Genomic DNA, 57,671 nt, shown 5'->3' with positions numbered 1-57,671 from the left:
TTAGTTTGCAAAGCCGGGATGATGCCACTGAAATCCATAGGTTTCAGTTCATAATCCAGTTTTAATTCTTTGGCGACGGCAGCCCACAGATCCACATCAAAACCAACGTATTTGTCGCCCTGTTTGAATTCAAAGGGAACAAAGGCGGTGTCGGTTGCGACAACGAGTTTCTTATCTGCGGCATGGGAGGACACCGCAAAAGCCAGGGTAAGTGCAGCCAGTGAAACTTTTAATACAGACTTCATAGGATTTCCTTTTATATCCACGGGGCGATCCCCTGCGAGAACATATGGCTTAATGAAAAAATCGTGCCAATTTTGCAACTCATTGTTTTAAAAAGAGGGTGTCTCATTTTGTTGCACAATAAGTAGGGCAAAGCGGGCTGGTTGCACCGTTTCAGGGCACCCATTTGGTGCGTGACGGGCGTGGTGCAAACGGTATGACTATTTAGCGTAAAAATTGTTGATAAAACAATCTTTCGTTAACGATTGTGTGAAGTGATTATTACAAATAATTTACTTTGGGGTGACGAATGATCAATGTCATGCACCATAGAAGTGCAAAACCCCCGCAAATGCGAGGGTAATATAGGTGTTTCTTATAGGTCTGTTATTCGATGTTCGCTTCGATAAACCACAAGAATTTGTCGAGGTCGCGGGAAGCTGCAGTGAAGATATCTGCTGTATCCTCGTCTTTTGCTTCGCTTATCGCTTTACGTACGCTGTTAGCAACCACGGCATAACGTTCGGCCAGCTCTTTTAAGTGGTCCTGTACGTTATGGATATCCAGTGGGTAGCTTTTCAGTGGCGTTTTGCTGTTAATAACCTGAGTTGTCCCCAGTGCAACACCGCCTAACTGTACGGCACGCTCAGCCATGGTATCAAGGTGATCGGTCAGTGCAGTCCGGAAACCATCCAGCATTTCATGTACGGCAATAAAGTTTGCGCCGCGCATATTCCAGTGTGCCTGTTTGGTGATCAGTGACAGGTCGATGAATTGGATCACCTGCTGATTCAGCAGTTCAACGGTCGCTTTTTTATCGCTGTCTGTTACATCGTTGCGGGTATAAAGGAGGGCAGATGCTTTTGTTTTTACCAGTTTTGCGGTACTCATAATTTCATATCCTCTTGATGTTTACGTCCCAAATCTTCAACGAGGATAAGTATAGCGCTAATTTCAGTTTTATTTTTCCGGTGTTACCTATCACTTTAATAGTGAGGCGAATGAAAATATAAAATATGATTATAAATCAATATGATAAGTTATTTTGGTGCAATGGAATGTTATTATTGTGTTAATGCTATGCCTCAGCATAAATAGCGTGCTTCAACGGGGAAGTAAAGGGCGATAATAATAGTGGGGATATATAACAAGATATTCTGCATGATTATGCAAACCATGCAGAATATTGGCAGGTTAATTCACGTCAACTTGCTTAATTTGCGGGTCTTTGCGGATGGTGAGCGTAGAGCCCATTGACGCAGCAATAATCGCGCCCAGAGCCAGCGTCTGGACAAGCGTCAGCGTTTCACCGAGGAAAATCATCCCAGACACCGCCGCCAGTGCGGGCTCCATACTCATCAGTGTCCCAAAGGTACGTGTAGGCAGTCGCGTTAATGCGATCATTTCCAGCGAATAGGGAAGCGCAGTTGAGAGGACCGCTACCGCTAAGCCCAACGGGAGAATAGACCAGTGCCACAGCGCATCACCTGCCTGAATGACGCCAATCGGCACAAAAACCAGCGCTGCGATTAATGAACCTACTGCGACCGTTGCCGGACCATGTTCTGCGCCTGCGCGTTGCCCGGTAAGAATATAGATAGCCCAGCAGGCACCAGCCCCCAATGCCAGCGCGGCACCGGTTAAATCAACGTGAGAAACGTCCTGGCCTAACGGCAGCAGGAACCAAAGTCCGAGTACGGCCAGCGCAACCCAAATAAAATCTACCGGGCGTCGGGAGGAAAATAACGCCACTGCAAGCGGGCCGGTAAACTCCAGTGCTACGGCAATACCTAGCGGTACAGTCTGAATTGACAGGTAAAAGAGATAGTTCATCCCACCCAGAGACAAACCATAAAACAGCAGGGGAAGACGTTGCTCTTTGGCAAAACGTAAACGCCAGGGTTTAAAGAATGCAATAAGGATGAGCGTTCCCAGAGCGAGGCGCAGGGCAGTAACGCCTGGCGCACCGACGAGAGGGAACAGCGATTTCGCCAGCGATGCGCCGCTTTGAATAGAGGACATAGCTATCAGCAAAACCAAAATAGGCAACCAGACTGGCGCTTTACGTGACGACCCCGGCATCCTTTCTCCTGTCAAATGATGGTTACACACCTTCCCCACAGGACGCCGCAGATTTGCTGCGATGCGCGTGAGTTTGTGTATAGAAAAGTAAAACAGCGAGTGTAATGGAAATACGCTCGGCTGGTTGAGTATTCGTTGAAAAAAAAATTACTGAGATCCGTACAATGGCATGAAAACGATGGATTAATAATCTGCGCGATTAGGAATCATCTGGATGAATGTGCCGTGTTGTGCGCGCAATAATGGCATAAATCATTAGAAAAGTGATGTTAATTGAAAGAGATAGCGGGTTTCTGAAATGTTCTGTTACATGAAAAGCTCCGTTAGACATCGCGAATCGCAAAGAGTTTCCCATCAGTTTTTGGTATATTTAAAACTTAAGATTTACTTGAAGCACATTTGAGGTGGTTATGAAAAAAATTGCATGTCTTTCAGCACTGGCCGCTGTTCTGGCTTTCTCCGCAGGTACCGCTGTAGCTGCTACTTCTACCGTTACTGGTGGTTACGCTCAGAGCGATGCTCAGGGCGCAGCGAACAAAATGAACGGTTTCAACCTGAAGTATCGTTATGAGCAGGACAACAGCCCGCTGGGCGTGATCGGTTCCTTCACTTACACTGAAAAAGATCGTACCGACTCGTTTGGCGATTACAACAAAACCCAATACTACGGCATCACTGCAGGTCCGGCTTACCGTCTGAATGACTGGGCAAGCGTATACGGTGTTGTGGGTGTTGGCTACGGTAAATTCCAGGATGCAGCAACGCCTGCTGACAAACACGACACCAGCGACTACGGTTTCTCTTACGGTGCCGGTGTGCAGTTCAACCCGATCGAAAACGTTGCTCTGGACTTCTCTTACGAGCAGAGCCGTATTCGTAGCGTTGACGTAGGTACCTGGATCGCGGGTGTTGGTTACCGCTTCTAATCACTTCGGTGATATAAAAAATCCGCCTTCTGGGGCGGATTTTTTTTGCCTGTAATACAGGATGGCGTGTCGTTGCAGGCCTGATAAGCGCAGCGCATCAGACATTATTTCGTGCCGGATGGCGGCTAAATGCCTTATCCGGCCTGGTAGGAGACTATTTGGTCTCGAAGATATCAGTGCCCAAATGGTTGTAGTCCACCTTCTGCAATTTAAAGTTGGTGATATACACTGGCCCGGCTTTTTTCTCAGAGATAAAGCGGTAGCTGTTGGTAATTTCCTTCGCGCTGATCCCCGTCCACTGAGAGAAAAAACTCAGGAAATCATTCGCCGAGCGGCGGGCTTTAATCACCCGATGCGCTTTGTCATCGCTGGACAGTACCATAAAGGGCACCTGGAAGTTCTGCTGGAACTGGTCGTCATGGGCAAGGTACTGCACCTCTTTTCCACGCTCTTTAAAGGCGAGGCCATGATCGGAGAAATAGACCATGGAGAAGCTACTGCCGCTGTTACGCAACTGCTCGTAAAGCTGGCGCAGCAGATCGTCGGTTTGCGTCATGGTGTACAGATAACAGGAGGTCTCTTTCGACTGGACGAACGTGTCATATTTCCCTTGAGTACGATCGCAGGCCTGCGGGTGAGAACCCATTAAATGCAGCACAATCAGTTGCGGCTGGGTGCGTTCGGTAGCCAGCACCTGAGCGGTCATTTTCAACAAGGCTTCATCACGGGTGTTTTTATCGGCTTCGAAGTCACCGTTTTTCAGGAAGTGCACTTCGTCGGCCCGTTTCGCGATACTGGCTATTGCCGTATCGTATTCACCGATCTGCCCCTGATTGGAAAACCACCACGTCTGGAACCCCGCGCGGTTGGCCAGCGTGACAAAGTTATCCTGGAACTGAGGCTTATTATCGACGACCCGGTTTAGCGTTAAGCCGAGCGATTTTTGCGTGGAGCCGCTGGCAGCAATGTAATCAGTAAAAATGTAGCCATTAACGGTGCTGGAAAACGGCGTGTTATCCCAGTGACCGCCAAACGCGCCTAACGCATCGCGTCGGGCACTTTCACCGATGACCACAACATAGGTGTGATATTTCGGCTTCACTCCGGTGACTGTCCAGCTGTCTTTCACGCTCGACAGCTTTGCCATGCGCTCTTGCTCGTCGAGCACTTCGTTATTGTTGACGATAACGTCCTTGGCAAAGCGGAAAACCGGGTAACCGGTATCTTTTAACTTGAAAACGCCGCCCCATGCCAGGTTTTGTACCGGAGTAACAAAGAATGCAACGATGCTAAACAGCAAACACAGGCTGTCGTACTTGTTCCAGCGACGTTTCTGCTCGTCTTTTTTACGCCGTACGGCGATAACGCCGAGCGCAAAAATAAACACGCCAACCAGGTAATTGTACCAGGGGAAGATGGTCAGGATTTCGGTCGACTCTTCCATGTTAGTCGAGTGCAGCGCCAACAACGTATTGAAGTTTGGCGAGCCGTAAGCCTGGCCGAATGGGAAATACATCGCTGCAATCAGTGAACAGATGCCAATCAGCGTTTTTTGCGCGCGCGGCGCAGTACGCCACAACAGCATCAATACACAGGTAAAGGCAACGCTATAAAGAAGGCTTAGTGGGTAGCCCAGCGCGAGGTTGATCAGCAGAGACTGTAAAAAATAAAAGCCAGTCCACGGACTAATAGCCCGGCTACGAGCAATAAGTGAATCTTTGAGGGTTAAATTCATATGCCACTGTTGCAAAAACGCCATGTGCTACCCCTGGCGCAAAGGGTCATGCCTGCCTGAGAGAGCGAGAAGAGGGAATGGGTCCGCATCCGCGAGCCGCAATATATGCAGGGCTGCGAAAAGATAGAGTGTGTGCATGAGAAGGTCAACTACTACAAAGAAATTGTTTTGAGAGGGCAACAGCAAAACAGACAAAAAGAAGGGTTATTTGGACGAAACCGATCACCGTAATCAGGTTACGACAAAAAAATGAAGCGGCGTACCGCGACGCCGCATTATTTTGCTGAGGGTTTATCCTGCTCTGGTTTGCCGTTAATCATGTCACACAGCATTGAGATCAGCATCAACCGTACTTTAAAGGGAGAGTGGCTAAACACGCGTATACACCTCTTAAATTCATTCATATAAACCTCCTGACTTCACGATCCCATCAGTCCTTGAGGGATGTCTTTATTATATACAGATATAGCACAGGCTATATTATATAGCTATTGCTAAAACGTTAATTTTTTGTGCCCGCGCAACTCTGGTTTACAATGAGCGTTCTCTAATCAGATGCTGTTAACGCGTCACAGGAACGAGGAAGCAGAATGAGTCGTCGCGCAGGTATGCCAACAACAAAAAAAGTGACGCAATTGGTGAATGTCGAAGAACACGTTGAAGGATTTCGTCAGGTCCGCGAGGCACATCGCCGTGAGCTGATTGATGACTACGTAGAGCTGATTTCCGATCTCATTATCGAGGTGGGGGAGGCGCGTCAGGTGGATATGGCTGCTCGTCTTGGGGTTTCCCAACCGACGGTTGCCAAAATGCTTAAGCGCCTGGCCTCCGTTGGGTTGATTGAAATGATTCCCTGGCGTGGGGTGTTTTTAACCGCCGAAGGTGAGCGTCTGGCGCAGGAGAGCCGGGAACGCCATCAGATTGTGGAAAACTTCCTGCTGATGTTAGGTATCAGTCCGGAGATTGCCCGTCGCGATGCGGAGGGAATGGAGCATCATGTCAGTAAGGAAACGCTGGAGGCTTTTAGTCGGTTTACGCAACAGCAAGGAACAGGCTCTGAATGAGTTTTCCTTTTCTTCGCGCCTTACAGCGCGATCGTTTTTTCCAGCTGTTAATCCTCATCGGGGTTGTTCTGAGCCTGTTTGTGCCATTTACACCCCGCACTTGGCCTGGGGCAATTGACTGGCACACAATTATTACACTAAGCGGCCTGATGCTGCTAACCAAAGGCGTGGAGCTAAGCGGTTACTTTGATGTATTAGGGCGCAAGATGACCCGCCGCTTCCACACGGAGCGTCAGCTAGCGATATTTATGGTGCTGGCGGCGGCGCTGCTGTCGACCTTTCTGACCAACGATGTCGCCTTATTTATTGTGGTTCCTCTCACCATTACCCTGAAAAAACTGTGCGCCATCCCGGTAAACCGCCTCATTATTTTTGAGGCGCTGGCGGTGAACGCCGGTTCTCTGCTGACACCGATAGGTAACCCGCAGAACATTCTGATGTGGGGGCGCTCTGGCCTGTCATTTACTGCGTTTACCTGGCAAATGGCACCGCTTGCTGGCACCATGATGCTGACGTTGGTGGTGCTGTGCTGGTTCAGTTTCCCACATAAAACGCTGCACTATCATAGCGGTACGCGCGCACCTGACTGGCAGCCTCGGTTGGTGTGGAGCTGCCTGGCGCTGTATATCGTCTTCCTGATGGCACTGGAGCTCAAGCTTGAGCTGTGGGGCCTGGCGATTGTGGCGACTGGATTCATGATATTGGCTCGTCGTGTGATTGCCAGCGTGGACTGGACGTTGCTGCTGGTGTTTATGGCGATGTTTATTGATGTGCATTTGCTAACGCAGTTACCAGCGTTACATGGAGTAACGAGTCAGATTGGCACGCTTTCAGCACCGGAGCTCTGGTTGACGGCAATCGGCTTATCGCAGTTTATCAGTAACGTTCCCAGCACTATTTTGTTGCTCAACTATGTTCCACCGACGCTATTGTTGGCCTGGGCGGTTAATATCGGCGGGTTCGGCCTGTTGCCGGGGTCGCTGGCGAATCTGATTGCTTTACGCATGGCGAATGACCGACGTATCTGGTGGCGTTTTCATCTGTATTCGGTGCCGATGCTGATATGGGCGGCGCTGGTGGGGTATGGTTTGTTGTTATTACTGTGAAAGCGGCATTGAGGCAATAAAAAAGGCGGATGATTCATCCGCCTTTTTCGTTTCAGGTATGTGCTTAGTTCAGACGAACCGGCATACCTGAGCGGTTCTGTACCGCCTGCTCAACGACGGCCTGATCGACGTCAGACTGACCGGTGATGCTGGTAATGCTCTTGTTCAGCGTAATCGGTACGATTTCGCCGCCTTCGAACTGCGCTTCAGTGGTAGACAGTGGGTTATGTACCTCAATGTAACGGCTACCGTCTGGTTCAGTGGTGGCTTTCACTGGCTCATCAATAAACTGGACGCGCGTACCGACCGGCACGTTTTCAAACAGGAATTTGATGTCATCGTTACGCAGACGCACGCAGCCATGGCTGACGCGTAAGCCGACGCCGAAGTTAGCGTTGGTACCGTGGATAGCATACAGACGGCCGATATACAGCGCGTACAGACCCATCGGGTTATCCGGACCTGCCGGAACAACGGCTGGCAGCGGTTCGCCCGCTGCACGGTATTCCGCATGCATTTTAGCGGTTGGCGTCCAGGTTGGGCCCGCTTTCTTACGTTCAACTTTGGTGGTCCAGTTGATAGGGGTGTCTTTACCTAACTGGCCGATACCGATTGGCAGAACGATGACGGTGTTGGTACCTTTCGGGTAGTAGTACAGACGCATTTCGGCGCTGTTAATCACAATACCTTCATGCACGGTATCCGGCAGGATCAGCTGCTGAGGAATGTTCAGTACGGTGCCGCCTTTTGGCAGGAAGGTATCCACGCCCGGGTTAGCTTCCAGCATGTTGGACAGACCCATCTGGTACTCTGCCGCATAGTATTCCAGCGGCTGGGTGTTGCCTTCAGGAATGGTGATAACCTGGTTTTGGCCAATTAAACGACTACCATCGGTAGGCAGCGGGTACGTGACGGCTGAAGCAGTGTTACAAAAACCAACTACCGCGAGCGCCGCCGCGAAAAGCGTTGTCAATTTCATATTCATTTTTGCGAGATTCTGAAGCCAAGCAGGCTAGTGGGTTGAGATTTATGTAGTGTTGGGCACGCATTATATGTGCATTCTGAGCAACAAGGAATTCGGATGTGTACTAAATCACACTTTTTTCCTTTTGCTTTCACTTTCTCTGTGCAGCATGAACGGCGCGATCTTATTGCAGACTTATGGCATAATAAGCGGTTTGTCACATATTTCTTTCTCTTTTCAGGATACGCCAGTGTTAGTTTCCAGCAACGTCACTATGCAGTTCGGCAGTAAGCCGCTGTTTGAAAATATTTCCGTCAAATTTGGCGGCGGCAATCGTTACGGCCTGATTGGCGCGAACGGTAGCGGTAAATCCACATTTATGAAAATTCTCGGCGGCGACCTCGAACCGACGCTGGGTAACGTTTCACTCGATCCGAACGAGCGCATCGGTAAGCTGCGTCAGGATCAGTTCGCCTTTGAAGAGTTCACTGTTCTTGACACCGTTATTATGGGTCACGCTGAACTGTGGGAAGTGAAGCAGGAACGCGACCGTATCTACGGCCTGGCCGAGATGAGCGAAGAAGATGGCTATAAAGTGGCTGACCTCGAAGTTCAGTATGGTGAAATGGACGGCTACTCTGCGGAAGCCCGTGCGGGTGAACTGCTGCTGGGCGTCGGTATTCCGGTAGAACAGCATTACGGCCCGATGAGCGAAGTCGCACCCGGCTGGAAACTGCGTGTCCTTCTGGCACAGGCGCTGTTCTCTAACCCGGACATTCTGCTGCTCGACGAACCAACGAACAACCTGGATATCGACACTATCCGCTGGCTGGAGCAGACGCTGAACGAGCGTGACAGCACCATGATCATCATTTCGCACGACCGTCACTTCCTGAACATGGTCTGTACGCATATGGCGGATCTGGACTACGGCGAACTGCGCGTTTATCCGGGCAACTACGACGAATACATGACGGCGGCGACTCAGGCTCGTGAGCGTCTGCTGGCTGATAACGCCAAGAAAAAAGCGCAGATTGCCGATCTGCAATCCTTCGTCAGCCGCTTTAGCGCCAACGCATCTAAATCTCGACAGGCGACCTCGCGTGCGCGTCAGATCGATAAGATTAAGCTCGACGAAGTGAAAGCCTCCAGCCGTCAGAACCCGTTCATCCGCTTCGAACAGGATAAGAAACTGTTCCGTAACGCGCTGGAAGTGGAAGCCCTGACTAAAGGATTCGAGGAAGGCCCGCTGTTTAAAAACTTTAATCTGCTGCTGGAAGTGGGAGAGAAGGTTGCCATCATTGGTGCCAACGGCGTGGGTAAATCCACCATGCTGAAAACGTTGGTTGGCGATTTGCAGCCGGACAACGGTACCGTTAAGTGGTCTGAAAACGCCCAGGTCGGTTACTACGCGCAGGATCATGAATACGAGTTCGAAAACGATCTGACCGTTTTCGAATGGATGAGCCAGTGGAAACAGGAAGGCGATGATGAGCAGGTTGTCCGCAGCTTCCTCGGTCGTCTGCTGTTCAGCCAGGATGACATCAAGAAGCCTGCCAAGGTGCTCTCCGGTGGTGAAAAAGGGCGTATGTTGTTCGGTAAGCTGATGATGCAGAAACCGAATATCCTGGTTATGGATGAACCAACCAACCACCTGGATATGGAATCAATCGAATCGCTGAACATGGCACTGGAAATGTACCAGGGTACGCTGATCTTCGTTTCTCACGACCGTGAGTTCGTCAGTTCGCTGGCAACCCGCGTGATTGAAATTACGCCGGAACGCGTGATCGACTTCACCGGGAACTACGAAGATTATCTGCGGACTAAAGGCGTCGAATAACGTTTCCGTCTTTATGCGCGTTACAGGTGTGTTGGCTGCACCTGTAACGCGAAATACTTAGGGGGAATTGGGGTTATTACAAATTAGATAATCCCCAGCGCGCGCTTACCGTGGATATTCAGATCCTCCAGTGTAAAGCGGCCTTCCCAGTTCGTTTCATAATCCTCACGCGGAAAATCACCCGGTGATGTGCCTTTTTCCAGGGCCGTCTTCACTTTATGGGCGTAGGCCAGATTCTTCTCACACATCGGTGCGGCAGGGATGTACATCACATTACCCCAGCCCTGTTGATTTTCTACCGGCGCAACGGCGTGAATGACATCACAATGCCACCACACTGAATCTCCGGCCTCCAGTTGTGGAATGCTGGTTAACGCCTCCATCAGTAGTGGGTGCCACTGTTCTGACACCGGCAATACTCTGCCTGGCGCGACGCCACACAGTTCATCATCCGGGACATCGTCCAGCAGGGGACGCAACAGCACATAAGCCATCGCTTCCGGAATAGGAACAACATGCAGTAGCCCCTGGCCTGGCAGCATATCGGACAGTGCAGTCCAACCCTGGAAAGTCCGAAACACTGAGCACTTCGTGGTGTTATCTACCGTGTACTCTTCAACATCGGTGCGATGTGCAGCATGCCACGGATCGTACTCTGCCAGCTTGCCGTTAAAGACATTGGCGAAAACACGCTGATAAGCCGGAAGCAGCCAGCGCTCCAGTGCTCCGGAGTCGGTGTGTGCGCCCAGCCCTTTTGAGGTGGTTCCTGGCGGGCGGCGGCGAATACGGTCAGGATAAATGACGCTGACATCCGGGTTAAACCACTGCTTACCGTCACTTTCAAACGTCCATAAGCGATTGAGAAAGGACTGTGCATTCGCCATCTCCTCACTCTGACGGGCCTGCATTTGCGCCTGTGACCAGTAGATCGGATAGATCTCTGGACGCGATGCGCTCAGGGTACCGAAGAAATTATCTCCTGGTCCCTTATAGCGTTCATCAAAGTGATTGCGATCCAGATAGTCCAGCATCGATTGATCCCAGCCCAAAGCCTGTTCGCGAGGGAAATGGCCTTTAATAACAGCACAACCGCGACGCTTAATGTCTTCACGCTGCTCTGCACTCACGCGACCTGCTTTGATATCGGCATATGACAACACCGGCCAGACCGCGAAACCTTGCGCTTTAAGGTCGTTGATTTCCGCCACACGGCTGGCGATGCCCTCACTAAGTTGATTGAAAATCAACTGGACGTCCCCGAGCTGCGCCCGCAGCTGTTGCTTCATCTGACGGATTGCCGCTTTGTGGTCGGCGGGCAATGTGTTGCTGGTAAAAGTAAAAGCCATAACCACCTCGCATAACTTTCATTTGAAACTTATTTAACTTACAAATGCAATATAAGTTAAAAATAAGTTAATGCAAGTTTAAAAACTTGATGGCGTGCACGGAATGCAAAAACGGTGAGAACCGGAGCAGGTACTCCGGTCGGCAGGATCAGACGTTGAAAGGGGAGGTGTTATCCAGCACGGCCTGAATCACGTTCAGTGCACCTTGATGGTTATTATCGTCGGTCTGATAGCGGGCAATAAATTTGATGTTCTCGGCTGCATTAGCCATGGCGAAAGAGTAGTGCGCCATTTTCAACATTTCCGCATCGTTGCCACTGTCGCCGATGGCGACGACGTTTTGTGGTGACAGGTTCCAGCGTTTTAGCAGGCGGCTGATACCGTTGGCTTTATGTAAACCTGGAATAATCAGATCGATAAACCCGAAGCCGCTGGTGACGGGCTTCATAATGCCATCCAGCGCAGCATGCAGGTGATCGATAACCAATGGGATTTGTTGGTCCGGTAAATTTAGCGAGAACTTGAACAGCACATCGTCGATATCCTGATAATCCTTTACGGGCTTCAGGCGATGGTAGTGTTTTGACATCAACGCCACAAAGGACTCCGGCGCATTTTCGCTAACGTAAGCGCTTTGCAGCCCACAAGCCACAAAGTTGAGCTGTTTATCTTTTAGCAGTTCACCAATGACAATACGGGACTCGTGGCGGGTTAGCTCGCCGTGAAACAGCTGTTTACCATGTTCAAACACCAATGCACCGTTCTCGGCGACAAAAGAGATCTCATCTTTGAGTTCCGGGAAAAAAGAGATGAGCTGGTAATACTGGTTGCCGCTGGCCACGACAAATTCAATGTTGCGTTTTTTCAGTTCCTGATACTGCGCCATAAATCGTACGCGATCGTACTTTTTGGCATCATCGAGAAACGTTCCGTCCATATCTGTGACGATAACGTTGATGGTCATACTGGCTCCTGGCTCATTACTGCGACCAGAAATATTCTAATAACAATGTGACCTGAAGCACAAATTTAATTTCGAATGAAAGTTTCACGGTCGTCTTCAACGTCACTGGTGCGTGAAAGACGGTGGTTCGTGCTGTCGTTGTAAGCCGGATAAGCGTCAGCGCATCCGGCAATGGGGAGGGTAGTGTGCCGGATGGCGGCGTGAACGCCTTATCCGGCCTACGAGAACGTGACTTGCACTCCGGATATCGGCGTGCTCAGGATTACGTGCCGGATGACGGTGTGGACTCTCACCCGGCCAGCAATATTGTTTAGAGCATATGTTCAGTTCGCGCGATGATATCGTCCTGCGCATCCGGAGACAGCGCAGTGAAGAAAGCGGAATAGCCTGCGACACGAACGACCAGGTCACGGTACTGATCCGGGTGTTTTTTCGCGTCCAGCAACGTTTCACGAGACACGATGTTGTACTGAATATGCCAGCCTTTGTGCTCTTCAAAGAAAGTCCGCAGCAGGAAAATCAGCTTCTGTTTATCAGACTCATTTTCCAGCGTGGCCGGATTCAGCTTCTGATTGAGCAGTACGCCGCCGAGAATCGAACCCGTGGGCAGTTTACCTACCGAGCCAATGACCGCCGTTGGGCCGAGGTGGTCAGTACCGGAAGCCGGGCTTGCACCCTCCGCCAGCGGCGTATGTGCTTTACGTCCATCCGGTGTTGCCATGGTTGCCGCGCCAAAGGGTACGTTTGCGGAGATGGAAGAGGTCCCGGCATAGTAGTTACCGCCAACCGGGCCGCGGCCGTAGCGCGGATTATGATACTGCTTAAGTTCGTCGATGTAAGTCTGATAAGCGCGAGCCAGCAGCGTATCAACAGTGTCGTCGTCGTTACCGTACTTTGGTGCACCGTTGATTAAACGCTGGCGCAACTGCTCGTGGGTCAGACCGTCAAAATCGTCGGCCAGTGCGGCCGCCAGTTGCTGCTGACCGATTGTTCCTTGTTCAAAGACCAGTTTCTTCACTGCAGCCAGACTGTTGCCGAGGTTGGCGATCCCGACCTGTAATCCGGATACCCAGTCATATTTTGCGCCACCTTGCTTAATGCTTTTCGCGCGCTCAATACAATCGTCTACCAGTGCGGAACACAGAATGTCATGCACGTTCTCTTCCAGCATGGTGTCGACGACATACTCAATTTCGATGGATTTACGCGTGTAGTAGCGGATCTGCGTATCCCATGCTTCCATTACTTCGTCGAAATTGTTGAAGTTACCAGCCGAGAGCGCTTTTTCCTGTGGCAGGAACACCTTGCCGCTGGTGGCATCGCGACCACCTTCCAGCGCCGCCAGCATAACGCGGGCAAAGTTAATAAAGCTCATGCCCGTGCAGCGGTAGCCCCATTTGCCTCCCACGGCGGTTTCGATACAACCGATGGCCGCATAGTCATAGGCGTCCTCGGGTTCAATGCCGAGTTTGATAAATTCCGGGATAACGATTTCATCGTTGTTAAAGGCTGGCATGCCAAAGCCGCAGCGGATCACCTGCACGCAGGCGTCCAGGAAGTCATTACTCATCCCTGCGTGATAACGCACGCTCAGGTTTGGCTGCGTAGAACGCAGGCGGCCGCAGGACTCCAGAATGGCGTAGGAAAGTGGATTGACGGCATCCACCGCCTGACCATTGACCAGATTCTGACCACCAATGGTGACGTTCTGATACAACGGGCTGCCCGCCGAGGCTTTCGAGTGAGAGCCGGAGCGGATTTTGTTCACTTCCAGCAGCTTCAACCAGCAGCTGTGCAGCAGCTCAATGGCGTGCTCGCGGTCGAGGCTCTGGTTCAGCTCAACGTCGCGACGGTAGTACGGATAGAGATATTGGTCCATTCGGCCAAACGATACTGAGTGACCATTGGACTCAATCTGCAGGATCAACTGAATGAAGTAGCACAGTTGCAGCGCCTGCCAGAAGGTTTTTGGCGGTTCGTGGGCGATCACCTCGCAGTTTTCCGCTATTGCCAGCAGCTCATTGCGACGGTGGGTACGGGCTTCTGTTGAAGCCATCTTACGTGCCAGGTTGGCAAAGCGGGTAATGTGCAGGCTGACGGCCTCCAGCACAATATCAATTGCTTTCAGGAACTGTTCGCCATGGAGATCTTCAAGGCGGGTCAGATTGATGCGGGAACGGCGCTCATCAACTTTGTGGCGCAGGCCATCAATCCCTTTTTCCAGTAGCAGCGGGAAGTTCACCGCCAGGTGCGCATCCCCGGAGGTCATATTGCCCTCGGCTTTGATAATGCCGGTTTCCAGCAGCCCTTTTTGCTCGTCGGTAAACATCCCGTAGCAGCGATCCTGAACGGTCTGACCCCGCCACCACGGACACACTTCGTGTAATACGCGTTTATTCTCCTCGCTTACCGCGAAGCCTGCGCCCGGTCTGTCGGCGAGGTCGTCGATCTCTTTTTCGATCCACGACACGGTATATTCCGGGAAGATGGGGGCGGCGCGCACTTCGCTTGCCTGGTTGCCGATGATCAACTCGTCATGTTTGATCCAGATAGTGCGCTCCGCCAGGTGATGAGCCAGTGCCAGCGCACGACGTACCGGGATGGGTTTATCCAGATGCTGTTGGTACATCTCGGTATAGTGCTGGGCGCGCTCGGTACAAACCGGCGGCTTCACGATGTGGATCAGTGCTGTTTTATGCGCGTTGATGCGGTCGCTGAGTGTGTCCAGTTTCAGAGTCGTCATGGCAGTTATCCTCGTAGGGTCGCGGTTAAACCTTTAAGGCTGGCGTACTGCTGGGCAAATTCGAGCAGTGCAGGCGCATCAAGCGGTTTTTCCGGGGCGTTGTAGGGTTGATTGAGTAAGAGGTATTTGTTGATGCCCAACGTGTGATAGGGCAAAAAATGGATCTCATCGACGTGCAGTTCGTCGGCAGCAAAATCGGTAATAGCCTGAATATCGGCTGCGTTGGCATTGAATCCCTGAATCAGCGGTACGCGGATAATCATTTTTTTACCCGCGGCGGCCAGTTTTTTCAGATTTTCCAGCACGCGTGCGGCACGCCCATCGGTCCACTGTTTAAACGGGGCGTCAGCCACATGTTTTAAATCAGCAAGAAACAGATCGATATGGGGTAATGAAGGCGCAATATATTTCCATGGGACATGCAGACAGGTTTCGACCGCCGTATGAATACCTGCATCATGGCTGGCTTTGAGCAACGCTGCCGCCAGCTCTGGCTGCATAAACGGTTCGCCGCCGGACAGGGTGATTCCACCGCCGCTGCGATCGTAAAACGGTTTATCACGCAGGACGGTTGTCATAATGTCTTCCACGCTTTTTATCTCTCCGCAGACGGTCAGCGCCTGAGTCGGACAGCAGTCGGTCAGCGCAGTGAGAGCGTCATCGGTCAGTTTTTCACGGTGAATAAGCAGGCCATTCAGCGCACGTTCAACCACTTCCGGTGCAGCCTGCGCACACAGATCGCAACCCTCGAGGCACAAACGCGCGTCATAGAGCAGATCCTGCGTGCGGGCGCGGCTTTCCGGATTCTGGCACCAGCGGCAGCCCAGGGAGCATCCTTTAAGAAACACCACGGTACGAATACCGGGGCCATCGTGAGTGGAATAGCGCTGAATATTAAAAATCATAAGCGGCCTCTTTTCTTTCGTATAAAGATTAAATTACTTTCGAATGAAAGTTATATTGACGTGCGTCAACTAACCGTGAGGTTTCGCCGTGCTACCTTTTATTCATGCTAATTATTCGTTTGAGGAAAGGTTATGGAACTCTATTTGGATACGTCTGATGTGGCCGCAGTAAAGGCCCTGGCGCGTATTTTTCCGCTGGCGGGGGTGACAACCAACCCGAGCATTGTGGCGGCAGGTAAGCAGACGCTGGACGTGCTCCTGCCGCAATTGCAGGAAGCGATGGGAGGGCAAGGGCGTTTGTTTGCTCAGGTAATGGCGACGACAGCGGAAGGTATGGTCAGCGATGCGCGTAAACTGCGGGCAATCATCGCGGATATCGTGGTCAAAGTGCCGGTCACTGCAGAAGGTCTGGCGGCGATTAAGTTGCTGAAGGAAGAGGGTATCCCGACATTGGGGACGGCGGTATACGGTGCGGCACAGGGGTTGTTAGCCGCGCTGGCTGGCGCAGAGTATATTGCACCCTATGTTAATCGCGTGGATGCACAGGGGGGAGACGGCATTCAGACGGTGAACGCCCTGCAGCGCTTACTGAAAATGCATGCTACGCACGCCAAAGTACTGGCCGCCAGTTTTAAAACCCCACGCCAGGCGCTGGACTGCCTGCTGGCGGGCTGTGAAGCTATTACGCTGCCGCTGGATGTTGCACAGCAGTTGATTAGCTCCCCGGCTGTTGATGCTGCCGTGGCGAAGTTTGAACACGACTGGCAGAGCGCGTTTGGGCGGACGTCGATCTGATGCTGTTGCCGGGTGGCGCTAACGCTTACCCGGCCTGCGTTTGGACCGTTGTAGGTCGGGTAAGGCGAAGCCGCCACTCGACTTTTTTACCGACTACAAACCTCACACCCTGGATTACGCATCAGCTTCATTTCGCGAAACTGGCAGGTCATGGCGTCATACATCACGATTTTACCGGATGCCGGTTTACCGTAGTTTGCCAGCAGCTTAATGGCTTCCATCGCCTGAAGTGAACCTATCACGCCGATGAGCGGAGCCATTACACCCGCTTCTACACAGGTCAGGGCATTTTCACCGAACAGGCGGCTCAGGCAGCGATAGCAGGGCTCACCCTCCTGGTATGTGAAGACCGTAATTTGTCCTTCCATGCGGATTGCCGCGCCGGATACCAGTGGAATCTTTGCGGCGAAGCAGCCGGCATTGAGCTGATTGCGGATACTGACATTATCGGTGCAGTCCAGCACCAAATCATGTTCGGCGATCAGCGCATGAATCGCGGTATCGTCGAGAAGCGCATTCACAGGCGTAATGACGATATAGGGATTAATCCGCGCCAGTGCGTCGCGTGCCGACTCTACTTTGGGTTGGCCAATGGTTGCGTCACTATGCAGCGTCTGGCGTTGCAGGTTTGAAACGGACACGGTGTCAAAGTCGAGCAGGGTTAACTGCCCGACACCAGCGCCCGCCAGATACTGGGTGGCCGCACAACCGAGCCCACCCAGACCCACGACCAGTACCCGCGCTTCCTTGAGCGCTTCCTGGCCTTCAAAATCGAAGCCGCGCAAAATGATTTGCCGGTTATAGCGCATCATCTCCTGGTCGCTGAGTTCCGCCATTACAGGCCTCCAAACAGGGCGTTAAACGGCTCGACCTCAACCCATTCTCCTGCTTCAACGTTGCCGCGATCGCGCTCCAGCACGATAAAGCAGTTGCCCAGGCTAAAGGAGCTAAAAATATGCGATCCCTGATGTCCGGTGGTGGTGACTTCCAGTTCGCCTTCTGCGGTACGCTGTAATACACCGCGCTGAAAATCCAGACGGCCAGGCGTTTTCTTCAGGCGTGATGCGGTGCGCACACGCTGGCGTGGTGGCAGTCCGCAAGCGGTGTTACCGCTGAGTTTCGCCAGCAACGGTTGTACCAGTTGATAGAACGTGAGGGCCGCGGAGACCGGGTTTCCTGGCAGGCCGCAAAACCAGCTGTTGTTCAGTTTGCCGAAAGCGAACGGTTTACCCGGTTTGATGGCCAATTTCCAGAAGGCAATCTCTCCCAGCTCTTCCAGAATGGTTTTGGTGTAGTCTGCTTCACCCACCGACACGCCACCGGAGCTGATGACAACATCGGCCTGGCTGTCGGCTTCGATAAATGCGGCGCGTAGCGCGTTAGGATCGTCGCGGATAATCCCTAAGTTGATTACTTCACAGCCCAACTGTTGCAGCATCAGATGCACGGTCAGGCGATTGGTATCGTAAATCTGTCCGTCGCCCAGCGGTTGACCCGGCAGTTGCAGTTCATCACCGGTAGAGAACAACGCCACGCGAACTTTGCGAACGACCGGTACTTCGGCAATACCCAACGAGGCCAGTACCGGAAGTTCTGCGGTTGTCAGGCGTGTTCCCGCCGGAAATACCACCGCGCCGTTGGCGATATCTTCACCGCGCAAACGAATATTTTGTCCGCTGCGGACGTCGGCGGTAAAACGAATACCGTCGTCAGTTTGTTCAGTCTGCTCCTGCATGACGACGGCTTCACAACCGGCGGGTACCGGGGCGCCCGTCATAATTCTAATGCAGGTTCCCGCAGGCCATTCACCATGGAAAGGCTGACCGGCAAAGGCTTTACCTGCAACGGAGAGCGGCTGGCCGGATTGCAGGTCGGCCAAACGCACCGCATAACCATCCATTGCCGAGTTATCGAATCCAGGGACATCAATGGGAGAGACGATATCGGTCGCCAGAATACGGCCAAAGCATTGAACCAGTGGCAGCGTTTCGACGGCGGTGAGTGGGGTAATACGCGAAAGCATCTGAGAGAGAGCCGTTTCAAGCGGCATCAGTCCGGCGGTAAATTCCATGTGAAGACTCCTGCGGGGCAAAATCGAATCCGGTTATTATGTCAGAAAATGGATGCGGACAGTATGCCACCTCAGGCTTAGGATCGGATCTGATAACGGTTTTCTGCCAGAGGATAGCGCTACAGGAAAAATGCCGTATAAACTCAATGATTCTGCTTTTTTCCCTGGGGGCTAAATGACTCATCATATTCCGGACGCCATTCGACGCCAGGTGGATGCCGCCAGTGCGCTCATCCGCCAGATTTTCGAGGGCAATCTGGTTGCCATTCATTTGTATGGTTCTGCAGTTGAAGGGGGATTAAAACCCCAAAGCGACGTCGATTTACTGGTTACCATCAGGCAACCGCTGGATATGCAGCAAAGAAAAGAATTGATGCAGGGTTTTCTGGAAATATCAGCACCGCCGGGCAGTGCCGATAGCTATCGGGCGCTGGAAGTGACCGTTGTACTGTTCTCGCAGATTGTACCGTGGCGATTTCCACCAGCGAGAGAAATGCAGTTTGGCGAATGGTTGCGTGAAGATATCTGCGCTGGCGTGTATGAACCGGCGCAGGTGGATCCTGACCTTGCCATTCTGCTGACCCAGGCCCGGCGTGCCAGCGTACCGTTGTTCGGTAAACCCGCTGAGACATTATTCAACGTCATCCCTTTTAGCGATATCGTACAAACATTTCGACATATCCTGGATATGTGGCAGAAACCGGCCGATTTAGAAGGGGATGAGCGCAATATCATCCTTGCTCTGGCGCGAATCTGGTATAGCGTCGTGACCGGTAATATTGTTGCTAAAGAGACGGCCGCATCCTGGCTGATACCGCAATTGCCCACTGAGCATGCCGCCACGCTGCAGGCTGCGCGTGCGGAGTATCTGGGGTTAACCACCGTGGATTGGGGCGTATCGATGCCGTCGGTTGAACGTTTTGTCGGGTACGCAAAAACACAGATTGCCGGGCTGCTGAAATAGTTTATCTAACCGCATCGGGAATAAGCCTGGCGTATTCGTGAACAACCGCCGCTTATTTTGCCGCTATCCGTAGGTTAAACGGATTGGCTCTGTAGAAGGGGCCTTTACCTTTACATGACGTCTGCATCTTTCTATATTCAAAAATCGAATCAATAACTCACAGAAATTCTGATATTTATAACCCCGTTACCTGCCACCTTAATGGATGAAAAAAATGGGCAAAGCAGTCATTGCAATTCACGGCGGCGCTGGGGCAATAACCCGCGCAGAGCTAAGCCAGGAGCAGGAGTTGCGTTACATACAGGCGCTGTCAGAAATCGTTGAAACCGGTCAACGTATGCTGGAAGCGGGCCGAAGCGCGCTGGATGTTGTCACTGAGGCCGTGCGGCTACTGGAAGAGTGCCCTCTGTTTAACGCCGGAATTGGTGCTGTGTATACCCGTGATGAAACCCATGAACTGGATGCCTGCGTCATGGATGGTAATACCCTGCAAGCGGGGGCTGTTGCCGGAGTCAGTCATCTGCGCAACCCGATCCTTGCGGCGCGTCTGGTGATGGAACGCAGTCCTCACGTCATGATGATTGGCGAAGGGGCGGAAAATTTTGCCATTGCGCAGGGCATGGAACGGGTTTCTGCTGATGTTTTCTCTACCCCTGAACGCTATGCGCAACTGCTGGTGGCGCGTGCTGAGGGTAAAACGGTACTTGATCATAGCGGCACTCCGCTGGATGAGAACACCAAAATGGGCACCGTCGGCGCGGTGGCGCTGGATATTTTCGGCAACCTGGCTGCGGCGACCTCGACCGGTGGAATGACCAACAAATTACCGGGGCGGGTGGGCGACAGTCCTTTGGTTGGCGCAGGTTGCTATGCCAACAATGCCAACGTTGCGGTTTCATGTACGGGAACCGGAGAAGTATTCATTCGCGCGCTGGCGGCCTATGACATTGCAGCGCTGATGGATTATGGCGGCCTGAGCCTGTCTGAGGCGTGCGAGCGCGTGGTGATGGAAAAATTGCCGGCGCTGGGCGGCAGCGGTGGATTAATTGCTATCGATCATGAAGGGAACGTGGCTTTGCCGTTTAACAGCGAAGGTATGTACCGCGCATGGGGATACGCTGGCGATACGCCAACCACCGGTATTTATCGGGAAAAAGGAGATAGCGTTGCCACACAGTGATGAGCTTGATATCAGTGACGTACTGTCTGTCAGCAACCTGAATATCGCCTTCGAACAAGAGCAGCAGCGTATCAGCGCCGTACGAAATCTGTCGTTTCGCCTGAAACGTGGAGAAACGCTGGCGATTGTTGGCGAATCCGGTTCCGGAAAATCGGTAACGGCCTTGTCGCTGATGCGTCTGATTGAACAGGCGGGCGGCGAGGTAAGCTGTGACGCGATGCTGCTACGGCGGCGCAATCGGCAGGTGATTGAACTCGGCGAGCAAAGCGCAGCCCAGATGCGCCATGTGCGCGGCGCTGACATCGCGATGATTTTTCAGGAGCCGATGACGTCGCTTAACCCGGTGTTTACCGTCGGCGAGCAGATCGCAGAGTCCATTCGTCTACACCAGGGGGCCAGTCGCGAAGAGGCAATGGTGGAAGCCAAGCGCATGCTTGACCAGGTTCGAATTCCCGAATCGAAGGCCATCTTATCGCGCTATCCACACCAGCTTTCCGGCGGAATGCGCCAGCGAGTGATGATAGCCATGGCGCTATCATGCCGACCGGCGGTGTTGATTGCTGATGAGCCGACAACGGCGCTGGACGTCACTATTCAGGCGCAGATCCTGCAACTGATAAAAGTGCTGCAGCAAGAGATGTCGATGGGGGGCATTTTTATCACCCACGATATGGGCGTGGTGGCAGATATCGCTGACCGTGTGCTGGTGATGTACCAGGGCGAAGCGGTCGAAACGGGCAGCGTTGAGCACATTTTTCATGCTCCGCAGCATCCTTACACTCAAGCGCTGTTGGCGGCTGTGCCGCAACTTGGGGAGATGCGCGGGCATGACCTTCCGCGACGCTTCCCGCTTATTTCTTTGCACGATCCTCATCATGTTGAACCTCAAACCGAGCAGGACACGGTGGTTGAGGGAGAGCCGATTCTGCGGGTTCGCAACCTGGTGACACGTTTTCCCCTGCGTAGCGGCATCCTTAATCGCGTGACCCGCGAGGTGCATGCGGTGGAAAACGTCAGTTTTGATCTCTGGCCCGGTGAAACGCTTTCACTGGTTGGCGAGTCGGGTTGCGGTAAATCAACGACCGGACGGGCATTGTTGCGTCTGGTGGAGTCCCAGCGTGGGGAGATTTTCTTCAATGGACAACGCATTGATACCCTGGCTGCCAGCAAGTTGCAGCCGCTGCGTCGGGATATCCAGTTTATCTTCCAGGACCCTTATGCGTCGCTCGATCCGCGCCAGACGGTGGGATACTCCATCTTAGAGCCACTGCGGGTGCACGGTTTGTTACACGGCGATGCGGCGACGAAACGGGTCGCGTGGTTGCTGGAGCGTGTCGGGTTGCTGCCTGAGCACGCCTGGCGCTATCCGCACGAATTTTCCGGCGGTCAGCGGCAACGTATCTGTATAGCCCGGGCGTTGGCGCTCAATCCAAAAGTGATCATTGCCGATGAGTCCGTCTCGGCACTGGATGTCTCGATTCGCGGGCAAATTATTAATCTGTTGCTCGACCTACAGCGGGAAATGGGTATTGCGTACCTGTTTATTTCCCACGATATGGCGGTGGTGGAGCGTATTAGTCACCGCGTGGCGGTGATGTACCTGGGGCAGATTGTTGAGATCGGTACCCGACGGGCGGTGTTTGAGAATCCACAGCATCCCTACACGCGAAAACTTATGGCGGCAGTCCCGGTTGCCGATCCATCGTATCAAAGGCCACAGCGCGTGCTGTTGTCGGATGATATCCCCAGTAATATCCGCAAACGCGGTGAAGAGATCCCCCCGGTTTCACTCCAGTTAGTGGGACCGGGGCATTATGTTGCGCGTGCGCCAGCGGAAAATGCGCTTTCGCGTTTATGACAGGCAGGCAGGGTTTAAGGAGAATAACATGGCAAAAATTGTTGCTCGTAAATGGCTGGTTGCTCTGGGGGTCGCCTCAGCGCTGGCTGCATCCCCGTCCTGGGCTGCCAAAGATGTGGTGGTTGCGGTAGGGTCCAATTTCACCACGCTCGACCCTTATGATGCCAACGACACGTTGTCGCAGGCGGTAGCCCAGTCGTTTTACCAGGGACTGTTCGGCCTTGATAAAGAGATGAAGCTGAAAAATGTGTTGGCGGAAAGCTATACCGTTTCTGATGATGGCCTGACGTATACCGTTAAACTGCGACAGGGCGTGAAGTTTCAGGATGGGACTGACTTCAATGCGGCTGCGGTAAAAGCCAACCTTGATCGCGCCAGCAATCCGGAAAATCACCTTAAACGCTATAACCTGTATAAGAATATCGATAAAACCGAGGTGGTTGATCCCGCTACGGTGAAGATTACGCTGAAGCAGCCATTCTCTGCCTTTATCAATATTCTGGCGCATCCGGCTACGGCGATGATATCCCCGGCCGCGCTGGAGAAATACGGGAAAGAGATCGGTTTCCATCCGGTAGGGACGGGGCCGTACCAGCTTGAAACCTGGAATCAGACCGACTTTGTCAAAGTTAAGAAGTTCGCGGGCTACTGGCAGCAAGGGTTGCCAAAACTGGATACGATTACCTGGCGTCCGGTAACGGACAACAATACGCGTGCGGCGATGCTGCAAACCGGGGAAGCGCAGTTTGCTTTCCCCATTCCGTACGAGCAGGCCGCGTTACTGGCGAAGAATAAAAACCTGGAACTGGTCGCCAGCCCGTCTATTATGCAGCGTTATATCAGCATGAACGTCACGCAAAAACCATTCGATAATCCGAAGGTGCGCGAGGCGTTGAATTATGCCATTAACCGTCAGGCGTTGGTGAAAGTGGCGTTTGCGGGTTATGCCACGCCAGCAACTGGCGTTCTTCCGCCATCGATAGCCTATGCGCAAAGCTACACGCCGTGGCCTTACGATCCGGCGAAAGCGCGCGAGTTGCTGAAAGAAGCGGGTTATCCCAACGGCTTTACCACCACGCTGTGGTCATCCCATAACCACAGCACCGCGCAGAAAGTGCTGCAATTTACCCAGCAGCAGCTGGCACAGGTGGGCGTGAAGGCTCAGGTCACGGCGATGGATGCCGGGCAGCGGGCCGCAGAAGTTGAGGGCAAGGCGCAGAAAGAAAGCGGGGTACGGATGTTCTACACCGGCTGGTCGGCGTCTACGGGCGAAGCGGACTGGGCGCTGTCGCCGCTGTTTGCGTCACAGAACTGGCCGCCAACCTTGTTTAATACCGCGTTCTACAGTAACAAGCAGGTGGATAATGATTTAACGGCGGCATTGCAGACCAACGATCCGGCGCAAAAAGCGCAGTTGTACAAAGACGCGCAGGATATTATCTGGAAAGAGTCGCCGTGGATCCCGCTGGTGGTGGAAAAACTGATCTCGGCGCACAGTACGAATTTGACCGGATTCTGGATCATGCCCGACACCGGGTTTAGTTTTGATGACGCGGATTTGAAATAAGCTATTCATTCGGCCCTGCATGGACGGGGCCGGCGAAGGGAGTCTGATGCTCAACTATGTTTTCAAGCGCCTGCTGGGGTTGATTCCGACGCTGTTAATTGTGGCGGTGCTGGTGTTTTTGTTTGTTCACTTGCTACCCGGCGATCCGGCGCGGCTTATTGCCGGGCCGGAGGCTGATGCAGAGGTGATTGAGTTGGTACGTCGGCAGTTGGGCCTGGATCAGCCGCTGCACGTTCAGTTCTGGCATTACATGACCAACGTATTACAAGGCGATTTCGGTACCTCGATGGTTTCTCGCCGTCCGGTTGCCGATGAGATTGCCAGCCGTTTTATGCCGTCGCTGTGGTTGACGATCGCCAGCATGGCGTGGGCGGTTTTGTTTGGTATGACGGCGGGGATCATTGCCGCCGTTTGGCGCAACCGCTGGCCTGACAGGTTGAGTATGACGTTGGCGGTCACTGGGATCTCTTTCCCGGCCTTTGCGCTTGGCATGCTGTTAATGCAGATCTTTTCCGTTGAGTTGGGTTGGCTACCGACCGTAGGCGCGGATACCTGGTTGCACTACATTCTCCCTTCAATCACGCTAGGGGCGGCGGTGGCGGCGGTACTCGCCCGTTTTACCCGCGCCTCGTTTGTCGATGTGCTTAGCGAGGACTATATGCGCACCGCGCGGGCTAAGGGAGTAAGTGAAACCTGGGTGGTGCTAAAACATGGTCTGCGTAACGCGATGATCCCGGTTGTCACGATGATGGGGCTGCAGTTTGGCTTTTTGCTGGGTGGCTCGATTGTGGTTGAGAAGGTATTCAACTGGCCTGGGCTTGGGCGATTGTTGGTCGACTCAGTTGAAATGCGTGACTATCCGGTGATCCAGGCTGAAGTGTTGTTGTTCTCCCTGGAATTTATTCTTATCAACTTAGTGGTGGATGTACTCTATGCCGCCATTAATCCGGCTATCAGGTACAAGTAAGGATGCGATTTTTTAACTGGCGCCGACAGGCGATTTTAAATGCGATGCCCCTCGTTAAGCCAGATCAAATACGTACGCCGTGGCATGAGTTCTGGCGTCGTTTTCGTCGTCAACATGTTGCGATGATCGCGGGGTTATTTGTGCTGGCCCTGATCCTGGTGGCCATCTTTGCCCGTTGGTTGACCCCGTTTGATGCTGAAAACTACTTCGATTACGACCGGCTGAATGACGGACCGTCGATGCTGCACTGGTTTGGCGTGGATTCGTTAGGCAGGGATATTTTTAGCCGCGTACTGGTTGGCGCACAAATTTCGCTGGCGGCCGGGGTCTTTGCCGTCTTTATTGGCGCGGCGATTGGCACGGTGCTGGGGCTGCTGGCCGGGTATTACGAAGGCTGGTGGGACCGACTGATTATGCGTATCTGCGACGTGCTGTTCGCCTTTCCGGGGATATTGCTGGCAATAGCAGTGGTGGCGGTGTTGGGAAGCGGGATTGCGAATGTGATTATTGCGGTTGCGGTATTTTCCATTCCGGCTTTTGCGCGACTGGTTCGTGGCAATACGTTGGTGCTTAAGCAACAAACATTTATTGAGTCAGCACGCAGCATTGGTGCCAGCGACGCGACCATTATCTTTAACCATATTTTGCCGGGTACGGTCTCTTCAATCGTGGTTTTTTTCACCATGCGCATCGGGACGTCAATCATTTCTGCCGCAAGTCTGTCATTCCTGGGTTTAGGGGCACAGCCGCCGACGCCGGAATGGGGAGCCATGCTCAATGAAGCGCGGGCTGATATGGTGATCGCGCCCCACGTGGCGATTTTCCCGGCGGTGGCGATATTCCTGACGGTGCTGGCGTTTAACCTGCTGGGGGATGGGTTGCGCGACGCGCTGGATCCGAAAATTAAAGGGTGAACCGTAGGCCTGATAAGACGCATCAGCGTCGCCATCAGGCGTTGCCGGATGCGGCATAAATGCCTTATCCGGCCTACGTTGGGTTACGATTATTTAAACGCGCGTGCCCCACAGGTCGTATTCATCTGCGTTCTCGACTTTCACGCGGATGATATCGCCAGGCTTCACGTTGGTTTCGCCATTCAGATATACCGCACCGTCGATTTCAGGAGCATCAGCCATACTTCGACCAATCGCGCCTTCTTCGTCAACTTCATCAACGATGACCAGAATCTCGCGGCCTACTTTCTCCTGCAAACGTTCAGCAGAGATCTGCTGCTGCAGTTGCATAAAGCGGTTCCAGCGTTCTTCTTTTACCTCTTCCGGGATTTGATCTGGCAGATCGTTGGCTCCTGCACCTTCTACCGGGCTGTATTTAAAGCAGCCGACGCGGTCAAGACGCGCTTCTTTCAGGAAGTCGAGCAGCATCTGGAAGTCTTCTTCGGTTTCGCCAGGGAAGCCAACAATAAACGTTGAACGCAGGGTCAGTTCAGGGCAGATCTCACGCCACTGTTTAATCCGTGCCAGCTGTCGGTCCACAGAACCAGGGCGTTTCATGAGTTTCAGAATACGCGGGCTGGCGTGCTGCAGTGGGATATCCAGATACGGCAGGATTTTCCCTTCCGCCATCAGCGGGATCACATCATCGACGTGCGGATACGGATAGACGTAGTGCAGACGGGTCCAGATGCCCAGTTTTGACAACTGTTCGCACAGGTCAACCATGCTGGTTTTAACCGGCTCGCCGTTATGGAAACCGGTACGATGCTTCACATCCACACCGTAAGCAGAAGTATCCTGGGAGATCACCAGAATTTCTTTCACGCCTGCATCGACCAGACGTTTAGCTTCGCTAAGAACGTCGCCAATCGGGCGGCTCACCAGATCACCACGCATGGATGGAATAATGCAGAATGTGCAGCGGTGATTACAGCCTTCAGAAATCTTCAAATAGGCATAATGGCGCGGGGTCAGTTTGACACCCTGCTCTGGAACCAGACTCTGGAACGGGTTGTGCTTCGGCTTCGGCACGTAGTGATGCACGTGCTCCAGAACCTGTTCGTAGCTGTGCGGTCCGGTAATTTCCAGCACCTTCGGGTGAACTTCACGGATCTGATCGACTTTGGCACCCAGACAGCCAGTGACGATCACTTTGCCGTTTTCGTTCAGCGCTTCGCCAATGGCTTCCAGTGACTCCTGAACGGCGCTGTCGATAAAGCCGCAGGTGTTAACGATGACCATATCCGCATCGTCGTAACTTGGCACAACATCATAGCCTTCGGTACGAAGTTCGGTCAGGATGCGCTCAGAATCGACGAGGTTTTTCGGACAACCTAGTGATATAAAACCAATTTTTGCCATTTTCTTATACTGTACATTGCTCGTAATCGGGGGATTATACAGATGCCTTCACACGACATCTATATCTGATCGGCATAATACGCAGAGAATACCCATCACGTGTTTCTGTTAGTGAAAGGTGTTTAGCGAGTCTAATTCCGGCTTTAAGTGCCACTTCTTGGCTATAGAAACTTATTATCGTAAATTTTATCTCGTCGAGCGTTATTAATGAGGTTTATTTTGAAAGAAATTGTTTTGAAGTCGAAACTTGAAATGGCTAAAACACTGTATGCTAACGGAGTGAGTTTATATTATATCTCCCTGGCTACGGGGCTGAGTTGGCGGGTATTAATGTCGGAATTAAGTTTTCTCGCCAGTCATGAAGTCATTCGAAATAAAGCTGACGTTCGCAAAGCAGATTTTAAATAATTCACCTGTCTGTTACGTATCCTACAATATTATGAAAGGTAATGCCCATATGTATATTTCACCGCTTCCGGTTGCCCCGGATTCTGATGTTGATAAGCTGAGAGATGATATCGCCAATAAGCTTTTATTTACTATCGGGAAAGATCCCGCCATTGCCACGAAACGGGAGTGGTTGAATGCGACGTTATATGCTGTACGCGATCGAATGGTTGAGCGGTGGCACCGCTCTAATCGGGCACAATTCTCTCAGGATGCCCGCCAGGTTTATTATCTGTCGATGGAGTTTCTCATCGGCCGTACGCTCTCCAATGCGCTACTTTCTTTGGGCTTATATGATGAAGTCCGGAGCGCGCTGGAGGCCATGGGGCTGGATCTGGAAGAGCTGATCGACGAGGAGAATGACCCTGGGCTCGGAAATGGCGGCCTGGGGCGTCTGGCGGCCTGTTTCCTTGATTCGCTGGCAACGCTGGGCTTACCTGGATGCGGTTACGGTATTCGCTACAACTACGGTATGTTTAAACAAAATATCATCGATGGTGTTCAAAAAGAGTCCCTGGACTACTGGCTGGAATACGGGAACCCATGGGAGTTCAAACGTCATAATACGCATTATAAAGTGCGTTTTGGCGGACGCGTGCAACTGGAGGGGAATAAAGCCCGCTGGATTGAAACCGAGGATATTCTGGCTGTCGCACATGACCAGATTATTCCCGGCTATGCGACCGACACGACGAATACGCTGCGGCTGTGGAATGTACAGGTGAATAGTGAGGTCAATGCCGGAAAATTAAATCCACATGATGACTTTGCAACCGAAGTAGAAAATAAATACCACTTTGATCGGATTTCACGGGTCCTGTATCCGGATGATTCCACCGATGCAGGGCGTGAACTGCGCTTGCGGCAGGCTTATTTTCTGGCCTCGGCAACGATTCAGGATATCCTGAGTCGCCATTACCAGTTACACCGGACTTACGATAATTTGGCGGATAAAATTGCGATTCACCTCAATGATACTCACCCGGTCCTGGCGATTCCGGAACTGATGCGTCTGCTAATTGATCATCACCAGTTCAGTTGGGATAACGCGTTTGATGTGACCTGTCAGATTTTTTCATACACCAATCACACGCTGATGAGTGAGGCGCTGGAGACATGGCCGGTCGAGATGCTGAGTCGACTTTTGCCGCGTCACTTGCAGATTATTTTCGACATTAACGATCGGTTTCTGAAGACGTTGCAGGAGCGATATCGTGATGACAGTGAGCTGTTGAAACGTGTATCGCTCATTGATGAATCCCATGGTCGAGTGGTGCGCATGGCCTGGCTGGCAGTCGTGGTTAGTCATAAGGTAAACGGTGTGTCGGCACTCCATTCCAAATTGATGACGGAATCGCTGTTTGCTGACTTTGCACGCATCTTTCCGCTGCGTTTCACCAATGTGACCAATGGTGTCACGGCTCGCCGCTGGCTGGCGCTGGCTAATCCTCCGCTTGCAAAAGTGCTGGATGAGAATATCGGTGATAGCTGGCGGACCCGGTTAATGCAGTTGGGCGAGTTGAAGCAGTATATTGATTATCCGTCGGTGAATGAGGCGGTATATCGAGCGAAACGAGTAAACAAGCAGCGACTGGCGCACCATATTGCAACACAGTATGGGGTGGTGGTGGATTCTGGTGCGTTGTTTGATGTGCAGGTGAAGCGTATTCATGAATATAAGCGGCAGTTACTGAATGTGCTCCATGTCATCACTCGCTATAACCGCATTAAAGCGGCACCGGATGTTACCTGGGTGCCGCGTGTGAATATCTTTGCGGGCAAAGCGGCGTCGTCCTATCACATGGCGAAACAGATCATTCGCCTAATTAATGATGTGGCGAGATTAGTGAATAACGATCCGCAAATTGGCGGCAAGCTGAAGGTGGTGTTTATCCCGGATTACAACGTTAGCCTGGCGCAAATGATCATTCCGGCAGCCGATCTTTCTGAACAAATATCCCTGGCCGGGACGGAAGCATCCGGTACCAGCAACATGAAGTTTGGGCTGAATGGGGCGCTAACGATCGGTACGCTGGATGGTGCGAATATAGAAATGCGTGAATACGTTGGGGAAGATAACATCTTTATCTTTGGTAATACGGCGAGTGAGGTTGATGCGCTACGTCGCGATGGCTATGACCCGCGCTGTATTTTTGAAAACGATGCGGAGTTACATCAGGTACTGACGCAAATTGGTACGGGTGTGTTCAGCCCGGAAGAGCCCGGACGCTACAGAGATGTGCTGGATTCGCTAATCAACTTTGGCGACTACTATCAGGTATTAGCGGATTACCGCAGCTATGTGGACTGCCAGGATTCGGTAGATGAGTTATATCGTTATCCCCGCGAGTGGACGACAAAGACGATGCATAATATTGCTAATATGGGGTATTTCTCGTCAGACAGAACGGTACAGGAATATGCTGACCATATCTGGCGTATCGCTAAAATCCGTGTGTAGTTATTAATGGCGACATCTGGCCTCCCGGAAATTTATCACCGGGAGGTCGTTTGTAAATCAGTCAGAATGGGTGACAGTATTTTATGGGCCGCACCATCTTTGCGTGAAGAAGAAAATACACTAAATTGCGGTAACGGAAATGGTGTGTTTATCTTTTTAAGACAATACAGATGCGCGTGTGTTTCGAATACCTTTTCCGGGATCACCCCTAAGCATTGGGTTGTGGACACAATAGTCAGTATTGCCGTAAAAGAAGAGGTCAGCAGACAACGCTCACCGGTTCTGAATTTTTTATCCACAATACTCCGGTGGTAAATTATTTTTTCATTCTTGGTATTGTAACCCACCAGATTGGCACTTCTGAACTGCTCCTCTGTAATTGCATTTCCGTATAACGTATTATTCTGCGAGGCGATGAGAACCAGCCGCATATCAGATATTTTCTGGCAGGTGATATTTCCTGACTCAACGGAAAATGTTGAAAACACCACATCAGCCTGGCGCATGTTTAATAACTCAACAATGCTCTGCTCGTTTAAATCAGCGGTGAGGTGCAGGAGACTGATATCCGCATCGGTATTGATTATTCTGGCCGTGACATCGGGAATAACAATCGGGGAAATAAATGACTCGGTATACAGCGTTAGCCTTTTTTTCGCCGCCGGAGAGGAAAGCGGCATCAGCGTCGATAGTTTGTCGATAATTGGGATCGTATTGTCATAAAGTTCATCAGAGTAGACGGTCGGCAACAGCGCGTTTCCGCTACGGACAAAGAGATTATCTCCCATCATTTCTCGCAGTTTTCGTAGTGACTGGCTAACGGCAGAAGGTGAAATGTTCAGCATGTCAGCGACTCTGGAAATACTACCCACGCTATAGATCAAACAGAAAATTGTCAGCAAATTCAGATCGATTTTGGATAGTGTGCGTATTTTTTCTGCATCACTTGCTTTTGACATACATCCCTCATAATCAGCGCTATGGCAGTAATCACTTCAGGTATAGCAAAAAATGTTCGGTATGCCAGAAACGCGATGTTTTGCGTAAGTGCAACACCTGCATCAGGCCGAAAGTTGTAACATTGTAAATTATGTTAATCAATTAGGCTTTATTGATATAGAGCATCAATTTGTTCAAAAAACAACCATACTATTAAGTTGCACCATGGTTGGAAAGAGGAGGAACAAGGTATGGTTGTTGACAGACTGAGAACCGATCTTCTCAACAAATTGATAAACGCCCGTATCGATCTTGCCGCTTATCTGCTGTTGAGAAAAGCGAAAGGCTATATGTCAGTCAGCGAGAGCGATCGTCTGCGTGATAGCTTTTTTGAACTGAATCGCGAATTGCACGATCAATCACAGCTCCACGGTATGCATCTTGATCAGGAAGAGTGGAATGCCCTTCGTCGTGCTGAAGGGGCGTTAGCCGCCACCGCTGTTTGTCTGATGAGTGGACATCATGATTGTCCGAACTTTATTGCCGTTAACGCAGAGAAACTGGAAAACTGCCTGACAACGCTGACGCTGAGTATCCAGAGTTTGCAAGCTTATTCAACGCTGGAACACATCTGAACCAGGGGGAGAGCGCTCCCCCTTTTCGTTAAGATTATGTAAAGGTGGCGGGATAATTCCCCTTGCTGGCTACGCTTTAAGCAGAGCCATTAAGGAGGTGCTATGCGTCGACTCTTTCTCTGTGTTGCCTTATTGGCGTTGCTTTCCCCCTATGCCGCTGCCGTCAAGGTGGAGGTCCTGCAAACCAAGCTCGACCACCCGTGGTCGCTGGCCTTTTTACCGGATAATCGCAGTATGCTGATTACGCTCAGAGGAGGGCAGCTTCGGCTCTGGCAACCCGATAAGGGGCTTTCCGATCCGCTGACTGGCGTACCTAAGGTTTGGGCGAATGGCCAGGGCGGCTTGCTCGATGTGGTGTTAGCGCCGGATTTTGCCCAATCCCGGCGGGTATGGATTAGCTTTGCGGAAGCTGACAGTGAAGGGAAAGCCGGAACAGCAGTAGGCTACGGGCGGCTAAGTGACGATCGTAAACACCTGCAGGGCTTCCAGACGGTATTCCGCCAAATGCCTAAGTTATCAACCGGGAACCATTTTGGCGGGCGTATGGTATTTGATGGCAAAGGTTATCTGTTTATAGGCCTTGGCGAGAATAACCAGCGCATAACCGCTCAGGAGCTGGATAAATTACAGGGCAAAGTGGTTCGACTAACAGACGAGGGCAAAATTCCACCGGATAACCCGTTTGTGAATCAGACTGGCGCGCGGGCTGAAATATGGTCGTATGGCATCCGTAATCCGCAGGGGATGGCGATGAATCCCTGGAGCGATGCGTTGTGGCTCAACGAGCATGGTCCGCGTGGTGGAGATGAGATCAATATCCCCGAGAAAGGTAAAAACTATGGATGGCCAATCGCGACATGGGGTGTTAACTACAGTGGTTTCAACATCCCCGAAGCAAAAGGCTCAATTGTGGCGGGCACTGAGCAGCCTATCTTTTACTGGGAAAAATCACCTGCAGTCAGTGGGATGGCCTTTTATAACCACGATACGTTCCCACAGTGGCGACACAAACTGTTTATTGGCGCGCTGAAAGAACAGGGGGTGATTGTGTTAAGCGTGAAAGGCAATACAGTGACGGAAGACGGGCGAATTTTGCATGACAGAGGGCAGCGAATCCGCGATGTGCGCGTCGGACCAGACGGCTATTTGTATGTATTAACCGACGAGTCCGACGGGGAATTACTGAAAGTGAGTCCCTGACAGGATTAGCTGACCGGGATCATCACAACTTTCTGGAATGCCGGGCGCTCGGTGAGCTGTTGATACCAACGTTCCAGGTGAGGGCGCGGCGTCCAGCTCAAGCCGACATTAAACAGGTTATAGATGAACGGCGCGACGGCGATGTCCGCAGTGCCAAATTCAGCGCCAGAGAACCATGCCCGGTCGGCCAGTGCGTTGTCGAGAATGGCAAACAGGTTATCGCAGACCTTCGCACCGGCCTCGATGGCTGTCTGGTCGCGTTGATCGGCAGGGGTTCTGACCAGACCAAATAAGATTACCCGATGTGCAGGGCTCAGCGTCTGGTTAGCCCAGTCCATCCATTTTTCGCCCTCGGCGCGTTTCGCCGGGGCGTCAACCCACAGTCGTTTTTGCCCGTACTGGGCCGCCAGGTAGCGGACAATGGTATTGGATTCCCACAGCAATACGTCTGTTTCGTCATCGCGTAGCAGTGGTACCAGCCCGTTAGGGTTCATCGCCAGATAGTCTGCGTCATGATTTACGCCATGCTGTCCGCCAGCCAGAATTTGGCTGTACGGCAGTTCCAGTTCTTCGAGTGTCCACAATACTTTTTTTACGTTGGTCGAATTATTGCGACCCCACAGTGTAATCATAGTAACCCCGCAAATTAATTGAGCAGCGTTATGGCTGCATTCTCTATCTGACTCGCTCACATGGTGGGGTAAACCTAATATTTACGCAACAAGGCGCAAAAAAATCGTGATGAGAGCAGCGCAGCGCAGCGTTATTGCATAAACTTTAAAAACTTTACCAACTTACGGTTTCTTTAAGCTCGTTAGTGCGTTATTACTCACCGCACTTATTTTACACGTCATCCATCAGAACTTTTCTGTATGGTTGGCTGAGGCAACTTGGCCGGTTTTGTGTAAACACGGTGTGGTATGACGTGGTTTTTTGGAATGGATACTCGGGTGGCATTTATGACGCAATACTTATCTTCCCTACGCAGCCTTGCTGCAGGTTCAGCACTCTTAATCCTTTTTGCGCCGACCGTACAGGCGGCGGAACAACCGACGGCCCCGCCGAGCGTTGACGCACGTGCGTGGATCTTAATGGATTACGCCAGCGGCAAAGTGCTGGCGGAAGGTAATGCCGATGAGAAACTGGACCCCGCCAGTCTGACCAAGATTATGACCAGCTATGTGGTCGGTCAGGCGCTAAAAGCCGGGAAAATTAATCTGAATGACATGGTTACCGTCGGGAAAGATGCCTGGGCTACCGGGAATCCGGCTCTGCGCGGCTCTTCTGTGATGTTCCTCAAGCCTGGCGATCAGGTTGCGGTGTCCGATCTGAACAAAGGCGTGATCATTCAGTCTGGTAATGATGCCTGTATTGCGCTCGCTGATTATGTTGCCGGAAGCCAGGAATCGTTTATTGGTTTGATGAACGGCTATGCGCAAAAACTGGGACTGACGAACACGACTTTCCAGACGGTACATGGCCTGGATGCCGCAGGGCAGTTCAGTACCGCGCGTGATATGGCATTGTTGGGTAAAGCGTTAATCCACGATGTGCCGGAAGAGTACGCCATCCATAAAGAGAAAGAGTTTACCTTTAATAAAATTCGCCAGCCAAACCGTAACCGCCTGCTGTGGAGTACCAACCTGAATGTGGATGGTATGAAAACGGGCACCACGGCGGGAGCCGGTTATAACCTGGTTGCATCCGCGACACAGGGCGATATGCGTTTGATCTCCGTGGTGCTGGGGGCAAAAACCGATCGCATTCGCTTTAATGAATCCGAAAAGCTGCTGACATGGGGTTTCCGCTTCTTTGAAACCGTTACGCCGATTAAACCGGATGCCACCTTTGTGACCCAACGTGTCTGGTTTGGTGATAAGAGTGAAGTCAATCTGGGCGCTGGGGAAGGTGGGTCTGTAACCATTCCGCGCGGCCAGCTGAAAAACCTGAAGGCGAGCTTTACCCTGACAGAGCCACAACTGACTGCGCCACTGAAGAAAGGCCAGGTTGTGGGGACAATCGACTTCCAGTTGAACGGAAAATCTATTGAACAGCGTCCGTTGATGGTGATGGAAGCGGTGGAAGAGGGGGGATTCTTTAGCCGGATGTGGGACTTCGTTATGATGAAATTCCACCAGTGGTTTGGTGGCTGGTTCTCTTAATTGCTGATGCCGGATGACGAGGTGCTAGCACCGTCATCCGGCACAAATTTAGTACATCAATTTGATATGCTGCGCTTTGGCATACTCGACAAACGCATCATCCGGGCGGTTATCGCTGATGATGGTATCAAAACGTTTTAATTCGCCCATCCTTGCGGGACGCACCTTCCCAAACTTGCTGTGATCAACCACCAGAACATGATACTGCGCCATCGACATCGCCCAGTGTTTAACCGGTAATTCCTCAAGGTTAAAACAGGTTGCGCCTTTATCGATATGCACGCCGGCTGCAGAATAAAAAGCGATATCCGGGCATACGTTATTCAGGGTTTCCTGGAAATCGAGTGGCTTGAAAATAGCATTACTGGCATGGAATTCGCCGCCACATAAAATAACGCGGCACTGTGGTTTCTCCTGCAACACCAGAAACGTATTCAGTGAATAGCATATTGCGGTGAACGGTAGTTCATTATCGATCGCTTCAATGACCCACGGCGTTGTTGTTCCGCAGTCGAAGAAAACGGTCTGATGCGCCTGGACAAGGCTGGCAGCCTGCTGCGCTGCCCGGCGTTTTTCATCAACCAGGCGGGATTTTTGATCGCTGATTAAATAGTGGCTGGCACTACGGGGTTCCAGAACAATATAGCCCCCAAGCAGTACGACCGGGGCCGTGTTATTATTCAGATCGCGACGAATGGTCATTTCTGATACACCCAGCAGTGTCGCGGCTTCTTTAAGGTGTAATTTATCGCTGCGTTTTAGCGCCTGCAGTAATTGACCAATACGCTCGTCGCGTCGAGTTTCCATAGATCCCCTGGAGAGTAGAATACGTGCTCAGTTTCGCGCTTAATACTACTCTCTTTACCGTGGGTTAGTCACGTACCCAGCCTTTACGAATAGGCAGGGCGAAGCAGGTGCGATAGCAGGTTTGCAAACCGTGGTACAGGGTTTTGCCGAATCGTTGCCAGATCATCTGGGCGCTCAGGCAACCGATCAGACCGGCCAGTAACCCCCCCAGCATATCCAGCGGCCAGTGTACGCCGAGGTAAACACGCGACCAGGCAATCGCCACGGCGACGACCATCAACAGTGCTCCGGACCACAGGCGGTGCCAGAACAGGAAGGCCAACGCGAAGGTAAAGATAACCGTACCGTGGTCGCTCGGGAAAGAGTCATCTGCAGCATGGTGCAGGAAGTTGTAGCCGATATGATTGACGAATGGCCGGTCGTGAGGAAATAAATGCCCCATGAACCATGAAATGGTCAGACCGACTGCCAGCGCAATCGCCATTTTTATGACCAACTGGCGCTGGATGGTCACGCGGTTTTGCGGTCCCCAAAGCCAGAGAATGATCGCCAGTAGCGGTACGATGCTAATCAGGTCTTTGGCAATAAAAATGGCGAGCGAGATCGTCCATTGCGCAGAGTCCGGCGTGGCGTTGATCAGGTAAAAAAGCGAGTTGTTCAGATTTTCCAGCATAACATCCAGACTCAATGTAATCGTTAAAAAGGCCCCTATTGGGGGATCATAAAATTGCTTTCAGGCGATAAAAAGCGGTCTTGTCCTATTTGTCTGTTAAATGACGCTTTTTAAGACAATTAATGAGGCTTATTGAGCATGATAGCGGCCTCAACTTAAATTAACCTTAAAACAAAAAGCTATCGTGCAATTGAGTGTAAAAATGTGCGCATTTTGCTTTCAAATCACATAATTCACTATCACCAGTACGGCGCATTTATTACACTTTGCGCGTTTTTTCATTTGTTAAGAGATTGCATGCAGAACCGTTTATCTTCAGGCGCCCGTTTGGGGCGTCAGGCATTACTTTTCCCTCTCTGTCTGGTGCTTTACGAATTCTCTACGTATATCGGTAACGATATGATCCAACCCGGAATGTTGGCGGTGGTGGAGCAATATCAGGCCGGTTTAGATTGGGTTCCAACGTCCATGACCGCTTATCTGGCAGGCGGCATGTTTTTACAGTGGTTGTTAGGGCCGCTGTCGGATCGTGTTGGTCGTCGTCCGGTGATGTTAACCGGGGTGGTTTGGTTCATTGTGACCTGCCTCGCAACGCTGTTTGCACAAAATATTGAGCAATTTACTTTCCTGCGTTTTTTACAGGGGATTAGCCTGTGCTTTATTGGCGCGGTAGGTTACGCCGCCATTCAGGAGTCCTTTGAAGAAGCGGTGTGCATTAAAATCACTGCGCTAATGGCGAACGTAGCATTGATTGCACCGCTTTTGGGACCGTTGGTTGGAGCCGCCTGGGTACATGTCCTTCCGTGGGAAGGCATGTTTGTCCTGTTTGCCGCACTGGCTGCAATCGCCTTTTTTGGCCTGCAGCGTGCGATGCCGGAAACGGCTACCCGTCTGGGCGAGAAGCTTTCCATCAAAGAGTTGGGCAAAGATTATAAGCTGGTGCTAAAGAATGTGCGTTTTGTCGCAGGCGCACTGGCATTGGGCTTTGTCAGTCTGCCATTGCTGGCGTGGATTGCGCAGTCCCCGATCATTATTATCAGTGGCGAACATCTCAGCAGCTACGAATATGGCCTGCTTCAGGTACCGATTTTTGGCGCACTGATTGCGGGTAACCTGGTGCTGGCGCGTCTGACATCACGCCGCACGGTGCGCTCGCTGATTATCATGGGGGGCTGGCCAATCTCCGTGGGATTGATCATTGCCGCCGCGGCCACGGTTGTTTCTTCTCATGCGTATCTGTGGATGACGGCAGGTTTAAGTCTTTATGCGTTTGGCATTGGCGTGGCGAATGCCGGGTTGGTGCGCCTGACGCTGTTTGCCAGTGAAATGAGCAAAGGGACCGTTTCAGCAGCAATGGGTATGCTGCAAATGCTGATCTTTACCGTCGGTATTGAGCTGAGCAAACATGCTTATCTGCTGGGTGGAAACGGCTTGTTCAGTCTGTTTAATCTGGCGAGCGGTGTGCTGTGGTTGATTCTGATGGTTATCTTCCTGAAAGATAAACGGGTAGGGAATTCCCGGGAAGGTTAAAGCCCGGTTTCCGGGCTTTGCAATCATTAGTGATGGTCGTCAATCTGATGCTCAATGACCATCCCTTCACCTACGCTGGCAACATGACGCGCATACGGATGTGCGCGGTAAACAGGGGCTGGAGTGGCTGCCGGAGCAACATAAACCGTTTGCGGGGCAGTAGTGACACTGACCGCCTGCGGAACGTTGACGGAAGAAGGAACGACCACCACTTTGTACCCGCTTGGCACATCAACAGTAACATTCTGCGCAAATGCTGTTCCTGCAAATCCCAGCAACACTGTTGCCATCAGTACACTTTTCTTCATAATTCGCTCGCCTGAAATATTCACTGGAGTTAATAATCCAGCGGGTTAATTTGAGGCGGATTATGAATAGATCATGCCATCATTTTGTTGCCGTCTGTGCTGATGCGTTAACGAGTAAAGGGCGCTTCATTTTTTAGTACACGATCTATGACATTCAGCACGCCTTCTTCGTTATTCGAACCCGCACGATATTTTGCTGCCTGAGCAACAGGTTCGTGAGCGTTGGCCATTGCGAAGCTAAATCCGGCCTGGCGTAGCATCTCAATATCATTTCCACCATCACCAAATACCACGACCTCATCGTCGCTGATATTCCAGCGTTGTTGCAGCAGACGTAAACCGTTGGCTTTATGAACGCCCGGAATAATTAAATCGATACTGCCGTAACCGGTATGCACCGGTACCATAATGTCGCCAATCGCCTCATGAAGATCTGCCTGCACCTGGGGAATGCGATCGTCAGAGATATTCAGCCCAAACTTGAAGAATACATCGTTGATGTTGTCGAAGTTATCGACAAATTCAAGACGGTGATAATACATGGCAGAGATGGATTTATGCTCATCGCTGTACTGTTTCAGGGTGTAGGCGCTGTTTTTACCGCAGGCGATAATCTCGATGTCTGCGCGGGTTAGCAGATGCTCCACGATGGTCTGGAAATCGTCTTTAGCCAGTTCACCGTTAAAAATATCTTCCCCTTCGCTGACCACCCAGCCCCCGTTTTCTGCCACAAATGAGATTTCATTGGCCAGTTCGGGGAAAAAAGAGATCAGCTGGTAATACTGATTGCCGCTGGCGACCACAAAGCGGATCCCCTGCGCTTTCATTTGACTGTACTGCGCCATAAACCGCTCGCGGTTATAGGTCTTTTGGTCACTTAAAAACGTGCCATCCATGTCTACTGCAATTAACTTGATACCCATTAGCCGTTCTCCATCACAGTTGTATTTTTGACATCCGGTTTAGCCACAGCCTTCGCAACGATGGCCGCGACAAGCACCAGCGCCAGCACAACCAGCATGGCGCTGCGCAGGCCATAGTGTTCACCCAAATAACCCAGCAGCGGCGGACCGACCAGGAATGCCAGATAGCCAGTAGTCGCAACAACGCTCACGCGGGTTGGCGCATCAGGGCCGGTATCGCTGGCGGCCGAAATGGTCAGCGGGAAGCCGAGAGAAGCCCCTAGTCCCCAAAGGATCACCGAGACGCCTGCCACCCATGAGCTGTCGACAAAAATGATCAGGCTGATACCGAGCGCGCCCATCAGTGCACTGGCGCGTACTACTGCCACACGGCTGTAGCGGTCGATGAACCAGCCACCGGTGAAGCGCCCAACGGTCATACCGAGCGTAAAGCCGGCATAAATCAGCGATCCGGATGTCGGGCTAAATCCATGCCCATCAACCATCAGTAAGGGAAGCCAGTCGTTGGCGGAACCTTCGGCAAACGCCATCGCCAGCACCACGACGCCAATCAGCAGCAATTGAATATCGCGATAGAATGGCAATCCTTTTTCAACGGCGTGCGAACCGTCAGTCGCATTCTTACCTGTGCCGTCGGGGATAGCCTTAATCGCGATAAAAATAGGGGTAATAGCCACCATCGCCGCCAGCAGAATATGTGCTGTCGCGGGGACGTTGACGGCGGTAAGTACCATGCCAACACCGGCGCCAGCCAGCGTTCCCAGGCTGTAAAAACCATGCATCATCGGCAGCACAGTTTTGTTCATTTCACGCTCAACCGCTGCGCCTTCGACGTTGATTGCAACCTCAGCCGCGCCAAAACTGGCGCCAAACACGCCCAGACCAAACGCAAACAGCCAGGCGGAATGCAACCATAATGCGAGGCTGAGAATTGTCATGCCCAGAACCGCGCATGACATGGTGGTGCGGATGACGTTTCGTGTGCCAAATCGTTTCACCAGCCAGGCCGAACAAAGAATGCCGCTCATCGAGCCAATTGAGAGTCCAAACAACACCGCGCCCATTTCGGCGGTGGAAATAGAGAGGATATCTCGGATGGCAGGGGTACGCGTCGCCCAGGAAGCCATTAATAAACCTGGTAAAAAGAAGAACGTGAAAAGCGCCCACATACGGCGTCTTAAGGCTTTGCGTGATGAGATGCCAGTCATGAATTCGAGCCAAAGATAAGAGGGAAGAAGACAACATTAGCAAGGTTGTGTACATTTGTACATAAATGCAAGAAGAGGTAATGCAGTGCGACGCGCGAACGATCCACAACGACGGGATAAAATAGTTCAGGCCACGCTGGACGCGGTTATAATCCATGGTATTCATGGGGTTACACACCGGAAAATCGCCATGATTGCCGAGGTACCGCTGGGCTCAATGACCTATTACTTTTCGGGAATAGATGAGCTCTTAATGGAGGCCTTCGCGCGTTTTACTGACACCATGTCTGTGCAATATCAGGCATTTTTTGCCGGTGTTGAAAATGCGTCACAGGCCTGCCATGCCATTACCGATATGATCTATAGCTCCCAGGTCACGACGCCTGGCAATATGGAACTCATGTACCAATTGTATGCGTTTGCCAGTCGTAAACCGGCGTTAAAGACGGTTATGCAAAACTGGATGTTACGCAGTCAGCAGACGCTGGAACAGTGGTTCGAGCCGGTAACTGCACGCGCGCTGGATGCGTTTCTTGAAGGTATGACGCTGCATTTTGTCACGGACAAAAAACCGCTATCGCGGGAAGATATTCTGATGATGGTGGAACGCATTGCTGGCGTGCCGCAGAAGTAAAATCATTAGAATGGCTTGTCGAGGCGGGAAATCGCCTGACGTAAAAAGTCGATGACTTTCATCGCCTCTGTTGTCAGCGGTTGAGCCGCTGTTTTTACCGTCCCGACGTCCATCCAGGTAATAAAATCATCAATTGTTCTGTGCATGACGCGCAGGCCATCCAGCGACCACGGGCGATAAACCAGATCAGATAAAATGGTTATTCCTCTGCCTTTAGCGACCAGGCTTCTTATTGCCTCAAAAGAGTTGCTGCGAAAACAGATATTGGGCGTATAGCCACGCTGCCGCCAGTAATCGATGATCACGTCAGGGTATTTATCGGTTTCCAGCAGTAAAAACGGCTGCTTTACGACATCAGTAAGGTGGATCGAGGGCTGGCTCTGGAGCGGATGTCCAACAGACGTCCACAGGCGGCGTTGTGAACGAATGAACGTTTCGATTTCCAGATCGGTGTCGTGGCTGATATTTGAGGTCAGGAGCAGGCAAAAATCGACTTTCTGTGCCCGTAGCGCCTGTACCAGTTCTGGTGCTGTGGCCTCATGAAATACGATCTCCAGCAGTGGGAAACGTCGTTCAATATCGTTGAGTATATCCGGGATAAGATAGGCAGAGAGCGTTTCGGCAATGCCTATACGCACTGTACCGGTGAGAATTTCGCTTCGGTCATGCAAAGCGTCAACAGCCGAGTGGCTGCTGTTGATGATGTTGCAGGCATGTGCCAGAAAGCGCTCGCCCTCGGCGGTGAGCTTCACGCCTTTGGGGTAACGTACAAATAGCTGCACGTCTAATGCTTCTTCCAGATTCCGCATGGCAATGGTCATTGATGACTGAGAAATATGGCAGCGCGCAGCAGCTTTGGAAATTTGTAATGTTTCTGCAAGTGCGATGTAAAACTCAAGTTGCCTTAGCGTGAATTTCATAGTTTTAATCTATGCACATGGATGAAAACGTTATATTAGCATTCATTCTGACACCGCCGTAGCCTTGTGGTCATACCGTACACCTGACAGTAAGGCGCATATATGCCCTATACATTACTCAGTCTGGCTGCCTGTTTTTGGGGTGGGAACTATGTGGTCGGCCATATATTGGTTGCCGATGTTAATCCCATCGTTTTATCTGCAGCACGCTGGATATTTACCGCATTGCTATTGATGGCGCTTTATTTCCGACAGATCGCTGTGCAGTGGCCCGCGATGAGAAAATCCTTTGGTACTATCGTGTTCCTCGCGTTATGTGGTCAGGTTCTTTTCCCCTTAACGTTGTATATCGGTCTGCAATATACAACGTCGCTCAATGCGGCGATTTATATGTCCACCACACCGGCTCTCGTCCTGTTAATCAATAAGTTCTTTTTTAGAGAGCGGATCTTTGCGCGTAATATTGCTGGCGTGATCCTCAGTACCGTTGGCGTTATCTGGTTGATATCACAGGGTGATGTGATGCATACGCGGGTGTTTGAACACCTGAACCAGGGCGATTTCTGGACGATGGGGTCAGCGCTGAGCTGGGCGGTCTATTGCGCTTTTTTACGCATTAAACCGGTTGAGGTAAAGGGAAACGCCTTTGTCGCCGTGAGCGCCCTGCTAGGTGCGATGGTGCTTATTCCAGTATTGGCTCTGGAGTTGATACACAATGGTATGCCGGGCTGGAATAGCTATGCAAATACAGGCGTTATTACTGGGCTGGCATATCTTGTTATCTTTCCTTCCTGGCTGTCATATCTGTTATGGAACAAAGGGATTAGCACCATTGGTGCAACGCGCGGAGAGATCTATTCACACTTGATTCCACTGAGTGGCGGATTATTTAGCGTGATGTTTTTGCACGTCACTCTGCATTCATATCATCTGGTCAGCGCGTTGGTTATTACGTGCGGTATAGCATTGTGTTCCCGCCCGAGCGCAAAAAAAGGCTCGCAGCAGCGCACGGCGTGAAAGAGCGGTAAATTAGCTTACGGTTGCGCCCCCGGTAATATTTACCACCGTAGCGGTCATTGCTCCGGCATGGTCTGAAGCAAGAAAGGCTGTAACCTCAGCGATTTGTGCAAGCGTAGGCAGGCGTCCGATCATGGTGCTTTGTGCTGCACCGCCTAACCATTGTTCGACGGTTAAACCCATTGATTGCGCTTTAGCGGTGAAAATCTCCCCGGTATAGGAACCGGCCGCTACCGCGTCCACAATCGCATGCGAGCGCACGCCGACGACGCGAATGTTTATCGGTCCCAGTTCGCTGGCGAGTGCTTTAATAAAAGCCTCTGTTCCCGCACAACCGACAATATGGCCGAGATGCCCAGGCATCGCCATCGGGGCCGCGGGCGCGACAACGGTGAGAATGACGCCCGCTCGATTGCCGCCCATGTGCGGCGTTACGGCTTTTGCGATATTGAACTGCGCCGAAAGGAAAGGGGTGATACCGCTCATAAACTCAGAGAGGGATAATGCGTCGATGCGCTTGCCTTGTTCATGCATAAAGCCGGTCGCGTTAACCACCACATCAATTCCACCGATTTGCTGTACCAGGCGGGTAACTTGTGTTGAGGTGTCGTGCTCGTCGAACACATCGGTGATAAACGTATCGACAGTACCCCCTGCCATTCGCAGGCGACTGGCCGCCAAATCAAGCTTTTCCTGACTGCGCGCGCCCAGGTACACATGGGCACCTTCGCGTGCCATGGCCTGCGCAACCGCACTACCAATAGCCCCGCTGCCGCCGAAGATCACTGCGACTTTGTCAGTAAGTAACATTGCTAACCCCTATTATGGAAACAGCACAGTTTAAAAGTATGTGCCATAACCGGCATGCTGCAAATTAGAGGGGGAATGGGTGATAAAAAGGTGACGAGAGGTAAATTTCAGGCAACAAAAAAAACATTTATGTAAACGGGTTAGTAAAAACAACGACTTGTAAGATAATCAATTAGTTAGTTTGGTGGTGAGCGGTGGCGACTATGGGGCATTGCCAACCGCTGCCGCCACTAAAGTTTAACTAACAAATGTCATAAGAGTGCGCGTATTAAAATACCACAACACCTTTGACGGGAGCGCCTGCACCACGGATTTCGCCGCTTCCATAAGAGACGACTTTCCCGTTTTCAAAGGTAACGTAGTAATCACCCTTATCCCATCCCCAACCAGATGTTAACCGGTTGCTGTACTGGATTTGTTCGCTGTTACCTTTAACTGCATCACCATCAGGGGTTCCAAGCAAATCAATTACTTGTTGTTTTGTCATGCCAACCTGAACATTGTGAATTTTTTCACCAGTAGTACAGCTTGCTAAAACTGCTACGGTAAAGCCGATCATCATTAATTTTTTGAAGTTCATTTTCAGTCTCTATGGATTGTGAGCAGTAATTATTTACCAACCAAAATTATGTGATATTGATCACGCACTAGATGATTCAATTATTCCCTGGCTCATTTTTGATTGTCTGCACAAGAGGAACCCTCTGGCTCTTTGCTGATCAAAATGCTGCGGTTCTTTTTGCCCTTAGTTCTGACACCTGTAAGGTGTGTTTCGGTGGTTCAGGTAATCCAGGTTGTCATTTTCACGTATTAATGGCATTCCATTTGTATGCAGAATCACGTCGTTAAAAGATCCCATACCGGCGTAAAGTCCCTTCAGGGAGTGCTGTCGCCACACATGAAGTAAGCGATTGATTGGAAGGGGTATGAATTTCAGGCAACAAAAAACCCATCAACCTTGAACCAAAACGGCGGGGTTGATGGGCTCCACAAATTGGGGACATCAAAGAAAAGCAGTGGCAATAGTTATGACTGACGCCTTTAAGAAAAGTTCTGCTTACCTGCAAAAAATTTTCATTAAAAGCAAAAAAACAGTTCTAACCAATGCCAGGCCAGATGATGACAATGAGTGTCCCTGCCAGCGTCAACAGAACGTTAGCAATCGCGTATGTGCCCGCATAGCCTAAAGCGGGAATGTTGCTACGCGCGGTATCGCTGATGATTTCCATTGCTGGTGCACAGGTACGTGCCCCCATCATTGCCCCGAACAGCAGGGCCCGGTTCATGCGCAATACGTAAGCCCCAAACAAGAAACAGATGATCACTGGAACCAGGCTGACAATCAGACCCGAAATTAGCATCTGGCCACCCACTGCGCCGAGGCCATTACCAATGCCGCTACCTGCGCTTAAACCGACACCAGCCATAAAGACCATCAGGCCAAACTCTTTGACCATGTTCAGCGCACCTTGAGGGATGTAGCCAAACGTTGGATGGTTAGCACGCAGGAAGCCCAGCATAATTCCGGCAAAGAGCAACCCGGCCGCGTTGCCGATACCGAAGCTGAAGTTACTGAACTGGAAGGTGATCATCCCGATCATCAGGCCAATAATAAAGAACGCGCAGAAAGCCAGCAGATCGGTCACCTGGCTGTGAATTGAAATAAAGCCGATACGATCGGCAATCGTTTTTACGCGGCGCGCATCGCCACTGACTTGTAATACATCGCCTTTATTTAGTACGACGTTGTCGTCAATGGGCATCTCGATCTGGCTGCGGATCACGCGGTTCAGGAAGCAGCCATGGTCAGTCAGCTTCAACTGGGCCAGACGACGACCTACGGCATTGTGGTTTTTCACCACAATCTCTTCGGTAACGATACGCATATCGAGCAGATCGCGATCGAACACCTCTTTTCCATTACGGAAGCTGGGGTCGAGGCGAGCATGCGCATCCGGATAGCCCACTAAGGCAATTTCATCGCCCATTTGCAGCACTGCGTCACCGTCCGGGTTGGCCAGAATACCGTTGCGGCGGATACGCTCAATATAACAACCAGTCTGGCGGTAGATGCCCAGCTCGCGCAGATTTTTCCCGTCAGCCCATGCAACCAGCTCTGGGCCGACACGGTAGGCGCGGATCACCGGCAGATAAACCTTACGGTTGGCGTCTGTGTCCAGCCCGCGCTCACGCGCAATTTGTTGGGCGCTGGTTTGCAGATCCTGATGCTGCAGTTTTGGCAGATAGCGCGCACCCACAATCAGACTGACCAGCCCAATCAAATAGGTGAGGGCGTAACCCAGGCTCAGGTTATCAAGGGCGGTGGATAGCTGTGTACCTTCCATTCCTGAATGGCGCAAGGTATCGCCCGCGCCGACCAGAACGGGTGTAGAGGTCATTGAACCAGCCAACATGCCTGCCGTCAGGCCGATATCCCAGCCAAATAGCTTACCCAGTCCCAGGGCGATCAGCAGTGCACTACCGACCATCACCAGCGCAAGCATCAAGTAATTTTTGCCATCGCGAAAAAAAATCGAAAAAAAGTTGGGACCGGCTTCAACCCCGACACAAAAAATAAACAGCATAAAGCCAAGATTTAATGCGTCAGTGTTAATACTAAAGTGCTGCTGACCTAATAATAGGGAGACCACTAAAACGCCAATGGAATTACCGAGTTGGACTGAACCCAGGCGTAATTTACCCAGACACAGGCCCAGAGCCAGGACCACAAATAATAACAGGATGTAATTCCCATTTAACAAATCTGCGACGTTTATATTCACGGAGGCTAACTTCTTGTTTACTAGTAAGCTATTGAAAGAAATGGCAATTTACGCTAATGTTTTTGCCAGAAATTAAGGGGCGACAGCATCGTACACAGCCCCAAATAATGCAGCACGACAATATATGCGGCTAGTTTAATCTCATTACGTATCAACGGCTATAAGAATCGTGTGGGTGTGTTTTTGGCATGGAATGCCGAGTAACTTTATCTGACTGGACGCCTGCGGGCGAAAAGAGTGTTCGATAGAGAGGGTGTCAGGAGGAACGATTGAAACATAAGCAAAGTTGGGCGGGTGCGATCTGCTGCTTTGTGCTCTTTATTGTAGTGTGTCTTTCATTAACGATGAATATGAAAGGTGCATTTAGAGCGGCTGGGCATCCTGAGGTCGGGTTGTTATTTTTTATACTGCCTGGCGCTGTGGCAAGCTTTTTCTCCCACCGTCGGGAAGTGCTCAAACCCCTTCTTGGTGCAATACTGGCAGCACCGTGTTGCTTGTTGCTGATGCGGTTCGTTTTTATGCCGACGCGTTCGCTGTGGCAAGAGCTGGCATGGTTGTTTAGCGCAGTGTTTTGGTGTGCGCTTGGCGCATTGTGTTTTTTATTTATCAGTAGTTTATTCAACCAGCGTCAGCGGCGGAAAAAAAACTGATGACGCCCTCCAGCGGAGGGCGTAGAAACAGCTATCAGGCGAACAGATTCATATTCTCTTTTGCCCACGCTTCAAAATCCGTGCAGCCGCCGATGTGTTGTTGATCAACGAAAATCTGCGGAACGGTCTCAACTGGCTTACCTACCGTTTTTTCCAGATCTGCTTTAGTAATTCCTTCGGCATGGATATCAATGTAGCGGAAGTTAAAATCGTCATGCTCATTGCTCAATTTTTCTGCTAATTCTTTTGCGCGCACGCAATACGGGCACCCTGGGCGACCAAAAATAACGGCAAACATCTCTATCTCCTCGAACTTATCAGGCCAGATGGCGAATGTTGTTATGATGCCGCGATTTGTGACGGATGGAAAGCAGGTTCAGCCTGTTGCTTTGATATCCTTAGTCTATGCCGCATTTTTGTTAAACATGGGCAGTCGGAACGTTTTACACTAAGCGCCATTTATCGGGAGGCACCTATGCGCACAGTGGGCGTGTTACCCAAAAGTGTATTGATTCTGGAAATCATCGGGATGATTTTGTTATCGCTGGCGCTGCTGTCGCTTAACGATTATCTCACTTTACCCGCACCGCTAAACGGGCCATTGGCCTGTGTGGTAATGATATTTCTGGGTGTACTGTTGATGCTTCCCGCCGCAGTGATATTGATGTTGCGCATTGCGCAGCTGTTGGCACCGCAGCTGATGTCGCGTGCTCCCGACGCTTCTTCCCATTCAGCCAGAGAAAAAAAAGATGACTCCAACCATTGATTTACTTCGTAGCCACCGTTCCATTCGCCATTTCACCGATGAAGGTATTTCGGACGCACAGCGTGAGGCGATTATTGCTGCCGCTCAAGGAACATCAAGCTCAAGTTTTTTGCAGTGCACGACGATAATTCGTATTACCGATCAAAATCTGCGTGCGTCCCTGGTGACCTTATCCGGCGGACAAAAGCACGTCGCTCAGGCCGCCGAGTTCTGGGTTTTTTGCGCTGATTTTAATCGCCATTTGCAGATTTGCCCCGATGCGCAACTGGGGCTGGCGGAGCAACTGTTGCTTGGCGTGGTTGATACGGCGATGATGGCGCAAAATGCGCTGACAGCGGCGGAATCGCTGGGGCTTGGCGGTGTGTTCATTGGCGGCCTGCGTAATAATATTGAGCCGGTAACGGAATTACTGATGCTGCCGAAGCATGTTTTGCCGCTGTTTGGCCTGTGTCTTGGCTGGCCTGCGGATAACCCGGACATCAAGCCCCGGCTGCCAGCAACACTGGTGGTGCATGAAAACCAGTATCAGCCGCTCGATCAGGATGTTTTGTCGCAATATGATGAACAGCTTGCGCAGTACTATCTGACCCGTGGTAGCAACACGCGTCGCGATACCTGGAGCGATCATATTCGCCGCACCATCATTAAAGAAAGCCGTCCCTTTATCCTGGAATATTTACATAAACAGGGATGGGCGACGCGCTAAAGCGTTTAACCCAGTGTATGATACGCCAGCTTTTACCAGGTCTTTTAGAGAGGTGCAGGGTGAAAATTGCCATTTTGTCCCGGGATGGAACGCTCTATTCTTGCAAACGCCTGCGTGAAGCGGCGATGCAACGCGGTCACCTGGTTGAAGTTATCGATCCTCTTTCTTGTTATATGAACATTAGCCCGGCAGCGTCTTCTATCCATTATAAAGGCCGCCAGCTTCCCCATTTTGACGCGGTCATTCCACGAATTGGCTCAGCCATTACCTTCTACGGTACGGCAGCACTACGCCAGTTTGAGATGCTGGGTAGCTACCCGCTGAATGAATCAGTAGCGATTACCCGCGCACGCGATAAGCTGCGCTCGTTGCAACTGTTAGCGCGACAGGGAATTGACCTGCCGATTACCGGAATAGCCCATTCGCCGGATGATACCAGCGATATGATTGATATGGTCGGCGGTGCACCACTGGTGGTGAAGCTGGTGGAGGGGACTCAAGGGATCGGTGTGGTATTGGCCGAAACGCGCCAGGCCGCAGAGAGCGTAGTGGATGCATTTCGTGGTCTGAATGCCCATATTCTGGTCCAGGAATACATCGAAGAGGCGAAGGGGAAAGATATTCGCTGTTTCGTTGTGGGTGATGAGGTGGTCGCAGCTATTGAGCGGCGGGCTAAAGAGGGCGATTTCCGTTCTAACTTGCATCGCGGCGGAGTTGCCACTATTGCCAATATCACGCCGCAGGAAAGGGACATTGCGCTTAAAGCGGCCCGCACGATGGGGCTTGACGTTGCTGGCGTCGATATCCTGCGTGCAGAACGCGGACCGCTGGTTATGGAGGTCAACGCCTCTCCAGGGCTTGAAGGCGTGGAGAAAACCACAGGGATAGATATTGCTGCGCGAATGATCCAGTGGATCGAGCGTCATGCTACTCCTGAATTTTGTCTTAAAATCGGCGGCTAAACGCAATATCGATAGCGATCGTGGTATGACACGGTCTTTTTGCGTAAGCTGTGCCGGTAATTTTTTCATCAATAGAGGTCGCACATTATTATGACATCACTGGTCGTTCCCACTCTGGATACGTTGCGTCAATGGCTCGACGACCTGGGCATGAGTTTTTTTGAATGTGATACCTGTCAGGCGCTGCATCTACCGCACATGCAGAACTTCGACGGCATTTTTGATGCAAAAATTGATCTGGTGGATAACGTCATTCTGTTTTCCGCGATGGCGGAAGTCAGACCTTCAGCGCTGCTACCGTTGGCCGCCGATCTGTCCGCTATCAATGCGAGCTCGCTGACGGTAAAAGCCTTTCTGGATATGCAGGATGATAATCTGCCAAAGCTGGTGGTTTGCCAGTCTTTATCCGTTATGCCGGGTGTGACGTTTGAACAGTTTGAATGTTTTGTGCGTCAGAGCGAGGAACAGATATCGATGGTGATCCTTGAAGCCGGGGCACATCAGTTATTGTTTAACGCCGAAGAAGACGGGCAAAACAGCAACGCAGAGGTTCATTTCCTCCACTAATAGTTCCTGAATATGGGGACCTATAGCGCAGCCGCTGCCAGAGCGGTTGCGTATTTCACGTTTTTATTCTGCATTTAACCTTTTCTTAAAGAATTATTCACTTCGATTCCGCCCCTTCCGCTTTACGTCATAGACAAAACCTGCATAAAAAATTGATAAAAGACGTTTTTTATCTGGGCTATATCCACAATTCCTGGCTAAAGTTATTCTTGCAAAGCTTGTAAACGTCACCGTTCAATTTGCCCATTATGAGCTATCTGTAGCTGTATGCATGTTGAATGAGCCAGCGGATATCAGCGAGCAATAGCGGCGGGGAGAGAGACCACTCTTTCATTGATGCCGCATGAAATAATATGCACGTTTCTTGCATATCATTAGAGTGTGACTTTTTTGTTCGTTTGTTAACGAACTTTCAGAAGGAAAGAGATTATGACCGCCTTAAATAAAAAATGGTTATCAGGCCTGGTTGCAGGTGCTCTGATGGCCATCTCTGCCGGCACGCTCGCTGCTGAACAAAAAACACTGCATATTTATAACTGGTCTGACTATATTGCTCCGGACACGGTGGCTAATTTTGAGAAAGAGACCGGCATTAAAGTCATTTATGATGTATTTGACTCCAATGAGGTGCTGGAAGGTAAGCTCATGGCTGGCAGCACCGGTTTTGACCTCGTTGTCCCGTCAGCCAGTTTCCTCGAACGGCAACTGACTGCGGGTGTATTCCAGCCCCTGGATAAGAGCAAACTGCCTGGCTGGAAAAACCTCGATCCTGAACTGCTGAAACTGGTGGGTAAACACGACCCAGACAATAAGTTTGCTATGCCGTATATGTGGGCAACCACCGGTATTGGCTACAACGTGGATAAAGTTAAAGCGGTGCTGGGTGCGGATGCCCCAGTTAACAGCTGGGATTTGATCCTGAAACCGGAGAATCTGGAAAAACTCAAAAGCTGCGGTGTCTCTTTCCTCGATGCGCCTGAAGAAGTGTTTGCTACTGTGCTGAACTATTTGGGTAAAGATCCAAACAGCACTAAAGCGGATGATTACACTGGGCCGGCAACCGATTTGCTGTTGAAACTGCGTCCGAATATTCGTTATTTCCACTCCTCGCAATACATTAACGATCTGGCAAATGGTGATACCTGTGTAGCGATTGGCTGGGCAGGGGATGTATGGCAGGCTGCAAACCGCGCGAAAGAAGCGAAAAATGGCGTCAATATCTCCTTCTCGATTCCAAAAGAGGGGGCGATGGCGTTCTTTGATGTGTTCGCGATGCCTGCAGATGCGAAAAACAAAGACGAAGCCTACCAGTTCCTCAATTACCTGCTGCGCCCTGATGTGATTGCGCATATTTCCGATCACGTGTTCTACGCCAATGCTAACAAAGAAGCGACGGCTCTGGTCAGCCCGGAAGTTCGTGATAACCCAGGTATCTATCCGCCGGCGGACGTGCGCGCGAAACTGTTCACACTGAAAGTTCAGGATCCGAAGATCGATCGTGTACGTACCCGTGCCTGGACGAAGGTGAAAAGCGGGAAATAACCCGATGTTCGGGACACGACCCGGCGGTGCTTGTGCCTGCCGGGGATGTCGCGATCCTGAACACACAAAACCCGGCAATACGCACCAATAAGGTGCGTTATTTGCACCGTTTCTTTGTTTTATGCCGGAGAGCACTTGAGTGAATGATGCAACCCCACGCCCACAAGCGAAAATCCGTAAGGCGCTGACCCCGCTGCTTGAAATTCGCAACCTGACGAAGTCATTTGACGGTCAGCATGCTGTCGATGACGTCAATCTCACTATCTACAAAGGCGAAATATTTGCCCTGCTTGGTGCGTCTGGTTGTGGTAAATCAACCCTGCTGCGCATGCTGGCGGGGTTTGAGCTGCCAACCACTGGGCAAATCATGCTGGACGGTGTCGATCTGGCGCACGTTCCACCTTATCTGCGTCCAATTAATATGATGTTTCAGTCCTACGCTCTGTTTCCACATATGACGGTGGAACAGAATATTGCCTTTGGACTCAAGCAGGACAAGCTACCGAAAGCGGAAATCGCTGGCCGGGTGAATGAGATGCTCGGGCTGGTGCACATGCAGGAGTTTGCCAAACGTAAGCCGCATCAGCTTTCAGGCGGTCAGCGTCAACGTGTGGCGCTGGCCCGGAGCCTGGCCAAACGCCCTAAGCTGCTGTTACTGGATGAACCGATGGGCGCGCTGGATAAAAAACTGCGTGACCGCATGCAGCTGGAAGTGGTTGATATTCTTGAGCGCGTAGGGGTGACCTGCGTGATGGTGACGCACGACCAGGAAGAAGCCATGACCATGGCGGGCCGTATAGCCATCATGAACCGCGGAAAATTTGTGCAGATTGGCGAGCCGGAAGAGATCTACGAGCACCCGACTACCCGCTACAGCGCTGAATTTATCGGTTCGGTAAACGTTTTTGAAGGGCTGCTAAAGGAGCGTCAGGAGGACGGCCTGGTGATTGATTCTCCGGGGCTGGTGCATCCGCTAAAAGTGGATGCTGATACTTCCATTGTCGATAACGTACCGGTGTATGTCGCGCTTCGTCCGGAAAAAATCATGCTCTGTGATGCACCGCCGCCGGATGGCTATAACTTTGCGGTGGGCGAGGTGGTGCATATTGCCTACCTGGGTGATTTGTCTGTGTATCATGTGCGTTTAAAAAGCGGCCAGATGTTGAGTGCCCAGCTGCAAAACGAACATCGCTATCGCAAGGGGCTACCGACCTGGGGTGACGAGGTACGTTTGTGTTGGGATGCAGACAGCTGTGTGGTGTTGACGGTTTAAGGAGTAAAGATGAGTACACTTGAACCTCCGGCACGTGCCGAAAAAGCGAGCCGTTTCACGCTGTATATGTCGCAGTTGCAAATGAAACATGGTCGCAAGCTGGTGATCGCGCTGCCGTATGTGTGGCTGGTTCTCCTGTTTTTATTGCCGTTTCTGATTGTCTTCAAGATAAGCCTGTCAGAGATGGCCCGGGCGATACCGCCATACACAGACCTTGTGGCATGGGCCGATGGTCAGCTCTCTATTACGCTCAATTTAGGTAACTTCCTGCAACTGACGGATGACCCGCTCTATTTCGATGCTTATCTGCAGTCTTTGCAGGTCGCGGGGATTTCGACGATCTGCTGTCTGTTGTTGGGGTACCCACTGGCGTGGGCCGTGGCACACAGTAAGCCTTCTACACGCAATATTTTGCTGTTGCTGGTGATCCTGCCTTCCTGGACCTCTTTCTTGATTCGCGTCTATGCCTGGATGGGGATCCTGAAAAATAACGGGGTGCTGAACAACTTCCTGATGTGGCTGGGCGTTATCGATCAGCCATTGACGATCCTGCATACCAACCTGGCGGTTTATATCGGTATTGTTTATGCCTATTTGCCCTTTATGGTGCTGCCGATTTATACCGCACTGACGCGCATTGACTATTCGCTGGTGGAGGCGGCATTGGATCTAGGCGCACGGCCATTGAAAACCTTTTTTAGCGTGATTGTGCCGTTGACCAAAGGCGGGATTATCGCTGGTTCAATGCTGGTGTTTATCCCGGCAGTAGGGGAATTTGTTATTCCGGAACTGCTTGGGGGGCCGGACAGCATTATGATCGGCCGTGTGCTATGGCAGGAGTTTTTCAATAACCGCGACTGGCCGGTGGCGTCTGCTGTTGCCATCATCATGTTGCTGTTACTGATTGTGCCAATCATGTGGTTCCATAAGTATCAGCAGAAAAGCGTGGGGGAACACGGATGAATAATTTGCCGGTCGTCCGCTCGCCGTGGCGGATCTTTATCCTGGTCGTGGGGTTTACGTTCCTGTACGCCCCCATGCTGATGTTAGTTATCTATTCGTTTAACAGCTCCAAGCTGGTGACGGTGTGGGCGGGTTGGTCAACACGCTGGTACGGTGAACTTTTCCACGATACTGCAATGATGAGTGCCGTCGGCATGAGTTTAACGATTGCTGCCTGTGCTGCGACGATGGCAGCCATTCTGGGTACGATTGCTGCCGTAGTGATGGTTCGTTTTGGCCGTTTTCGTGGTTCGAATGGTTTCGCCTTTATGATCACCGCGCCGCTGGTCATGCCGGATGTCATTACCGGTTTATCATTGCTGTTGCTGTTTGTGGCCCTCGGACATGCAATTGGCTGGCCAGCCGATCGCGGTATGCTGACTATCTGGCTTGCGCATGTCACCTTCTGTACCGCTTATGTCGCGGTAGTGATTTCGTCGCGTTTGCGCGAATTGGATCACTCCATTGAGGAAGCTGCGATGGATCTCGGCGCGACGCCGCTGAAGGTGTTCTTCGTCATCACGTTACCGATGATTATGCCGGCGGTCATTTCTGGTTGGTTACTGGCCTTTACGCTGTCACTGGATGATTTGGTTATCGCCAGTTTTGTTTCTGGCCCAGGGGCGACAACCTTGCCAATGCTGGTATTCTCAAGTGTGCGTATGGGGGTTAACCCAGAGATCAACGCGCTGGCGACGCTGATTCTTGGCGTGGTAGGAATTATCGGATTTATCGCGTGGTATCTGATGGCGCGAACAGAAAAACAACGGATACGCGATATCCAACGTGCAAGACGCGGCTGAAAAAACTAAAATCTGCCAATCTGTCTATACGGCGCAGCTGTGGTGGTTGCGCCGTTTTCATGGAAGACGACGCGTTGGGATTTTTTAAGAAATCATCCACATCACATGCTCGCTTAAACGTCCCTGCTTTGGTGCAGGTGGCGGCGCTGGCTATCATCATGATCCGCTGTCTCGATCTGTTGATGATTTTTAATACGCTTGGTTTTCGTGGAACCAGTGAGTTTATTCATCGCAGTGTGCAGACCTGGAATTTGACGCTGGTGTTTCTGGGTAGCCTGGTGCTGCTGTTTGTCGAAATTTACTGCGCATTTTCGCTGGTCAAAGGACGAAACTGGGCGCGCTGGATCTACCTGCTGACCCAGGTTATCGCTAGCATTTATCTGTGGGCGGCTTCGCTGGGCTACGGATATCCGGAACTGTTCAGTATTGCGGGGGAGTCCAGACGTGAAATCCTGCATACGCTGGTGATGCAAAAATTGCCGGATATGCTGGTGTTGCTACTGCTGTTTATTCCTGCGTCCAGCAGGCGGTTCTTCCGTTTGCAATAATGTGTATACCCTAAATAATTCGAGTTACAGGAAGGCGGCAAGAGAATGAATCTCCAGGAGCTTACATAAGTAAGTGACTGGGGTGAGTGAGCACAGCCAACGCACCTGTAACTTGAAGTATGACGGGTATATAATCTTCGCCCCCTGTTAATTTGTAGGTTTCCGTATGCAGTGCGCACTTTATGACGCCGAACGCTGTCGCTCCTGTCAGTGGATAACACAGCCTGTCGCCGATCAACTCCTCTCAAAAACAGCCGATCTGCAGAATCTGCTGGCTGATTGTTCGGTCGGAGAATGGTGCGCACCGGTCAGCGGCCCGGAACGCGCTTTTCGCAACAAAGCCAAAATGGTGGTCAGCGGCAGCGTGGAAAAACCACTGCTGGGCATGCTGCATCGTGACGGTACACCTGAAGATTTGTGCGATTGTCCGCTGTATCCCGCATCTTTTGCACCCGTATTTACCGCGCTAAAGCCGTTTATTGCCCGCGCGGGGCTTACGCCTTACAACGTGGCACGCAAACGGGGTGAGCTTAAATATCTGCTGTTAACGGAAAGCCAGTTTGACGGTGGCATGATGCTGCGTTTTGTTTTACGTTCTGACGCGAAACTGGCACAGCTGCGTACGGCGCTACCGTGGCTGCAGGCACAGTTACCGCAGTTAAAAGTGATCACCGCCAATATCCAGCCTGTGCATATGGCCATTATGGAAGGGGAGACAGAAATCTTCCTGACCGAACAACAGGCGTTGGCGGAACGCTTTAACGATGTGCCGTTGTGGATCCGCCCGCAGAGCTTCTTCCAGACTAACCCGGTGGTGGCGGGACAATTATATGCCACGGCGCGCGACTGGGTGCGCCAGCTTCCGGTTAATCACATGTGGGATCTGTTTTGCGGCGTCGGGGGTTTTGGTCTGCATTGCGCTACGCCGCAGATGAAACTGACGGGTATTGAAATCGCGCCAGAGGCGATTACCTGCGCGAAGCAGTCAGCGCAGGAGCTTGGGTTGCAGAATCTGCATTTTCAGGCGCTGGATTCAACTCAGTTTGCTACCGCTCAGGGCGAAGTACCGGACCTGGTGCTGGTGAATCCGCCGCGTCGCGGGATTGGAAAGCCGCTATGCGATTTTCTTTCCCACATGGCGCCACGTTTTATTGTTTATTCCAGCTGCAATGCGCAAACCATGGCGAAGGATATTCAAGAGTTGCCAGGGTATCGCATTGAACGCGTCCAGCTTTTCGATATGTTCCCACACACCGCGCATTACGAAGTGTTAACGCTGCTCAGCAGACAATAACGGATATGCCTGATGGCGCTTCGCTTATCAGGCCTACGACGAGATGCAGAAATGTAGGCCGGATAAGGTGCTTGCTCCGCATCCGGCAAATGCAACAGGCGAAAAAAAAGCCCGTACTTGCGTACGAGCTCTTCTTAAAATATGGCGGTGAGGCGGGGATTGACTCGCTTCGCTCGTCCTGCGGGCAGCCTGTTCGCTGCGCGCTCAGTCTGTCCAACTGGCTGCGCCAGTAGTCGAACCCGGTCCGGGCTTCTCATCCCCGCCAGGCTGTGAAATATGCGAAAAAAAAGCCCGTACTTGCGTACNAGCTCTTCTTAAAATATGGCGGTGAGGCGGGGATTGACTCGCTTCGCTCGCCCTGCGGGCAGCCTGTTCGCTGCGCGCTCAGTCTGTCCAACTGGCTGCGCCAGTAGTCGAACCCGGTCCGGGCTTCTCATCCCCGCCAGGCTGTGAAATATGCGAAAAAAAAGCCCGTACTTGCGTA

54 protein-coding genes (1 of these 54 running past the window's edge) are annotated in these 57,671 nt (G+C 51.5%); 29 read left to right on the top strand and 25 right to left on the bottom strand.

Annotation, left to right across the window (positions count from 1 at the left end; translation table 11 throughout):
- From glnH to rhtA, 3 genes are all read right to left on the bottom strand, one after another.
- On the bottom strand, window positions 1–245 hold the start of the coding sequence (gene glnH / locus NNO03_RS13040; RefSeq protein ID WP_271441273.1) for a glutamine ABC transporter substrate-binding protein GlnH. The gene continues 502 nt to the left of window position 1, outside the view; only the first 245 of its 747 coding nucleotides appear in the window; it begins with the start codon at window positions 243–245; the stop codon falls past the left edge of the window.
- 364 nt (window positions 246–609) lie between these two features.
- Window positions 610–1,113: a DNA starvation/stationary phase protection protein Dps gene (gene dps, locus NNO03_RS13035; RefSeq protein ID WP_005123679.1), complete on the bottom strand. Its 504-nt coding sequence runs from the start codon at window positions 1,111–1,113 to the stop codon at window positions 610–612.
- 303 nt (window positions 1,114–1,416) lie between these two features.
- Window positions 1,417–2,304 (bottom strand): threonine/homoserine exporter RhtA, encoded by an 888-nt coding sequence (gene rhtA / locus NNO03_RS13030; RefSeq protein WP_271442741.1) that lies wholly within the window; start codon window positions 2,302–2,304, stop codon window positions 1,417–1,419.
- Window positions 2,305–2,714: 410 nt separating this feature from the next.
- Here rhtA and ompX point away from each other — a divergent pair, with 410 nt between their 5' ends.
- Window positions 2,715–3,230, top strand: coding sequence for an outer membrane protein OmpX (gene ompX / locus NNO03_RS13025; RefSeq protein WP_048212190.1), 516 nt, complete (start codon window positions 2,715–2,717; stop codon window positions 3,228–3,230).
- A gap of 154 nt (window positions 3,231–3,384) precedes the next feature.
- Here the strand turns inward: ompX and NNO03_RS13020 are convergent, their stop codons facing one another.
- Together NNO03_RS13020 and mntS are read right to left on the bottom strand one after the other, a co-directional pair.
- Window positions 3,385–4,965 (bottom strand): phosphoethanolamine transferase, encoded by a 1,581-nt coding sequence (locus NNO03_RS13020; protein ID WP_271449738.1) that lies wholly within the window; start codon window positions 4,963–4,965, stop codon window positions 3,385–3,387.
- A 275-nt stretch (window positions 4,966–5,240) separates the two neighbouring features.
- Window positions 5,241–5,369, bottom strand: coding sequence for a manganase accumulation protein MntS (gene mntS / locus NNO03_RS13015; protein ID WP_137384317.1), 129 nt, complete (start codon window positions 5,367–5,369; stop codon window positions 5,241–5,243).
- Between the two features lie 186 nt (window positions 5,370–5,555).
- Here mntS and mntR point away from each other — a divergent pair, with 186 nt between their 5' ends.
- Complete coding sequence (gene mntR / locus NNO03_RS13010) at window positions 5,556–6,029, top strand: manganese-binding transcriptional regulator MntR (RefSeq protein WP_003831586.1); 474 nt, start codon at window positions 5,556–5,558, stop codon at window positions 6,027–6,029.
- Window positions 6,026–7,135: an anion transporter gene (locus NNO03_RS13005; RefSeq protein WP_271449711.1), complete on the top strand. Its 1,110-nt coding sequence runs from the start codon at window positions 6,026–6,028 to the stop codon at window positions 7,133–7,135. Before mntR ends, NNO03_RS13005 begins: the two co-directional genes overlap by 4 nt.
- 64 nt (window positions 7,136–7,199) lie before the next feature.
- Here NNO03_RS13005 and ldtB read toward each other — a convergent pair whose 3' ends face one another.
- On the bottom strand, window positions 7,200–8,120 hold the full coding sequence (gene ldtB / locus NNO03_RS13000; RefSeq protein ID WP_126318723.1) for a L,D-transpeptidase: 921 nt from the start codon (window positions 8,118–8,120) through the stop codon (window positions 7,200–7,202).
- 229 nt (window positions 8,121–8,349) lie between these two features.
- On the opposite strand from ldtB, the gene NNO03_RS12995 reads away from it, so the two are divergent.
- A complete protein-coding gene (locus tag NNO03_RS12995; protein WP_137384314.1) occupies window positions 8,350–9,942 on the top strand; it encodes an ABC-F family ATPase in 1,593 nt (530 codons plus the stop codon).
- A gap of 83 nt (window positions 9,943–10,025) precedes the next feature.
- On the opposite strand, the gene NNO03_RS12990 is transcribed toward NNO03_RS12995, so the two are convergent.
- The 4 genes from NNO03_RS12990 to NNO03_RS12975 form a co-directional block, all read right to left on the bottom strand.
- On the bottom strand, window positions 10,026–11,288 hold the full coding sequence (locus tag NNO03_RS12990) for a DUF1479 domain-containing protein (protein WP_271449710.1): 1,263 nt from the start codon (window positions 11,286–11,288) through the stop codon (window positions 10,026–10,028).
- A 148-nt stretch (window positions 11,289–11,436) separates the two neighbouring features.
- Window positions 11,437–12,252, bottom strand: a complete 816-nt coding sequence (locus NNO03_RS12985; RefSeq protein ID WP_271449709.1) for a Cof-type HAD-IIB family hydrolase — start codon at window positions 12,250–12,252, stop codon at window positions 11,437–11,439.
- Window positions 12,253–12,562: 310 nt separating this feature from the next.
- Window positions 12,563–14,995 carry a formate C-acetyltransferase/glycerol dehydratase family glycyl radical enzyme gene (locus NNO03_RS12980; protein ID WP_271449708.1) on the bottom strand — a complete coding sequence of 811 codons (2,433 nt, stop codon included), beginning with the start codon at window positions 14,993–14,995 and terminating at the stop codon, window positions 12,563–12,565.
- A gap of 5 nt (window positions 14,996–15,000) precedes the next feature.
- Complete coding sequence (locus NNO03_RS12975; protein ID WP_271449707.1) at window positions 15,001–15,900, bottom strand: glycyl-radical enzyme activating protein; 900 nt, start codon at window positions 15,898–15,900, stop codon at window positions 15,001–15,003.
- 132 nt (window positions 15,901–16,032) lie between these two features.
- On the opposite strand from NNO03_RS12975, the gene fsa reads away from it, so the two are divergent.
- Window positions 16,033–16,695, top strand: a complete 663-nt coding sequence (gene fsa, locus NNO03_RS12970) for a fructose-6-phosphate aldolase (protein WP_271449706.1) — start codon at window positions 16,033–16,035, stop codon at window positions 16,693–16,695.
- An 86-nt stretch (window positions 16,696–16,781) separates the two neighbouring features.
- On the opposite strand, the gene moeB is transcribed toward fsa, so the two are convergent.
- A complete protein-coding gene (gene moeB, locus NNO03_RS12965; RefSeq protein WP_271449705.1) occupies window positions 16,782–17,531 on the bottom strand; it encodes a molybdopterin-synthase adenylyltransferase MoeB in 750 nt (249 codons plus the stop codon).
- Window positions 17,531–18,766 (bottom strand): molybdopterin molybdotransferase MoeA, encoded by a 1,236-nt coding sequence (gene moeA, locus NNO03_RS12960; RefSeq protein ID WP_271449704.1) that lies wholly within the window; start codon window positions 18,764–18,766, stop codon window positions 17,531–17,533. Before moeA ends, moeB begins: the two co-directional genes overlap by 1 nt.
- A gap of 175 nt (window positions 18,767–18,941) precedes the next feature.
- On the opposite strand from moeA, the gene NNO03_RS12955 reads away from it, so the two are divergent.
- The 6 genes from NNO03_RS12955 to gsiD all read left to right on the top strand — a co-directional run bounded on the left by NNO03_RS12955 (window position 18,942) and on the right by gsiD (window position 26,216).
- Window positions 18,942–19,730, top strand: coding sequence for an aminoglycoside adenylyltransferase family protein (locus NNO03_RS12955; RefSeq protein ID WP_271449703.1), 789 nt, complete (start codon window positions 18,942–18,944; stop codon window positions 19,728–19,730).
- 214 nt (window positions 19,731–19,944) lie between these two features.
- Window positions 19,945–20,910: a beta-aspartyl-peptidase gene (gene iaaA, locus NNO03_RS12950; protein ID WP_271449702.1), complete on the top strand. Its 966-nt coding sequence runs from the start codon at window positions 19,945–19,947 to the stop codon at window positions 20,908–20,910.
- Complete coding sequence (gene gsiA / locus NNO03_RS12945; protein WP_271449701.1) at window positions 20,897–22,768, top strand: glutathione ABC transporter ATP-binding protein GsiA; 1,872 nt, start codon at window positions 20,897–20,899, stop codon at window positions 22,766–22,768. The genes iaaA and gsiA overlap by 14 nt, the downstream gene beginning before the upstream one ends.
- A gap of 28 nt (window positions 22,769–22,796) precedes the next feature.
- Complete coding sequence (gsiB, locus tag NNO03_RS12940) at window positions 22,797–24,335, top strand: glutathione ABC transporter substrate-binding protein GsiB (RefSeq protein WP_271449700.1); 1,539 nt, start codon at window positions 22,797–22,799, stop codon at window positions 24,333–24,335.
- 46 nt (window positions 24,336–24,381) lie between these two features.
- Window positions 24,382–25,302 (top strand): glutathione ABC transporter permease GsiC, encoded by a 921-nt coding sequence (gsiC, locus tag NNO03_RS12935; protein ID WP_137384302.1) that lies wholly within the window; start codon window positions 24,382–24,384, stop codon window positions 25,300–25,302.
- 2 nt (window positions 25,303–25,304) lie between these two features.
- On the top strand, window positions 25,305–26,216 hold the full coding sequence (gene gsiD / locus NNO03_RS12930) for a glutathione ABC transporter permease GsiD (RefSeq protein WP_137384301.1): 912 nt from the start codon (window positions 25,305–25,307) through the stop codon (window positions 26,214–26,216).
- Window positions 26,217–26,309: 93 nt separating this feature from the next.
- On the opposite strand, the gene rimO is transcribed toward gsiD, so the two are convergent.
- On the bottom strand, window positions 26,310–27,617 hold the full coding sequence (rimO, locus tag NNO03_RS12925; RefSeq protein ID WP_271449699.1) for a 30S ribosomal protein S12 methylthiotransferase RimO: 1,308 nt from the start codon (window positions 27,615–27,617) through the stop codon (window positions 26,310–26,312).
- Between the two features lie 457 nt (window positions 27,618–28,074).
- Here rimO and glgP point away from each other — a divergent pair, with 457 nt between their 5' ends.
- Window positions 28,075–30,525 carry a glycogen phosphorylase gene (gene glgP, locus NNO03_RS12920; RefSeq protein WP_271449698.1) on the top strand — a complete coding sequence of 817 codons (2,451 nt, stop codon included), beginning with the start codon at window positions 28,075–28,077 and terminating at the stop codon, window positions 30,523–30,525.
- A gap of 35 nt (window positions 30,526–30,560) precedes the next feature.
- Here glgP and NNO03_RS12915 read toward each other — a convergent pair whose 3' ends face one another.
- Window positions 30,561–31,484: a LysR family transcriptional regulator gene (locus NNO03_RS12915; protein WP_271449697.1), complete on the bottom strand. Its 924-nt coding sequence runs from the start codon at window positions 31,482–31,484 to the stop codon at window positions 30,561–30,563.
- Between the two features lie 231 nt (window positions 31,485–31,715).
- Here NNO03_RS12915 and bssR point away from each other — a divergent pair, with 231 nt between their 5' ends.
- Entirely contained in the window at window positions 31,716–32,099 is a 384-nt protein-coding gene (gene bssR / locus NNO03_RS12910) for a biofilm formation regulator BssR (protein WP_202039054.1), read from the top strand.
- 102 nt (window positions 32,100–32,201) lie between these two features.
- Window positions 32,202–33,299, top strand: coding sequence for a PQQ-dependent sugar dehydrogenase (locus NNO03_RS12905; protein WP_271449696.1), 1,098 nt, complete (start codon window positions 32,202–32,204; stop codon window positions 33,297–33,299).
- 5 nt (window positions 33,300–33,304) lie between these two features.
- Here NNO03_RS12905 and NNO03_RS12900 read toward each other — a convergent pair whose 3' ends face one another.
- Complete coding sequence (locus tag NNO03_RS12900; RefSeq protein ID WP_271449695.1) at window positions 33,305–33,931, bottom strand: glutathione S-transferase family protein; 627 nt, start codon at window positions 33,929–33,931, stop codon at window positions 33,305–33,307.
- A gap of 327 nt (window positions 33,932–34,258) precedes the next feature.
- Here NNO03_RS12900 and dacC point away from each other — a divergent pair, with 327 nt between their 5' ends.
- Window positions 34,259–35,461, top strand: coding sequence for a serine-type D-Ala-D-Ala carboxypeptidase (dacC, locus tag NNO03_RS12895; RefSeq protein WP_271449694.1), 1,203 nt, complete (start codon window positions 34,259–34,261; stop codon window positions 35,459–35,461).
- 48 nt (window positions 35,462–35,509) lie between these two features.
- Here the strand turns inward: dacC and deoR are convergent, their stop codons facing one another.
- Together deoR and ybjG are read right to left on the bottom strand one after the other, a co-directional pair.
- Window positions 35,510–36,268, bottom strand: a complete 759-nt coding sequence (gene deoR / locus NNO03_RS12890; protein WP_271449693.1) for a DNA-binding transcriptional repressor DeoR — start codon at window positions 36,266–36,268, stop codon at window positions 35,510–35,512.
- Between the two features lie 64 nt (window positions 36,269–36,332).
- Window positions 36,333–36,941: an undecaprenyl-diphosphate phosphatase gene (gene ybjG / locus NNO03_RS12885; RefSeq protein WP_271440619.1), complete on the bottom strand. Its 609-nt coding sequence runs from the start codon at window positions 36,939–36,941 to the stop codon at window positions 36,333–36,335.
- Between the two features lie 297 nt (window positions 36,942–37,238).
- On the opposite strand from ybjG, the gene NNO03_RS12880 reads away from it, so the two are divergent.
- Window positions 37,239–38,471: an MFS transporter gene (locus tag NNO03_RS12880; RefSeq protein ID WP_048212167.1), complete on the top strand. Its 1,233-nt coding sequence runs from the start codon at window positions 37,239–37,241 to the stop codon at window positions 38,469–38,471.
- A gap of 26 nt (window positions 38,472–38,497) precedes the next feature.
- Here the strand turns inward: NNO03_RS12880 and NNO03_RS12875 are convergent, their stop codons facing one another.
- The 3 genes from NNO03_RS12875 to NNO03_RS12865 form a co-directional block, all read right to left on the bottom strand.
- Window positions 38,498–38,779 (bottom strand): hypothetical protein, encoded by a 282-nt coding sequence (locus NNO03_RS12875; RefSeq protein ID WP_271440620.1) that lies wholly within the window; start codon window positions 38,777–38,779, stop codon window positions 38,498–38,500.
- A 107-nt stretch (window positions 38,780–38,886) separates the two neighbouring features.
- Window positions 38,887–39,702, bottom strand: a complete 816-nt coding sequence (locus NNO03_RS12870; protein WP_271449692.1) for a Cof-type HAD-IIB family hydrolase — start codon at window positions 39,700–39,702, stop codon at window positions 38,887–38,889.
- Complete coding sequence (locus NNO03_RS12865) at window positions 39,702–40,910, bottom strand: MFS transporter (RefSeq protein ID WP_271449691.1); 1,209 nt, start codon at window positions 40,908–40,910, stop codon at window positions 39,702–39,704. The genes NNO03_RS12870 and NNO03_RS12865 overlap by 1 nt, the downstream gene beginning before the upstream one ends.
- An 85-nt stretch (window positions 40,911–40,995) precedes the next feature.
- Here NNO03_RS12865 and NNO03_RS12860 point away from each other — a divergent pair, with 85 nt between their 5' ends.
- Entirely contained in the window at window positions 40,996–41,544 is a 549-nt protein-coding gene (locus NNO03_RS12860; protein WP_271440623.1) for a TetR/AcrR family transcriptional regulator, read from the top strand.
- 5 nt (window positions 41,545–41,549) lie between these two features.
- Here NNO03_RS12860 and NNO03_RS12855 read toward each other — a convergent pair whose 3' ends face one another.
- On the bottom strand, window positions 41,550–42,464 hold the full coding sequence (locus tag NNO03_RS12855) for a LysR family transcriptional regulator (RefSeq protein ID WP_271440624.1): 915 nt from the start codon (window positions 42,462–42,464) through the stop codon (window positions 41,550–41,552).
- A gap of 102 nt (window positions 42,465–42,566) precedes the next feature.
- Between NNO03_RS12855 and NNO03_RS12850 the strand changes: the two genes are divergently transcribed.
- Complete coding sequence (locus NNO03_RS12850) at window positions 42,567–43,481, top strand: DMT family transporter (RefSeq protein WP_271449690.1); 915 nt, start codon at window positions 42,567–42,569, stop codon at window positions 43,479–43,481.
- A gap of 12 nt (window positions 43,482–43,493) precedes the next feature.
- Here the strand turns inward: NNO03_RS12850 and NNO03_RS12845 are convergent, their stop codons facing one another.
- From NNO03_RS12845 to NNO03_RS12835, 3 genes are all read right to left on the bottom strand, one after another.
- Entirely contained in the window at window positions 43,494–44,291 is a 798-nt protein-coding gene (locus NNO03_RS12845) for an SDR family NAD(P)-dependent oxidoreductase (RefSeq protein ID WP_271449689.1), read from the bottom strand.
- Window positions 44,292–44,559: 268 nt separating this feature from the next.
- A complete protein-coding gene (bamE, locus tag NNO03_RS12840) occupies window positions 44,560–44,871 on the bottom strand; it encodes an outer membrane protein assembly factor BamE (RefSeq protein ID WP_052951303.1) in 312 nt (103 codons plus the stop codon).
- 517 nt (window positions 44,872–45,388) lie between these two features.
- Window positions 45,389–47,074, bottom strand: coding sequence for an aspartate:alanine antiporter (locus tag NNO03_RS12835; protein WP_040233921.1), 1,686 nt, complete (start codon window positions 47,072–47,074; stop codon window positions 45,389–45,391).
- 269 nt (window positions 47,075–47,343) lie between these two features.
- On the opposite strand from NNO03_RS12835, the gene NNO03_RS12830 reads away from it, so the two are divergent.
- On the top strand, window positions 47,344–47,724 hold the full coding sequence (locus NNO03_RS12830; RefSeq protein ID WP_271440627.1) for an inner membrane protein YbjM: 381 nt from the start codon (window positions 47,344–47,346) through the stop codon (window positions 47,722–47,724).
- 34 nt (window positions 47,725–47,758) lie between these two features.
- Here the strand turns inward: NNO03_RS12830 and NNO03_RS12825 are convergent, their stop codons facing one another.
- Window positions 47,759–48,022, bottom strand: coding sequence for a GrxA family glutaredoxin (locus NNO03_RS12825; RefSeq protein WP_005123606.1), 264 nt, complete (start codon window positions 48,020–48,022; stop codon window positions 47,759–47,761).
- A 177-nt stretch (window positions 48,023–48,199) separates the two neighbouring features.
- Here NNO03_RS12825 and NNO03_RS12820 point away from each other — a divergent pair, with 177 nt between their 5' ends.
- From NNO03_RS12820 to rlmC, 10 genes are all read left to right on the top strand, one after another.
- Window positions 48,200–48,490, top strand: a complete 291-nt coding sequence (locus NNO03_RS12820; protein ID WP_271449688.1) for a YbjC family protein — start codon at window positions 48,200–48,202, stop codon at window positions 48,488–48,490.
- Complete coding sequence (nfsA, locus tag NNO03_RS12815; protein WP_271449687.1) at window positions 48,474–49,196, top strand: nitroreductase NfsA; 723 nt, start codon at window positions 48,474–48,476, stop codon at window positions 49,194–49,196. The genes NNO03_RS12820 and nfsA overlap by 17 nt, the downstream gene beginning before the upstream one ends.
- A 59-nt stretch (window positions 49,197–49,255) precedes the next feature.
- Window positions 49,256–50,158, top strand: a complete 903-nt coding sequence (gene rimK, locus NNO03_RS12810) for a 30S ribosomal protein S6--L-glutamate ligase (RefSeq protein WP_271449686.1) — start codon at window positions 49,256–49,258, stop codon at window positions 50,156–50,158.
- A 90-nt stretch (window positions 50,159–50,248) separates the two neighbouring features.
- Entirely contained in the window at window positions 50,249–50,725 is a 477-nt protein-coding gene (locus tag NNO03_RS12805; protein WP_202039038.1) for a YbjN domain-containing protein, read from the top strand.
- A 429-nt stretch (window positions 50,726–51,154) separates the two neighbouring features.
- Window positions 51,155–52,267, top strand: coding sequence for a spermidine/putrescine ABC transporter substrate-binding protein PotF (gene potF, locus NNO03_RS12800; RefSeq protein ID WP_048212156.1), 1,113 nt, complete (start codon window positions 51,155–51,157; stop codon window positions 52,265–52,267).
- 139 nt (window positions 52,268–52,406) lie between these two features.
- A complete protein-coding gene (gene potG, locus NNO03_RS12795) occupies window positions 52,407–53,540 on the top strand; it encodes a putrescine ABC transporter ATP-binding subunit PotG (protein WP_271449685.1) in 1,134 nt (377 codons plus the stop codon).
- A gap of 9 nt (window positions 53,541–53,549) precedes the next feature.
- On the top strand, window positions 53,550–54,503 hold the full coding sequence (potH, locus tag NNO03_RS12790; RefSeq protein ID WP_005123598.1) for a putrescine ABC transporter permease PotH: 954 nt from the start codon (window positions 53,550–53,552) through the stop codon (window positions 54,501–54,503).
- A complete protein-coding gene (gene potI / locus NNO03_RS12785; protein ID WP_271440632.1) occupies window positions 54,500–55,345 on the top strand; it encodes a putrescine ABC transporter permease PotI in 846 nt (281 codons plus the stop codon). Before potH ends, potI begins: the two co-directional genes overlap by 4 nt.
- A 59-nt stretch (window positions 55,346–55,404) precedes the next feature.
- Window positions 55,405–55,893, top strand: a complete 489-nt coding sequence (locus NNO03_RS12780) for a YbjO family protein (RefSeq protein WP_271440633.1) — start codon at window positions 55,405–55,407, stop codon at window positions 55,891–55,893.
- Window positions 55,894–56,059: 166 nt separating this feature from the next.
- Window positions 56,060–57,187 carry a 23S rRNA (uracil(747)-C(5))-methyltransferase RlmC gene (gene rlmC, locus NNO03_RS12775; protein ID WP_271449684.1) on the top strand — a complete coding sequence of 376 codons (1,128 nt, stop codon included), beginning with the start codon at window positions 56,060–56,062 and terminating at the stop codon, window positions 57,185–57,187.
- Window positions 57,188–57,671: the final 484 nt, after the last annotated feature.

Source organism: Citrobacter sp. Igbk 16 (assembly GCF_028069755.1).
Classification (GTDB): domain Bacteria; phylum Pseudomonadota; class Gammaproteobacteria; order Enterobacterales; family Enterobacteriaceae; genus Citrobacter.
Note: the sequence above shows the minus strand (reverse complement) of the source record. Positions and strands in the feature narration are given on the sequence as shown.

Excerpts from the sequence above, each read along its gene's own strand:
- bamE (WP_052951303.1), bottom strand. The coding sequence starts at position 44,871 with ATGAACTTCAAAAAATTAATGATGATCGGCTTTACCGTAGCAGTTTTA.
- moeA (WP_271449704.1), bottom strand. The coding sequence starts at position 18,766 with ATGGAATTTACCGCCGGACTGATGCCGCTTGAAACGGCTCTCTCTCAG.
- NNO03_RS12805 (WP_202039038.1), top strand. The coding sequence starts at position 50,249 with ATGACATCACTGGTCGTTCCCACTCTGGATACGTTGCGTCAATGGCTC.
- bssR (WP_202039054.1), top strand. The coding sequence starts at position 31,716 with ATGGTTGTTGACAGACTGAGAACCGATCTTCTCAACAAATTGATAAAC.
- fsa (WP_271449706.1), top strand. The coding sequence starts at position 16,033 with ATGGAACTCTATTTGGATACGTCTGATGTGGCCGCAGTAAAGGCCCTG.
- NNO03_RS12975 (WP_271449707.1), bottom strand. The coding sequence starts at position 15,900 with ATGATTTTTAATATTCAGCGCTATTCCACTCACGATGGCCCCGGTATT.
- potH (WP_005123598.1), top strand. The coding sequence starts at position 53,550 with ATGAGTACACTTGAACCTCCGGCACGTGCCGAAAAAGCGAGCCGTTTC.
- ldtB (WP_126318723.1), bottom strand. The coding sequence starts at position 8,120 with ATGAATATGAAATTGACAACGCTTTTCGCGGCGGCGCTCGCGGTAGTT.
- NNO03_RS12825 (WP_005123606.1), bottom strand. The coding sequence starts at position 48,022 with ATGTTTGCCGTTATTTTTGGTCGCCCAGGGTGCCCGTATTGCGTGCGC.
- dacC (WP_271449694.1), top strand. The coding sequence starts at position 34,259 with ATGACGCAATACTTATCTTCCCTACGCAGCCTTGCTGCAGGTTCAGCA.
- iaaA (WP_271449702.1), top strand. The coding sequence starts at position 19,945 with ATGGGCAAAGCAGTCATTGCAATTCACGGCGGCGCTGGGGCAATAACC.
- moeB (WP_271449705.1), bottom strand. The coding sequence starts at position 17,531 with ATGGCGGAACTCAGCGACCAGGAGATGATGCGCTATAACCGGCAAATC.
- NNO03_RS12985 (WP_271449709.1), bottom strand. The coding sequence starts at position 12,252 with ATGACCATCAACGTTATCGTCACAGATATGGACGGAACGTTTCTCGAT.
- NNO03_RS12845 (WP_271449689.1), bottom strand. The coding sequence starts at position 44,291 with ATGTTACTTACTGACAAAGTCGCAGTGATCTTCGGCGGCAGCGGGGCT.
- glgP (WP_271449698.1), top strand. The coding sequence starts at position 28,075 with ATGTATATTTCACCGCTTCCGGTTGCCCCGGATTCTGATGTTGATAAG.
- mntR (WP_003831586.1), top strand. The coding sequence starts at position 5,556 with ATGAGTCGTCGCGCAGGTATGCCAACAACAAAAAAAGTGACGCAATTG.
- gsiB (WP_271449700.1), top strand. The coding sequence starts at position 22,797 with ATGGCAAAAATTGTTGCTCGTAAATGGCTGGTTGCTCTGGGGGTCGCC.
- potI (WP_271440632.1), top strand. The coding sequence starts at position 54,500 with ATGAATAATTTGCCGGTCGTCCGCTCGCCGTGGCGGATCTTTATCCTG.
- ybjG (WP_271440619.1), bottom strand. The coding sequence starts at position 36,941 with ATGCTGGAAAATCTGAACAACTCGCTTTTTTACCTGATCAACGCCACG.
- rhtA (WP_271442741.1), bottom strand. The coding sequence starts at position 2,304 with ATGCCGGGGTCGTCACGTAAAGCGCCAGTCTGGTTGCCTATTTTGGTT.
- dps (WP_005123679.1), bottom strand. The coding sequence starts at position 1,113 with ATGAGTACCGCAAAACTGGTAAAAACAAAAGCATCTGCCCTCCTTTAT.
- rimO (WP_271449699.1), bottom strand. The coding sequence starts at position 27,617 with ATGGCAAAAATTGGTTTTATATCACTAGGTTGTCCGAAAAACCTCGTC.
- potF (WP_048212156.1), top strand. The coding sequence starts at position 51,155 with ATGACCGCCTTAAATAAAAAATGGTTATCAGGCCTGGTTGCAGGTGCT.
- NNO03_RS13020 (WP_271449738.1), bottom strand. The coding sequence starts at position 4,965 with ATGAATTTAACCCTCAAAGATTCACTTATTGCTCGTAGCCGGGCTATT.
- NNO03_RS12850 (WP_271449690.1), top strand. The coding sequence starts at position 42,567 with ATGCCCTATACATTACTCAGTCTGGCTGCCTGTTTTTGGGGTGGGAAC.
- mntS (WP_137384317.1), bottom strand. The coding sequence starts at position 5,369 with ATGAATGAATTTAAGAGGTGTATACGCGTGTTTAGCCACTCTCCCTTT.
- gsiD (WP_137384301.1), top strand. The coding sequence starts at position 25,305 with ATGCGATTTTTTAACTGGCGCCGACAGGCGATTTTAAATGCGATGCCC.
- NNO03_RS12875 (WP_271440620.1), bottom strand. The coding sequence starts at position 38,779 with ATGAAGAAAAGTGTACTGATGGCAACAGTGTTGCTGGGATTTGCAGGA.
- NNO03_RS12870 (WP_271449692.1), bottom strand. The coding sequence starts at position 39,702 with ATGGGTATCAAGTTAATTGCAGTAGACATGGATGGCACGTTTTTAAGT.
- gsiC (WP_137384302.1), top strand. The coding sequence starts at position 24,382 with ATGCTCAACTATGTTTTCAAGCGCCTGCTGGGGTTGATTCCGACGCTG.
- NNO03_RS12855 (WP_271440624.1), bottom strand. The coding sequence starts at position 42,464 with ATGAAATTCACGCTAAGGCAACTTGAGTTTTACATCGCACTTGCAGAA.
- NNO03_RS12955 (WP_271449703.1), top strand. The coding sequence starts at position 18,942 with ATGACTCATCATATTCCGGACGCCATTCGACGCCAGGTGGATGCCGCC.
- rlmC (WP_271449684.1), top strand. The coding sequence starts at position 56,060 with ATGCAGTGCGCACTTTATGACGCCGAACGCTGTCGCTCCTGTCAGTGG.
- ompX (WP_048212190.1), top strand. The coding sequence starts at position 2,715 with ATGAAAAAAATTGCATGTCTTTCAGCACTGGCCGCTGTTCTGGCTTTC.
- NNO03_RS12905 (WP_271449696.1), top strand. The coding sequence starts at position 32,202 with ATGCGTCGACTCTTTCTCTGTGTTGCCTTATTGGCGTTGCTTTCCCCC.
- NNO03_RS12880 (WP_048212167.1), top strand. The coding sequence starts at position 37,239 with ATGCAGAACCGTTTATCTTCAGGCGCCCGTTTGGGGCGTCAGGCATTA.
- NNO03_RS12980 (WP_271449708.1), bottom strand. The coding sequence starts at position 14,995 with ATGACGACTCTGAAACTGGACACACTCAGCGACCGCATCAACGCGCAT.
- deoR (WP_271449693.1), bottom strand. The coding sequence starts at position 36,268 with ATGGAAACTCGACGCGACGAGCGTATTGGTCAATTACTGCAGGCGCTA.
- NNO03_RS12990 (WP_271449710.1), bottom strand. The coding sequence starts at position 11,288 with ATGGCTTTTACTTTTACCAGCAACACATTGCCCGCCGACCACAAAGCG.
- NNO03_RS12820 (WP_271449688.1), top strand. The coding sequence starts at position 48,200 with ATGCGCACAGTGGGCGTGTTACCCAAAAGTGTATTGATTCTGGAAATC.
- NNO03_RS12915 (WP_271449697.1), bottom strand. The coding sequence starts at position 31,484 with ATGTCAAAAGCAAGTGATGCAGAAAAAATACGCACACTATCCAAAATC.
- NNO03_RS13005 (WP_271449711.1), top strand. The coding sequence starts at position 6,026 with ATGAGTTTTCCTTTTCTTCGCGCCTTACAGCGCGATCGTTTTTTCCAG.
- NNO03_RS12780 (WP_271440633.1), top strand. The coding sequence starts at position 55,405 with ATGGAAGACGACGCGTTGGGATTTTTTAAGAAATCATCCACATCACAT.
- NNO03_RS12900 (WP_271449695.1), bottom strand. The coding sequence starts at position 33,931 with ATGATTACACTGTGGGGTCGCAATAATTCGACCAACGTAAAAAAAGTA.
- NNO03_RS12865 (WP_271449691.1), bottom strand. The coding sequence starts at position 40,910 with ATGACTGGCATCTCATCACGCAAAGCCTTAAGACGCCGTATGTGGGCG.
- nfsA (WP_271449687.1), top strand. The coding sequence starts at position 48,474 with ATGACTCCAACCATTGATTTACTTCGTAGCCACCGTTCCATTCGCCAT.